This window comes from Promicromonospora sp. NPDC023987 (assembly GCF_040639055.1).
GTDB lineage: Bacteria > Actinomycetota > Actinomycetes > Actinomycetales > Cellulomonadaceae > Promicromonospora.
This window is the reverse complement of record NZ_JBEZZF010000005.1, coordinates 112,372-157,115: the sequence shown is the minus strand read 5'-3', so window position 1 is coordinate 157,115 and position 44,744 is coordinate 112,372. Positions and strand designations below refer to the sequence as shown.

43 protein-coding genes and 1 riboswitch (1 of these 44 running past the window's edge) are annotated in these 44,744 nt (G+C 72.7%); of the genes, 29 read left to right on the top strand and 14 right to left on the bottom strand.

Annotated elements, in window-relative coordinates; translation table 11 throughout:
• Positions 1–106 precede the first annotated feature (106 nt).
• Entirely contained in the window at positions 107–754 is a 648-nt protein-coding gene (thiE, locus tag AB0F40_RS04640; protein WP_357464687.1) for a thiamine phosphate synthase, read from the bottom strand.
• 90 nt (positions 755–844) lie between these two features.
• Positions 845–947: riboswitch (TPP riboswitch) on the top strand.
• On the opposite strand from thiE, the gene thiO reads away from it, so the two are divergent.
• The 4 genes from thiO (at position 937) to AB0F40_RS04620 (ending at position 4,587) form a co-directional block, all read left to right on the top strand.
• Entirely contained in the window at positions 937–2,181 is a 1,245-nt protein-coding gene (gene thiO, locus AB0F40_RS04635) for a glycine oxidase ThiO (RefSeq protein WP_357464685.1), read from the top strand. Its footprint overlaps the riboswitch before it by 11 nt.
• Complete coding sequence (gene thiS / locus AB0F40_RS04630; RefSeq protein WP_357464683.1) at positions 2,178–2,456, top strand: sulfur carrier protein ThiS; 279 nt, start codon at positions 2,178–2,180, stop codon at positions 2,454–2,456. The genes thiO and thiS overlap by 4 nt, the downstream gene beginning before the upstream one ends.
• Positions 2,457–2,458: 2 nt before the next feature.
• Entirely contained in the window at positions 2,459–3,382 is a 924-nt protein-coding gene (locus AB0F40_RS04625) for a thiazole synthase (protein ID WP_357464681.1), read from the top strand.
• Positions 3,379–4,587: a ThiF family adenylyltransferase gene (locus AB0F40_RS04620; RefSeq protein WP_357464679.1), complete on the top strand. Its 1,209-nt coding sequence runs from the start codon at positions 3,379–3,381 to the stop codon at positions 4,585–4,587. Before AB0F40_RS04625 ends, AB0F40_RS04620 begins: the two co-directional genes overlap by 4 nt.
• 27 nt (positions 4,588–4,614) lie before the next feature.
• Here AB0F40_RS04620 and AB0F40_RS04615 read toward each other — a convergent pair whose 3' ends face one another.
• Complete coding sequence (locus tag AB0F40_RS04615) at positions 4,615–5,370, bottom strand: hypothetical protein (protein WP_357464677.1); 756 nt, start codon at positions 5,368–5,370, stop codon at positions 4,615–4,617.
• A 388-nt stretch (positions 5,371–5,758) separates the two neighbouring features.
• On the opposite strand from AB0F40_RS04615, the gene AB0F40_RS04610 reads away from it, so the two are divergent.
• Both AB0F40_RS04610 and AB0F40_RS04605 read left to right on the top strand, forming a co-directional pair.
• Positions 5,759–6,166 carry a DUF6766 family protein gene (locus AB0F40_RS04610; protein WP_357464675.1) on the top strand — a complete coding sequence of 136 codons (408 nt, stop codon included), beginning with the start codon at positions 5,759–5,761 and terminating at the stop codon, positions 6,164–6,166.
• Positions 6,167–6,265: 99 nt separating this feature from the next.
• Positions 6,266–6,712 carry a DUF4383 domain-containing protein gene (locus AB0F40_RS04605; protein ID WP_357464673.1) on the top strand — a complete coding sequence of 149 codons (447 nt, stop codon included), beginning with the start codon at positions 6,266–6,268 and terminating at the stop codon, positions 6,710–6,712.
• Between the two features lie 102 nt (positions 6,713–6,814).
• Here the strand turns inward: AB0F40_RS04605 and AB0F40_RS04600 are convergent, their stop codons facing one another.
• The gene (locus AB0F40_RS04600; RefSeq protein WP_357464671.1) at positions 6,815–7,672 is read right to left on the bottom strand and encodes a UbiA family prenyltransferase; all 858 of its coding nucleotides are present in this window, start codon (positions 7,670–7,672) and stop codon (positions 6,815–6,817) included.
• Positions 7,673–7,739: 67 nt separating this feature from the next.
• Here AB0F40_RS04600 and AB0F40_RS04595 point away from each other — a divergent pair, with 67 nt between their 5' ends.
• The 11 genes from AB0F40_RS04595 to AB0F40_RS04545 all read left to right on the top strand — a co-directional run bounded on the left by AB0F40_RS04595 (position 7,740) and on the right by AB0F40_RS04545 (position 19,121).
• Positions 7,740–8,882, top strand: coding sequence for a 3-oxoacyl-[acyl-carrier-protein] synthase III C-terminal domain-containing protein (locus tag AB0F40_RS04595; protein WP_357464669.1), 1,143 nt, complete (start codon positions 7,740–7,742; stop codon positions 8,880–8,882).
• Between the two features lies 1 nt (position 8,883).
• Positions 8,884–9,411 carry an isoprenylcysteine carboxyl methyltransferase family protein gene (locus AB0F40_RS04590; RefSeq protein WP_357464667.1) on the top strand — a complete coding sequence of 176 codons (528 nt, stop codon included), beginning with the start codon at positions 8,884–8,886 and terminating at the stop codon, positions 9,409–9,411.
• A gap of 17 nt (positions 9,412–9,428) precedes the next feature.
• Positions 9,429–10,556: an FAD-dependent monooxygenase gene (locus AB0F40_RS04585; protein WP_357464695.1), complete on the top strand. Its 1,128-nt coding sequence runs from the start codon at positions 9,429–9,431 to the stop codon at positions 10,554–10,556.
• A 118-nt stretch (positions 10,557–10,674) separates the two neighbouring features.
• Positions 10,675–11,202, top strand: a complete 528-nt coding sequence (gene idi, locus AB0F40_RS04580) for an isopentenyl-diphosphate Delta-isomerase (RefSeq protein WP_357464665.1) — start codon at positions 10,675–10,677, stop codon at positions 11,200–11,202.
• Entirely contained in the window at positions 11,199–12,554 is a 1,356-nt protein-coding gene (locus AB0F40_RS04575) for a TIGR01777 family oxidoreductase (protein WP_357464663.1), read from the top strand. Before idi ends, AB0F40_RS04575 begins: the two co-directional genes overlap by 4 nt.
• A gap of 248 nt (positions 12,555–12,802) precedes the next feature.
• A complete protein-coding gene (locus tag AB0F40_RS04570; RefSeq protein WP_357464661.1) occupies positions 12,803–13,858 on the top strand; it encodes a LacI family DNA-binding transcriptional regulator in 1,056 nt (351 codons plus the stop codon).
• A gap of 129 nt (positions 13,859–13,987) precedes the next feature.
• A complete protein-coding gene (locus tag AB0F40_RS04565; protein WP_357464659.1) occupies positions 13,988–14,917 on the top strand; it encodes a sugar phosphate isomerase/epimerase family protein in 930 nt (309 codons plus the stop codon).
• Positions 14,918–14,978: 61 nt separating this feature from the next.
• A complete protein-coding gene (locus tag AB0F40_RS04560; protein ID WP_357464657.1) occupies positions 14,979–16,721 on the top strand; it encodes a dihydroxyacetone kinase family protein in 1,743 nt (580 codons plus the stop codon).
• Positions 16,721–17,224: a ribose-5-phosphate isomerase gene (locus tag AB0F40_RS04555; protein ID WP_357464655.1), complete on the top strand. Its 504-nt coding sequence runs from the start codon at positions 16,721–16,723 to the stop codon at positions 17,222–17,224. Before AB0F40_RS04560 ends, AB0F40_RS04555 begins: the two co-directional genes overlap by 1 nt.
• 43 nt (positions 17,225–17,267) lie before the next feature.
• Entirely contained in the window at positions 17,268–18,227 is a 960-nt protein-coding gene (locus tag AB0F40_RS04550; RefSeq protein ID WP_357464653.1) for a 3-hydroxyacyl-CoA dehydrogenase family protein, read from the top strand.
• A 114-nt stretch (positions 18,228–18,341) separates the two neighbouring features.
• Entirely contained in the window at positions 18,342–19,121 is a 780-nt protein-coding gene (locus AB0F40_RS04545; protein ID WP_357464651.1) for an SDR family oxidoreductase, read from the top strand.
• Between the two features lie 18 nt (positions 19,122–19,139).
• Here AB0F40_RS04545 and AB0F40_RS04540 read toward each other — a convergent pair whose 3' ends face one another.
• Both AB0F40_RS04540 and AB0F40_RS04535 read right to left on the bottom strand, forming a co-directional pair.
• The gene (locus AB0F40_RS04540; protein ID WP_357464649.1) at positions 19,140–20,789 is read right to left on the bottom strand and encodes a fucose isomerase; all 1,650 of its coding nucleotides are present in this window, start codon (positions 20,787–20,789) and stop codon (positions 19,140–19,142) included.
• A 113-nt stretch (positions 20,790–20,902) separates the two neighbouring features.
• Positions 20,903–21,880, bottom strand: a complete 978-nt coding sequence (locus AB0F40_RS04535; RefSeq protein ID WP_357464647.1) for a LacI family DNA-binding transcriptional regulator — start codon at positions 21,878–21,880, stop codon at positions 20,903–20,905.
• Positions 21,881–22,038: 158 nt separating this feature from the next.
• Here AB0F40_RS04535 and AB0F40_RS04530 point away from each other — a divergent pair, with 158 nt between their 5' ends.
• From AB0F40_RS04530 to AB0F40_RS04515, 4 genes are read left to right on the top strand one after another with little or no spacing between them, the layout of a single operon-like run.
• Positions 22,039–23,133, top strand: coding sequence for a glycoside hydrolase family 172 protein (locus AB0F40_RS04530; RefSeq protein WP_357464645.1), 1,095 nt, complete (start codon positions 22,039–22,041; stop codon positions 23,131–23,133).
• A gap of 20 nt (positions 23,134–23,153) precedes the next feature.
• Positions 23,154–24,506 (top strand): sugar ABC transporter substrate-binding protein, encoded by a 1,353-nt coding sequence (locus AB0F40_RS04525; protein ID WP_357464643.1) that lies wholly within the window; start codon positions 23,154–23,156, stop codon positions 24,504–24,506.
• Complete coding sequence (locus tag AB0F40_RS04520; RefSeq protein ID WP_357464641.1) at positions 24,503–25,459, top strand: sugar ABC transporter permease; 957 nt, start codon at positions 24,503–24,505, stop codon at positions 25,457–25,459. The genes AB0F40_RS04525 and AB0F40_RS04520 overlap by 4 nt, the downstream gene beginning before the upstream one ends.
• Complete coding sequence (locus AB0F40_RS04515; RefSeq protein WP_357464639.1) at positions 25,452–26,318, top strand: carbohydrate ABC transporter permease; 867 nt, start codon at positions 25,452–25,454, stop codon at positions 26,316–26,318. The genes AB0F40_RS04520 and AB0F40_RS04515 overlap by 8 nt, the downstream gene beginning before the upstream one ends.
• A gap of 29 nt (positions 26,319–26,347) precedes the next feature.
• On the opposite strand, the gene AB0F40_RS04510 is transcribed toward AB0F40_RS04515, so the two are convergent.
• A complete protein-coding gene (locus AB0F40_RS04510) occupies positions 26,348–26,770 on the bottom strand; it encodes a MarR family transcriptional regulator (protein ID WP_357464637.1) in 423 nt (140 codons plus the stop codon).
• Positions 26,771–26,931: 161 nt separating this feature from the next.
• On the opposite strand from AB0F40_RS04510, the gene eno reads away from it, so the two are divergent.
• Positions 26,932–28,239 (top strand): phosphopyruvate hydratase, encoded by a 1,308-nt coding sequence (gene eno / locus AB0F40_RS04505; RefSeq protein WP_357464635.1) that lies wholly within the window; start codon positions 26,932–26,934, stop codon positions 28,237–28,239.
• 84 nt (positions 28,240–28,323) lie between these two features.
• Here the strand turns inward: eno and AB0F40_RS04500 are convergent, their stop codons facing one another.
• From AB0F40_RS04500 to AB0F40_RS04485, 4 genes are all read right to left on the bottom strand, one after another.
• Positions 28,324–31,596, bottom strand: a complete 3,273-nt coding sequence (locus tag AB0F40_RS04500; RefSeq protein ID WP_357464633.1) for a family 78 glycoside hydrolase catalytic domain — start codon at positions 31,594–31,596, stop codon at positions 28,324–28,326.
• A 144-nt stretch (positions 31,597–31,740) separates the two neighbouring features.
• Positions 31,741–32,238: a hypothetical protein gene (locus tag AB0F40_RS04495; RefSeq protein ID WP_357464631.1), complete on the bottom strand. Its 498-nt coding sequence runs from the start codon at positions 32,236–32,238 to the stop codon at positions 31,741–31,743.
• A gap of 66 nt (positions 32,239–32,304) precedes the next feature.
• Entirely contained in the window at positions 32,305–32,907 is a 603-nt protein-coding gene (locus AB0F40_RS04490) for a response regulator transcription factor (protein ID WP_357464629.1), read from the bottom strand.
• Positions 32,904–34,154: a histidine kinase gene (locus AB0F40_RS04485; protein WP_357464627.1), complete on the bottom strand. Its 1,251-nt coding sequence runs from the start codon at positions 34,152–34,154 to the stop codon at positions 32,904–32,906. Before AB0F40_RS04485 ends, AB0F40_RS04490 begins: the two co-directional genes overlap by 4 nt.
• Positions 34,155–34,310: 156 nt before the next feature.
• Here AB0F40_RS04485 and AB0F40_RS04480 point away from each other — a divergent pair, with 156 nt between their 5' ends.
• Both AB0F40_RS04480 and AB0F40_RS04475 read left to right on the top strand, forming a co-directional pair.
• Positions 34,311–34,868 carry a small multidrug efflux protein gene (locus AB0F40_RS04480; RefSeq protein ID WP_357464625.1) on the top strand — a complete coding sequence of 186 codons (558 nt, stop codon included), beginning with the start codon at positions 34,311–34,313 and terminating at the stop codon, positions 34,866–34,868.
• Between the two features lie 111 nt (positions 34,869–34,979).
• Positions 34,980–35,597 (top strand): N-acetyltransferase, encoded by a 618-nt coding sequence (locus AB0F40_RS04475; protein ID WP_357464623.1) that lies wholly within the window; start codon positions 34,980–34,982, stop codon positions 35,595–35,597.
• Between the two features lie 83 nt (positions 35,598–35,680).
• Here the strand turns inward: AB0F40_RS04475 and AB0F40_RS04470 are convergent, their stop codons facing one another.
• A complete protein-coding gene (locus AB0F40_RS04470) occupies positions 35,681–37,507 on the bottom strand; it encodes a calcineurin-like phosphoesterase family protein (RefSeq protein ID WP_357464621.1) in 1,827 nt (608 codons plus the stop codon).
• A gap of 196 nt (positions 37,508–37,703) precedes the next feature.
• Between AB0F40_RS04470 and AB0F40_RS04465 the strand changes: the two genes are divergently transcribed.
• The gene (locus AB0F40_RS04465; protein ID WP_357464619.1) at positions 37,704–38,456 is read left to right on the top strand and encodes a hypothetical protein; all 753 of its coding nucleotides are present in this window, start codon (positions 37,704–37,706) and stop codon (positions 38,454–38,456) included.
• Positions 38,457–38,513: 57 nt separating this feature from the next.
• On the opposite strand, the gene AB0F40_RS04460 is transcribed toward AB0F40_RS04465, so the two are convergent.
• Positions 38,514–39,263 (bottom strand): MBL fold metallo-hydrolase, encoded by a 750-nt coding sequence (locus tag AB0F40_RS04460; RefSeq protein WP_357464617.1) that lies wholly within the window; start codon positions 39,261–39,263, stop codon positions 38,514–38,516.
• 126 nt (positions 39,264–39,389) lie between these two features.
• On the opposite strand from AB0F40_RS04460, the gene AB0F40_RS04455 reads away from it, so the two are divergent.
• The 3 genes from AB0F40_RS04455 to AB0F40_RS04445 are packed head-to-tail and all read left to right on the top strand — an operon-like array spanning position 39,390 to position 41,474.
• Entirely contained in the window at positions 39,390–39,512 is a 123-nt protein-coding gene (locus AB0F40_RS04455; RefSeq protein WP_357464615.1) for a hypothetical protein, read from the top strand.
• Positions 39,509–41,197, top strand: a complete 1,689-nt coding sequence (locus tag AB0F40_RS04450) for an FAD-dependent oxidoreductase (protein ID WP_357464613.1) — start codon at positions 39,509–39,511, stop codon at positions 41,195–41,197. Before AB0F40_RS04455 ends, AB0F40_RS04450 begins: the two co-directional genes overlap by 4 nt.
• On the top strand, positions 41,190–41,474 hold the full coding sequence (locus AB0F40_RS04445; RefSeq protein WP_357464611.1) for a metal-sensitive transcriptional regulator: 285 nt from the start codon (positions 41,190–41,192) through the stop codon (positions 41,472–41,474). The genes AB0F40_RS04450 and AB0F40_RS04445 overlap by 8 nt, the downstream gene beginning before the upstream one ends.
• 9 nt (positions 41,475–41,483) lie before the next feature.
• Here AB0F40_RS04445 and AB0F40_RS04440 read toward each other — a convergent pair whose 3' ends face one another.
• Entirely contained in the window at positions 41,484–42,059 is a 576-nt protein-coding gene (locus tag AB0F40_RS04440; protein ID WP_357464609.1) for a hypothetical protein, read from the bottom strand.
• Between the two features lie 218 nt (positions 42,060–42,277).
• Here AB0F40_RS04440 and lnt point away from each other — a divergent pair, with 218 nt between their 5' ends.
• Entirely contained in the window at positions 42,278–43,963 is a 1,686-nt protein-coding gene (gene lnt, locus AB0F40_RS04435) for an apolipoprotein N-acyltransferase (RefSeq protein WP_357464607.1), read from the top strand.
• A 105-nt stretch (positions 43,964–44,068) separates the two neighbouring features.
• Here lnt and AB0F40_RS04430 read toward each other — a convergent pair whose 3' ends face one another.
• Positions 44,069–44,744, bottom strand: the 3' portion of a protein-coding gene (locus AB0F40_RS04430; RefSeq protein WP_357464605.1) for a M56 family metallopeptidase. Its footprint extends 224 nt past the window's final position; 676 of the gene's 900 nt are visible here — the last part of the coding sequence; its start codon lies beyond the right edge, outside the window; it ends in the stop codon at positions 44,069–44,071.

Sequence of the window (44,744 nt, the reverse complement as noted above, 5' to 3'; positions counted from 1 at the left end):
GCGCGGGCGTGCGGGCGCCCTTGTCGGCGCCAGCGAGGTGGTTTTGGTGTTTTTTTGGTTTCTCTCGTTTTTTTTGATTGACCGATCTCATCCCAAGCGACCGATCTCATCGAGTCGAACCAGTGAGGCGGCGGCGTAGGGTGGCCGCCGTCGCGCGGGGGTCGGCCGCCTGGGTGATCGCGCGGACGACTACGACGCGGCGGGCGCCGGCGTCGAGCACCTGGTCGAGCCGGGCGGTGTCGATCCCGCCGATCGCGAACCAGGGAGTGGCCGGCTCGCGGGCTGCGACCTCCCGCAGCAGGTCCAGGCCGACGGCGGGGCGACCCGGCTTGGTCGGTGTGGCCCACAGCGGCCCGACGCAGAAGTAGTCGACGCGCGGGTCGGCCTCGGCGGCCAGTGCCTCGTCCAGACCGTGGGTGGAGCGGCCGAGGACGGGGCCGTCGCCGAGCAGGGCCCGCACCGCGTGCGGCGGGAGGTCGTCCTGCCCCATGTGCACCACCGGCGCACCGGTCAGCCCTGCGATGTCGGCCCGGTCGTTGACCGCCCAGAGCGCGCCGTGCTCGGCGGCCACGCGGGCGACGAGGGCGTGCAGCTCGACCTCGCGGGCCGCGTCCAGGGACTTGTCCCGGAGCTGGACGACGTCGACGCCGCCCTCCAGCGCCGAGTGCAGGAACGGTTCGAGGTCGTCCGTGTCCTGGCGAGCGTCCGTGCACAGGTACAGGTGGGCGTCGGCGAGGCGGGTTCGGGGGTCCACGACCGCGAGTGTAAGCAGAAGGCGGCGCAGACCCCGGCAACAGCCGGGCCGCACGTCCTTGTCGGGGCACCGCTCGGGCGGGGATATGGTTGTCGGGTGCACGGGAGCCCCGCACGGGGCTGAGAGGGCGTGAGCGCCGACCGTCGAACCTGATCTGGGTCATGCCAGCGAAGGGAGAACAGATGAGCAGTCGTGCGTGCGACGTCCTCGTCATCGGCGGGGGCATCATCGGTCTGACCGCTGCCTGGCGTGCGCTGGAGGCCGGCGCGAGCGTCGTCGTCCTGGACCCCGCGCCCGGCGACGGAGCCACCCACGCCGCCGCGGGCATGCTCGCGCCCGTCCTGGAGGCCGGCTTCGGCGAACCGGGCCAGGCGCGGCTGGGCACCGCGTCACTCGCTCTGTGGCCGGCGTTCGCCGAGGCGCTCGAGCACGCGGCGGGGCTGGCGCCGGGCGCCGTCGGGCTGGAGACGACCGGCACCCTCGCCGTGGCCTACGACAGCGACGACCTGGTCGCGATGCGCCGGATGCTCGCCCTGCACCGCGAGTGGGGTCTCGGCTCGGCCGAGATCACGCCGGACGAGGCACGGCACCGCGAGCCCGCCGTCGGACAGCGGTTGGCGGGCGCGGCATGGGTGCCGCGCGACCACCGGGTCGACCCGCGCGCCGTGCACGGCGCGCTGGCCGCCGTCGTCGCGGCGCGCGGGACCGTCGTGCGCCGCGCCGCGGTCTCGCTGACGTGGGCGGAGGGCACGGTGGTCGGCGCGGTCGACGAGGCGGGCGACGGGTACGCGGCCGGGACGGTGGTCCTGGCCGCGGGCCACGCGAGCGGGACGCTGTTCGCGGGCGCGCCCACCCGGCCGGTCCCCGGCACGACGCTCCGCCTGGACGCAGCAGCGGACCGGTCACCGGCAGTCGTGGTGCGGGGCGCCGTCCAGGGGCGCCCCGTGTACGCGGTGCCGCGCGCGCCGCGGTCCGACGGGCGGCGCGAGGTCGTCGTGGGTGCGACGTCGGACGAGCGCGAGGACGACCACCTGACGCGCGCCGGCGACGTCTTCGCCCTGCTGCGGGACGCCCGCGCGTTCCTGCCAGGGCTCGACGACGCCGTGCTCGTGGAGACCACCACCCGGTCCCGGCCCGGCAGCCCCGACAACGCGCCGTTGCTGGGCCGGGCGGCCGACGGCCTCTGCCTGGCCACCGGGCACCACCGCAACGGCATCCTGCTCACGGCGCTGACGGCGGCCGCCGTCGACCGGGCGCTGGGCGTGGCGCCGGTCGGCTCGCAGGCCGCAGAGGCCGTCGAGGCCGCCGACCAGTTCGCGGACCCGCGCAGGTTCGTCGACACGTACGCGTCCGCCGACACGTACATGTCCGCCGACACGTACACGTCCGCCGACACGTACAGCACGACCCGAGGAGGCACAGCATGACCACCGCCCCGTCCACGCCGCACCCCGAGACCTCAGAGCCGCGTCCTGGGCCGGCCGGCACCGCCGTCGTCAACGGCGAGCCGTACCCGCTCGACGCCCCGGTGGCCGTCGCCGACCTGGTCGCCCGGCTCCTGCCCGGCCTCGTGGTCGACGGCGCACCGCAGGGCGTCGCCGTAGCGCTGGACGACGCCGTCGTGCCGCGCGGTGCCTGGAGCACCACGACCGTCCGGCCCGGCGACCGCGTCGAGGTCGTCACCGCAGTACAGGGAGGCTGAGCATGCAGCACGCAGCACCGCGCCCGGACGCAGCACTGAGCCAGGACGCAGCACTGGGCCATGACGCACCGCTCACCATCGCGGGCACGCCGCTCAGCTCCCGCCTGGTCATGGGGACGGGCGGAGCGGCGAGCCTGCTCGCCCTGGAGGACGCGCTCGTGGCGTCGGGCACCGAGCTCACCACCGTCGCGATGCGCCGGGTGTCCCGGCCCCGCCCGTCGGACGACCCGGGCCGCGCCGGGGACCCGTCGGTCTGGGGGCTGCTCGCCCGCCTGGGCATCCGCGCGCTGCCGAACACCGCCGGCTGCTTCTCCGTGCGCGAGGCGGTGCTCACCGCGCAGCTCGCGCGGGAGGCGTGCGAGACCGACTGGGTCAAGCTGGAGGTCATCGCCGACGACGTCACGCTGCTGCCCGACGCGATCGGCCTGGTCGAGGCGGCCAAGGCCCTGGTCGACGACGGCTTCACCGTCCTGCCGTACACCAACGACGACCCGATCGTCGCCCGCCGGCTCCAGGACGTGGGCTGCGCGGCGGTCATGCCGCTGGGCTCGCCCATCGGCTCAGGGCTCGGGATAGCCAACCCGCGCAACATCGAGGCGATCGCCGCGGCGTCGGCGGTCCCCGTGATCCTGGACGCGGGCATCGGCACCGCCTCCGACGCCGCGCTGGCGATGGAGCTCGGGTGCGACGGCGTCCTGCTCGCCACCGCCGTGACGCGCGCCGCCGACCCGGTCCGCATGGCCAGGGCCATGCGGCTCGCCGTGGAGGCGGGGTACGACGCCGCGCACGCCGGCCGGCCACCGCGCCGGGAGCGGGCGCTCGCGTCGTCCCCGGCCGACGGGCTGGTGCGCGTCGGCGACAACCACGTCGGCGACAACCACGTCGGCAACAACCACGTCGGCAACAATCTGGACCTGTCCCTGTGACCGCGCTGCCGCCGCTGGTCGAGACCGGCCGGGAGCTCAGCCGCGCCGAGCTCGCCCGGTACGCCCGGCACCTCGTGCTGCCCGGCGTGGGCCCGGCGGGCCAGCGCCGGCTGGCGAACGCGCGCGTGCTCGTGGTGGGCGCCGGCGGCCTGGGCAGCCCGATCCTGCTCTACCTCGCCGCCGCGGGCGTCGGCACGCTGGGGATCGTGGACGACGACGTCGTCGAGGAGTCCAACCTCCAGCGCCAGGTGGTGCACGGTGTCTCGGACCTGGGGCTGCCCAAGACGGCGTCGGCGCGGGCGGCGGTCGCGGAGGTCAACCCGCACGTCGAGGTGGTCGAGCACCGTGCGCGGCTGACGACGGCGAACGCGCTCGACGTGCTGTCCGGCTACGACCTCGTGCTGGACGGCACGGACGCCTTCGCCACCCGCTACCTCGTGTCGGACGCCGCCGAGGTGCTGGGCATCCCGTGCGTCTGGGGTGCGATCTACCGGTTCACGGGGCAGGTCGCCACGTTCTGGGGTGCGCCACCCGCCGGCGTCGAGGGGGTGACCTACCGGGACGTGTTCCCGGTCCCGCCGCCGCCCGGCGCCTCCCCGGACTGTGCGGCGGGTGGCGTGCTCGGCGCGATGTGCGGCACCGTCGGCTCGGTCATGGCGACCGAGGCGATCAAGCTCGTCACCGGGGCGGGGGAGACCCTGCTCGGGCGCCTCGCCGTGTACGACGCGCTGGGTCTGAGCTGGCGACAGCTCACCGTGGGACCCGATCCCGCGAGGGAACCCGTCACGGCACTGCTGACGGGCACTGGAGCGGGTACCGGCGGCGTCGACCCGTACGTGGCGTTCTGCGGGCTGCCGCCTGCGGACGGCGCGACCGTCACTGCGGCGGAGCTGGCGGCCTTGCGCGCCGACGGGTCCGATCCGGTGGTGCTCGACGTGCGCGAGCCGTGGGAGGTCGAGCTCGCCGCCCTGCCCTGGGCACGGGTGATCTCCTCGGGCGCCTTCGTGGGTGACGGCGCGGCCGCGGCGGTGGACGACGTGGTCGGCTGGGCCGCGGGCCGTCCGGTGCACGTGCTGTGCAAGTCGGGGGTCCGGTCCGCACGCGTGGCCCGGCGCCTGCGCGACGAGGGGGTCGATGCCCGGTCGGTCGCGGGCGGGATCCTCGCCTGGGCGCACGAGGTGGACGAGACGATGCCTGTCTACTGACCCTGCCCGCCTATTGACCCTGCCCGCCTAGTGACCCTGCGCGGCTGCCCACACCTCCGGGTTGGCGACGTGGCTCGAGTGCCCGCCGGCGAGCACCGTGCGGAGCTCGGTGAGGTGCTCGGTGTCCGGGGCGAGTCTCAGGTCGTCGAGGATCGCGAGGGCCGGACCGGGCTCGAGGTCACCGAAGTAGTCGTGGTAGCTCCGCAGGAGCCCGCGAAAGACCGCCGGCCGGAGCGCCTCGACCGAGGAGGCTGCCGCGTAGGCCCGCGCCTTGACACCCCAGCGGACCGGGCCTGAGGCCGTCAGGACCCGGTCCGCCCGACGGAGGAACCCGTCGTCGGGCACCTCGCCCGCCTCCAGCAGCTCGACGTCCTGGCCGAGCAGGGCCACGAACGCCTCCTCGGACGTGTCGGTGCACTCGAACCAGGTGTACCAGAGCGACTGGGTGACCTGTTCGCTGACCTGCGGCGCCTCCAGCCGGGCCCGGTATCCGTCCCAGAGTTCCGCCGGAGGCTGCTCGCGGGAGCTGCCACAGTACGGGAAGTGCATCTCCTGGGTGGTCCAGTACTCGTCGAGCAGGTCGATCAGACCGAACGCGATGCGAAACCGCAGAGCGACCTCGAGATCGGCGTCGTCGAACACCCAGCTCGAGTAGTCGAGCGCGACGTCGTTGGCGCTCAGCTCCGAGCCGAGATCGTCGTCGACCCACGTCAGGTCTCCGGTCTGGCGAACCTTGGCCCGCGCAAGCCAGGATCGGGCGGTCTCGGCGTCAGCCGTGCTCATCTTGGTACCTCTCCGCCGCACCCTTGTGACCCGTGGCCGAGCCAGGGTTTCGCGTCGGTCGCCACAAGGAGTGGGATCTCGTCTTGCCGCATCCCCGGTGGGGGTCGCGAAGGGGGAGCGGCGGTTCGCGGTCCCGATGGTATCCGACGGGGGAGCCCGGCGTCGTGACGGGTGGTGCCGCCGCCGGTCGCGCGGTCCGGGCGTGGCCGGGACGTGGCCGGGGCGTGGCCGGGACGTGGCAGGAAGGAGTGGTTCGCCGTGCGAGCCGTCTCCGTCCGGCCTACCGTGACCAGGAGAGACGTCTTCGGACGTCCTCGGCGTGGGCCTCAAGGAGCGGGACTCTCGGGCGCCGAGCGGTGCGATGTCGGCCGCTCGAAGGGAGGTCGCCATGAGTGACAGCTCTGCTGACGAAGCCAAGTCCCGTCCGCGGTTCCACCGCGCGTACTCCTTCGGGATCGTGACGGCCGGCTTCTTCCTGCTGTCGTGGATCGGCCAGTTCGTGTTCCAGGCGATAGCTGTCCGGAACGAGGCGACCCAGCACGGGTCCCAGTTCTCCTGGGCCGATTTCTATCCTCAGTTCCTCTCCTCCACGTTCGAGAACTGGCAGTCGGAGTTCCTCCAGCTGGTGTGGCAGGCAGCGGGCCTGGCGCTGTTCTACTTCTGGGGATCTTCCCAGTCCCGCGAGGGCGAGGAGCGCGTCGAGGCCAAGATCGACGCCCTCCTGGAGGACCGGGGCATCGACCCGTCCGGGATGGACCGCGACGTGCGGGCCCGCGCGGACGGCACGGGCTCGTGACCAGGCTCATGACCAGGCCCATGATCAAGCTCATGACCAGGCTCGGGTCGACCGTGAGCTGTTCGTGCAGATGACAACAACACCGAATGGAGAAGCATCATGACGCAATCCACGTCCTCGACGGGCACCCGGGCACCATTCCAGCGGCTCGCCCTCGTGATCGGCGCTGTCTATCTCCTGGTAGGTATCGCGGGATTCTTCGTGACCGGGTTCGACGGCTTCGCCGAGCACGACCACGACCAGACGCTGCTCGGTTTCGCGGTCAACCCCCTGCACAACATCGTGCACCTCCTGATCGGGATCCTGGGCCTCACGATGTGGTCCACCCCCGGCCGGGCGCGGACCTTCGGCTGGCTGCTCGTCATCGGGTACGGCGCGGCGTTCGTCTACGGCCTGTTCGCAGTCAACAACCCCGACATCAACTTCCTGAACATCAACGCGGCGGACAACTGGCTGCACATCCTCAGCGTCGCGGCAGGTCTGGCCATCGCGCTCTGGCCGCGCAAGCACGCCGACACCACGCCCGGACCCCAGCGCCAGTACTGATCCGTCCAGTGCGCGTCCAGTGCGCGTCTACCCAGGGATCGGGCCCGGACTCAGCGTGAGTCCGGGCCCGATCCCTGGGTAGACCGCACACGGTGGTCCCGGTCACCGGAGAACCGCGATATCGGCCGCCGTCAGGCCCAGCAGGGCCACACAGACCACGGCGACTCCCAGGCTGAGGCCGAACGGGGCGCGGCTGCGCGGCCGGGCCACCGTGCTGATGCCCGCGGCAAGGGCCAGGCCGACGGCGATCGCGCCGCCGAGCCAGGCCGCGCGGCTCGGAGCACCGACCGGGCCCGTGACCACCACGGCGACAGCGGCCACGAGCAGGCCCGGCGCCAGCACGCCGGACACCCGGCGGCCGAGCCGGTGCGGCAGCCCGCGTACGCCCGTCGCGGCATCGTCCTCGAGGTCGGGCAGGGTGTTCGCGACATGGGCGCCGACACCCAGCAGCGCCACCGCTGCCACGGCCCAGCCGGCCGGGACGCGTGCCCCCGGGGCCGCGAGCACGACGGCGACCGCCAGCAGCGCGAACGAGAGCGCGTAGGGCAGCCACGACCAGACGGTCTGCTTCAGCCGGGCGTTGTACGCCCACGCGCCGGCCACCGCCACGAGGTGCGCGACCCCGGCCACGAACCCCAGGGCCAGCGACGCGGCGACGCACACGGCGAGCGCCACCACCGCGGCGTCGCGCAGGGTGCGGGCGGTGAGGAGCCCTGCCACCACCGGTTTGTCGGTGCGGCCGACGGCGACGTCGCGCGCGGCGTCGATCCAGTCGTTGGACCACCCGACGGAGAGCTGGCCGGAACCGACCGCCACGGTGATCAGCACGACGGTGCCCCAGCCGGAGCCCAGGGCCGCGCTCAGCGCGGCGGCCAGTCCCGTCACGACGGCTGCGGGAGCGGCATGGCTCGCGCGCACGAGCCCGCTGACCAGCCTGCGGGCTTCCGTGCGGGGCACCATGGGCGGCACATTAGTCGGGGTGTGGTCTCCCCGCGCGGGTGAACGGGTCCTGGGTCAGGATGCTTGAATGTCGCGAGTGGTGGCGGTCGAGCCGGTCCTGCCGGGAGACGGGTATGCCCAGGGGGCGATCACGGAGGCCGTGGGGCCGCTGGTGGCGCCGGACCCGGCGCGTGCCGCGCTGCTGCGCCGCCTGCACGCGAGTGCCGGCGTGCGCCGCAGGCACCTGGTGCTGCCGCTCGATCAGTACGCGGGCCTGCACTCGCTGGGGGCCACCAACGCCGTCTTCGTGCGCGAGGGCGCAGTGCTGGCCGAGCAGGCGTCCCGGCGGGCGCTGGCCGCGGCCGGGCTCGAGCCGGCCGACGTCGACCACGTGTTCGCCACCTCGGTGACGGGGGTGGCGGCGCCGTCGCTGGACGTGCTGCTCGCCGAGCGGCTCGGTCTGCGGAGCGGGGTGCGGCGCACGCCGTCGTTCGGCCTCGGCTGTGCGGGGGGCGCCGGAGGGCTGGCTCGCGTGCACGACCATCTGCGGGGCCGGCCGGGCGACGTGTCGCTCCTGGTGTCCGTCGAGCTGTGCTCCCTGACGCTCCAGCACGGCGACGACTCAACGGCCAACATGGTGGCCTCCGGCCTGTTCGGCGACGGTGCGGCGGCCGTCGTCGTCGTGGGTGCGGACCATCCGCTGGCACAGGACGGCGCCGCGGACGGGGCCGCGGTTGGCTCCGGATCCGCGGCGACGGCGGCCCCGGCGGCCGGCCGGCAGCGGCGCACGGCCCGGGTGGTCGACACCCGTTCGCGGCTGTATCCCGGCACTACCGCCGCGCTCGGCTGGGAGGTACGCGACACCGGGTTCGCGATAGTGCTCTCCGCCGGGCTGCCCGACCTGCTGCGCGCGCACCTGCTCGCCGACGTCAAGGACCTGCTCGCCGAGCACGACGTCACCCCGTCGGAGGTGCCCACCTGGGTGGTGCACGCGGGTGGGCCCCGGGTGATCGACGCGGTGCGGGACGCCCTCGGGCTGTCCGAGGACGCCGTCCGGGAGAGCCGGGCGAGCCTCGCCGACGCCGGCAACCTCTCGTCCGCGTCGGTGCTCGACGTCCTGGCCAGGACCCTCGCGCGCTCCGAGGCTCCACCGGGTTCGCTCGCGGTGCTCATGGCCTTCGGCCCGGGCGTGTCGTGCGAGCTCGTCCTGCTGCGGCTGGAGGGTCGCTGAGATGCTCGGGTTCTATGTCTTGCTCGTGGGCGCCACGGCGGTCGAGCGCCTCGCCGAGCTCGTCGTGTCGACGCGCAACGCCCGGTGGTCGTTCGCCCGCGGTGGTGTCGAGACGGGGCGGGGGCACTTCCCGGCGATGGTGGCTCTGCACAGCGGGCTCCTGGTGGCGTGCGTCGCCGAGGCGGTGCTCGCCGACCGGCCGTTCCTGCCCTGGCTCGGCTGGCCGATGCTCGTGCTCGTGCTGGCGAGCCAGGCGCTGCGGTGGTGGTGCGTGGTCACGCTGGGGCACCGGTGGAACACCCGCATCATCGTGGTGCCCGGCCTCCCGCTCGTGTCCGCTGGCCCGTACCGGTGGATGCGGCACCCCAACTACGTGGCCGTGGTGGTCGAGGGTGTCGCGCTCCCGCTGGTGCACACCTCCTGGGTCACCGCCCTCGGGTTCACGGCGCTCAACCTGGTGCTGCTCGCCCGGTTCCGCATCCCGGCGGAGGACCGGGCGCTCCAGCCGGCCGCCCCCGGGACGTGGTGAGCGGAATGGTGAGCGGAGTGACCGACGGCGGGGGCACCAGGGACGCGGACGTCGTGGTGGTCGGCGCCGGGCCGGTCGGGCTCGCGGCGGCGGTGCACGCACGGGCCGCCGGGCTCGAGGTGCTGATCGTGGACCGCAGGACGGGAACGCTCGACAAGGCCTGCGGCGAAGGGCTCCTGCCCGGTGCGCTGCGCGCCGTGCAGGCCCTCGGTGCCGACCCGCCGGGCCATCCGCTGACCGGCATCAGCTACCGGGCACCTGGCCGGCACGCCGACCACCGGTTCGCAGCGGGTCCCGGCCGCGGCGTCCGCCGCACCGCGCTGCACGAGGCCCTGGGGGAGCGGGCTGACGCCGTCGGCGCGCCGCTCGTGTACGGCAGGGTGACGGCCCTGCGCCAGGACGCGGCGGGCGTCGAGGTCGAGGTGGTGCCCGGATCGCGGGCCGGGGAGACCGGTGGGGCGAGGGCGCCGGTCACGCTGCGTGCTGGCTGGGTGCTCGGGTGCGACGGCCTGCACTCCGCCGTCCGGCGGCTCGCCGGGCTCGACGCGGGCACCGGCCGGAGCGGAGGCCGGCCGGTGCGGAACCGGTACGGGCTGCGCAGGCACTACGAGGTCGCGCCCTGGAGCGATCTCGTCGAGGTGCACTGGTCGCCGCACGCCGAGGCCTACGTGACGCCGGTCGCCGCGGGCGTCGTCGGTGTCGCGCTGCTCGGACCTCGGGCGAGGTCGGGCGCGGCGTCGGGCGCGGGCTTCGACGCGCTGCTGCGCACGCAGTTCCCCGAGCTCAGCGCACGGCTCGCGACCGCGACGAGCGCCGGGCGGCTGCTCGGAGCGGGTCCGCTGCGCCGTCGGTCGCGGCGGCGCACCGCTGGACGGGTGCGGCTCGTCGGCGACGCCTCCGGCTATGTCGACGCACTGACCGGTGAGGGCGTCCGCGTGGGCCTCGCCCAGGCGGACGCCGCGGTCCGCCACCTCGGCGACCCCGACGCGTACGAGCGCGCGTGGCGGACGGTGACCCGGGACTACCGGACGCTGACCACGGGGCTGCTCGCCTGGGCCGCGAGCCCTGCCCGCAGGGCCATCGTGCCGGCGGCGGCGCGGGCGCCGTGGCTCTACGGCGCCGTGGTCGAGCGGCTGGCCCGCTGATCTCCCAGCGTGAGCCGTGCCGCTGCGCCACCCTGGTCGAGAACCGGACGGGCAATCCGTGCCTGGCTGGATGCTTCCTATGCTTGGCCAGGCTCATTGAATCAACCGAGGAGGACAGGTGGCGACCGAGAGAGTTGTCCTGCTGGACGAGGACCGCACGCCGATCGGCTCGGAGCTCAAGCACCTCGTGCACTCCGAGAGCACACCGCTGCACCTGGCGTTCTCCTGCCACGTGCTGAACCCCGCAGGGCAGGTGCTGGTCACCCGGCGCGCGCTGGGCAAGCGCACCTGGCCAGGGGTCTGGACCAACTCCGTCTGCGGCCACCCGCAGCCGGGCGAGGCGATGGAGGACGCCGTCGTCCGCCGCGCCCAGGACGAGCTGGGCCTGCCCGTGCACGACATCCGCGTCGCGCTGCCCGAGTTCCGGTACCGCGCCACCGACGCCACGGGAGTCGTGGAGAACGAGGTGTGCCCAGTCTACCTGGCGGTGACCGCCGAGGAGCCGCGGCCGAACCCGGACGAGGTCATGGAGGCGCGGTGGACTGCCCCGGGCCCGCTCGGCGACGCGCTGCGCGCAGCACCCTGGGCGTTCTCTCCGTGGTTCGTGAGCCAGGCACGGGAGCTGGCGCTCTACGCGGCAGCATGACCGTGGTGAAGCCGCTGACCTGGTCGGGCGTGGTGGGGCTGCCACGGTCCGACGTCTTCGCCTGGCACGAACGGCCGGGCGCGGTCGCGCGGCTGACGCCGCCGTGGCTCCCCGTGCGGGTCGTCCGGGAGGCGATCTCGCTGGCGGACGGCGAGGCCGTGCTGGGCTTTCCGCTCGGTCTACGGTGGGTCGCCCGGCACTCCGGCTACGTCCCGCCGGCGCAGTTCGTCGACGAGCTGGTCTCCGCACCGCTGCGGTGGGGCCTCCGGTGGCGGCACACGCACGAGTTCCACGACGAGGGCTCGTGGACCCGCGTCACGGACCGGGTGGAGACCACCGTGCCCCCGGTCCTGCTCCGGGCCATGTTCGCGTACCGGCACCGGCAGCTCGGCATGGACCTGGCGGCCCAGGCGACCGCCCGGAACAGCGGCGACCGGCCGATGGTCGTCGCGATGACCGGGAGCCGGGGTCTGGTCGGCAGTGCCCTGGCGCCGTTCCTGACCACGGCGGGCCACCGCGTGGTGCGGCTGGTGCGCGGGCGTCCCGACGGGCCCGACGAGCGGCGCTGGGACCCGGAAGCCCCGGCGGACGACCTGCTGCGCGGCGTGGACGCGGTGGTACACCTCGCCGGCGCCTCGATCGCCGGCCGGTTCACGCAGGCGCACCGCGCCGCCGTCCGGGGCTCGCGGATCGGCCCGACCCGGGCGCTCGCCGAGCTGGCGGGACGCACGACCGACGGGCCGAGGGCGTTCGTGAATGCTTCCGCGATCGGGTACTACGGCCCGGACCGCGGCGACGAGGTGCTCGACGAGACCAGCACGCGCGGCGACGGCTTCCTCGCCGACCTCGTCGCCGACTGGGAGCAGGCGACCGAGGGCGCGGCCCTGGCCGGGCTCCGGGTGGTCAACGTCCGCACCGGGCTAGTGCAGTCGCCGCGGGGCGGCACGCTCCGTGTCTTCCGTCCGTTGTTCGCCGCGGGGCTGGGCGGCCGGCTCGGTGACGGCAGGGCGTGGCAGTCCTGGATCGGCATCGACGACCTGGTGGACGTCTACCACCGCGCGCTCTACGACGGTGCGCTGACCGGGCCGGTCAACGCCGTCGCCCCCGCGGCGGTCCGCAACGCCGAGTACACCGCGACCCTGGCCGGTGTGCTGCGCCGGCCGGCGATCCTGCCGGTGCCGAGCCTCGGACCGCGGCTCCTGCTCGGCGGTGCCGGGGCGAGCGAGCTCGCCGAGGCCAGTCAGCGGGTGTACCCGGCGGCCCTGCTCGCGGCGGGGCACCGGTTCCGGCACCCGGCGCTGGAGCCGGTCCTCCGGCACCTGCTGGGCCGGGACCGCAACCGCGTGGGCTGACGTACCGCCGGGGGCCGGGGGCCGGGGGCCGGGGGCCGGGGGCGTGCGGGCCGGTGCCGGGGGAGCAGAACCATCGAAATATTTCGGTGTTCCGCAGGAGCCGCGTCGTCGATCCAGCCGCATGTCTGCGCCGGTCTGCAGGAGACTCGGCCCGCGGACGGCCTCGTCGACCGGCGAGTCCATGCCGGGCTGGTGCTTGTGGTTTTCGGCGATCCGCGATAGAAACTGTCGAAACGAGGAGGCAGCCTTTGACGAAGGGGACCAGGACCGCGCGCCCCAATCTCTCCGCCGTGGCTGCCCATGCGGGCGTGTCCACGGCCACCGCGTCCAAGGTCGTCAACGGTCGGCCGGACGTCGCCGAGGGAACGCGCGAGCGGGTCGAGACCGCGATCACCGAGCTCGGCTACCGGGGGCCGTCACGCGTCAGCGCGGCGCGAGCCGTGGAGCTCATGGTCGACATCGTCGACACCACCTACGCGACGCAGATCCTGCGCGGAGTCGTGCTCTCGGCGGAGGAGCTGGGCATCGACGTGGTCGTCGGGCGGGTTCGGCGGACGTCCCCGCGCGGGGTGCTGGAATCGAGCGCGGCGTGGGCGCAGCGCCTCGCTGCCGCCGAGCGCATCGGGGCCATCGTGCTGACCTCGGGCCTGGGGCCGGATGTCCATGGGACCCTGGCGCGAGCGCGCGTCCCGATCGTGGTCATCGACCCGCTGGACTTCGCCCAGGCGGGCGTGGTGTCCGTCGGCTCGACGAACTGGCTCGGTGGACGGAGCGCCGCCGAGCATCTGGTCGGCCTCGGGCACCAGCACATCGGGGTGATCGCCGGCCCCGCCGAGTCGATCAGCGCGGTGGCCCGGCTGGATGGCTTCCTCAGCTGCTGCCGGCAGCGGGGCGTCGAGGTCGAGCCGGATCTCGTCCGCCCGATCCGCTTCGACCACGACCAGGCGGTGCAGGTCGCGCAGGAGTGGTTCCGCCGGCCGGACCCGCCGACGGCGATCTTCGCCGGGAGCGACGCGCAGGCCATGGGCGTGCTGGAGGCGGCTCGCCGAACCGGCCTCCTGGTGCCGGAGGACGTCAGCCTCGTGGCCTACGACGACACGCCCATCGCGTCCTGGGCCAACCCTCCGCTGACCGCCGTCCGGCAGCCCCTGGAGGAGATCGGCCGGCGGGCGCTGCTGACTGTCCAGCAGCTGCACGCGGGCGACCCTGTCGACTCCCATCACATCGAGATCGCCACCACGCTCGTCGTCCGGGACTCCACGGCGCCGCCCCGGACCGACCTGGTCAGAAGGACCCGGCCCTAGGCTGCCGGCAGGCGAGCGGCCAGGAGGAGGAAGCGACGGCGGAACCCCGCTCGGCGACAGAAAACGTTATACAGGACCATCGAACGCCCACCGAGATGCCATCCGGCATCACCGATCGACGGAGATCACATGCGCACAGCCGACAGCTGGCCGATCGCGGCCAACATGCTTTCCTTCGGGTCGACGACCGCGGACGGCACCCCCAACGTCGAGGCGCCGGCCGAGTCCTGGCGCTCCCAGCTGCAGCAGGTCGCCGACCTGGGCTTCACGGAGGTGGACCCCACCGACGCCTGGCTGTCCATCGGCGAGCTCAGCGATCCCCGCTTCGGCGAGCTGTGCACCGTCCTGAAGGAGGCGGGGCTGTCCGTCCCGTCGGTCTCGACCACCCGCAGGAGCGTGATCGACGCGCGGCACGGCGACGACTACCTGCGGTTCGGCCACACGATCATCGACCGCGCGCCGGAGCTCGGTGCCGAGGTCGTCAACTTCGGCTTCATGCAGGCGCTGACGCCCGCGCAGGAGCGGGCGCTGTGGTTCTGGCTGGCCGACGGGCACCACGACGACCTCTCCGACACCGCGACGTACGAGCAGGCGGTCCGTCGCATCCGCGAGCTCGCCGACCACGCGCGGGACGTCGGCGTCCAGGTCAGCCTCGAGATGTACGAGGACACCTACATCGGGACGCCCGACCTCGCGATCCGGTTCCTCCAGGACGTCGACCGGGAGAACGTCGGCCTCAACCCCGACCTGGGCAACCTGGTGCGCCTGCACCGGCCGATCGAGGACATCCCGACGATGTTCGAGAAGGTCCTGCCGCTGACGAACTTCTGGCACATCAAGAACTACACGCGGGACGAGGACCCGGCGACGGGCTCGTACGCCACGCACCCGACACCGCTGGTGCAGGGCGTCGTGAACTATCGCGCCGTGATCCGCCAGGCGCTGGAGCTCGGGTTCGAGGGCGTCTTCGTGTGCGAGCACTACGGGTCCGACAGCCTGGGTGTCGCCGCCATCAACCGCGACTACATCCGGGGCGTGCTCCGCGGCGCCGGTCGCTGAGTCGCTGAGTCGCTGAATCGCTGAATCGTCTTCGGTCCACACAAGCAAAGGTGCAGGTGAGATGACCTACGTTCACAACCGTCCGGAAGACTTCGTGGCAGAGGCACTGCGCGGTCTCGTCAAGGCCCACCCCGGAAGGCTCCGCTCCGTCCCCGGCGGCATCGCCCGCGTGGAAGGCACCCGGCCCGGCAAGGTCGCCGTCGTCGTCGGTGGTGGCTCCGGCCACTACCCGGCCTTCGCCGGGCTGGTCGGCGACGGCCTCGCCGACGCGGCGGTCTGCGGCGACATCTTCACGTCCCCGTCCACGCGCCAGGTCATCGACGTCTGCCGGGCGGCGGACGCGGGCGCCGGCGTGTTCGTCACCTTCGGCAACTACGCGGGCGACGTGCTCAACTTCGGTGCGGCGGCGAGCCGTCTCCGGGCGCAGGGGACCGACGTCACCATCCTCCTGGTGACCGACGACGTTGCGTCAGCCCCCGCCGAGCGGGCAGCCGAGCGGCGCGGCGTCGCGGGCGACCTGGTGGTGTTCAAGTTCGCCGGCGCGGCTGCCGAGGAAGGCGCCGACCTGGCCGAGGTCAACCGGCTCGCCGCCCGGGCGAACGAGCGCACCCAGTCGTTCGGCGTCGCGTTCGGCGGGTGCACCCTGCCGGGCCACGACCACCCGCTGTTCAGCCTCGAACCCGGCGAGGTCGGGTGGGGGCTCGGCATCCACGGTGAGCCCGGCATCGGCGAGGAGCCGTTGCCGACGGCCGCCGCGCTGGCCGCCGAGCTGGTCGACCGGGTGCTCGCCGAGCGCCCGGCCGACGCTGACGGCCGTGCCGCCGTGCTGCTCAACGGACTCGGCAACGTCAAGTACGAGGAGCTCTTCGTCCTCTGGGACAGCGTGCACGACCTCCTGCTCGAACGCGGGGTGCGGCTCGTGGCCCCGCTCGTCGGCGAGTACGTGACGAGCCTCGACATGGCCGGCTGCTCGCTGACCGTCACGTGGCTCGACGACGAGCTGGAACCGCTGTGGCTCGCGCCGGCCGACACGCCGGGCTTCCAGCACGGCGGCTGGCGCCCCGCGCCCCGGACCGTGCCCGCCGAGCTCGCGTCCGACGCCGAGACGGAGCTCGTGCCGGCCGCCACGGCGGAGGGCGCGGCAGCGGCCAGGATGGTGACCCGCCTCCTGCGCCGCGCCCAGGCCGCGCTGCACGACGCCGAGCAGATGCTCGGCGACCTCGACGCGGTAGCTGCCGACGGCGACCACGGCCGGGGCATGCGCCGCGGGATCGACGCCGCGGTCGACGCCGCCGACGCAGCGGTGGACGCCGGAGGCGACGCACCATCCGTGCTGCGCCGCGCGGCCGATGCCTGGGCCGACCGGGCCGGCGGGACGTCGGGGGCGTTGTGGGGCGTCGGCCTGCTGGCGCTCGCCGACGCGCTCCCGGCGGACGCGCCGGTCACCCTCGGCCAGCTCGTGGCCGGTGTCACCGCGGCACGTGACCAGATCCAGGAGGTCGGTGGCGCGCAGGTCGGCGACAAGACGCTGGTCGACGCGTTGCACCCGGCGGTCGAGGCGCTCGCCGGCTCCGCCGCCCAGGGCGCCACGCCCGCCGAGGCCTGGCAGGCCACCGTGCTCGCCGCCCGCGAGGGTGCGGCGTCCACCGAGCACATCGCGGCCCGCCGCGGGCGTGCACGCGTGCTCGGCGACAAGAGCCTGGGGGTCCCGGACCCCGGGGCGACCTCGCTCGTCCTGATCCTGGGCGAGGCGGGTGCCGAGCTCGGCGTCCCCGCGCCCGCCAACCGGAAGGTGGAATCGTGATGGCTGACGGTCTACGTCTCGTGATCGGCTCGGACGATGCCGGGTACGAGTACAAGGAAGCGCTGAAGCGCGACCTGGAGGCGGACGAACGGGTCGCCTCGGTCGTCGACGTCGGGGTATCGATCGACGAGCACACCGCCTACCCCCACGTCGGGGCGTCGGCGGCGCGGCTGGTCGCGGCGGGCGACGCCGACCGCGCCCTGCTCGTCTGCGGTACCGGTCTGGGGGTCGCGATCGCGGCGAACAAGGTGCCGGGCATCCGGGCCGTGACCGCGCACGACTCCTTCTCCGTCGAGCGCGCGGTGCTGTCCAACGACGCCCAGGTGCTCTGCTTCGGCCAGCGTGTCGTCGGCCTCGAGCTGGCCCGCAGGCTGGCCCGCGAGTGGCTGGGCTACCGGTTCGACCCGGGCTCGGCGTCCGCGCCGAAGGTCGCCGCGATCGGGGAGATCGAGACCGGCACCGCGGGCAGCGATCCGGCGCCGACGGCGGCGTCCTGCGGCTGATCCTTCCGCCCACCCAGCAAGCACACCTGTCAGAGAGGACATCATGGTCACGACCATCAGCTCCGTCGCCGTCGTGGGGACCGGATACATGGGCGGCGGCATCGCGCAGTCGTTCGCGCTCGCCGGCCTGCCGGTGACGATCGCCGACGCTTCCACGGAGGCGACGGAAGCCGCGTACGCGCGGCTGCTCGCAGAAGCGCGGCAGTTCGAGGACGACGGGCTCTACGACGCCGGCGCCACGGAGACCATCCGGGCCAACCTGAGGACCGCCGGGTCGATCGAGGAGGCGGTGGCGGGCGCCGACTTCATCGAGGAGGCGGTGTTCGAGTCGATCGAGGTCAAGCACGACGTCCTCGGCCGGATCTCGGCGGCGGCGCGCGCGGACGCGATCATCGGGAGCAACACCTCGACGATTCCGGCTCGCGTGCTGGTCACGGCGGTGACGAACCCCGAGCGGTTCCTCACCGTGCACTTCTCCAACCCGGCCCCGTTCATCCCGGGGGTCGAGCTCGTCCTGAGCGAGCGGACGGCGCCGGAGGTCGTGCCGGTGGTGCGGGAGCTGCTGGCCCGGGCCGACCGGCAGGGCGCGCTCGTCGCCGACGTACCGGGGTTCGTCCTCAACCGCCTCCAGTACGTGCTCCTGAAGGAGGCGATGTCGATAGCGGAGGAGGGCATCGCGTCGCCGGAGGACATCGACACCGTCGTGCGCACGACGTTCGGGTTCCGGCTGGGCTTCTTCGGCCCGTTCGCGATCGCGGACCAGGCCGGGCTGGACGTGTACGCCGGCGGGTTCCGCACGTTCGAGGAGAACTTCGGTGAGCGCCTCGCGACGCCGGACCTCATCAAGGACGCAGTGGCCGGCGACCGCAAGGGCGTGAAGAACGGTAGGGGGCTCACCCGGGACTACACGCCGGAGCAGGTCAAGGCGCTGGTGGACTACCGCAACAAGGCCTACAGCGAGATGGGGAGGCTCCTGCGGACCATGGGGCCGGCCCCGGAGTAGGCGTCCGACGCGTGCTCCGGTCGTCGTGCGCAGAGGCCCAAGACCATGGCGTGACCGGGTCTTGGGCCTCCGGAGACCAGGCGCCGTAGTCCTTGACGACCTACCGTGGACGGCATGACGAATGATTGCGGGAGTGGGCGTTTCGCGGAAAAAGTTGTCTTCATCACGGGTGCGAGCAGTGGGGTCGGGCGCGCGACCGCGGTGGCGTTCGCGGCCGAGGGGGCGGACGTGGTGGTCACCGGCGTCGACGAGGAGGGCAACGCGGAGACCGAGCAGCTCGCCGCGGCGCACGGGGGCCGGGTGCTCTCGCTCCTGTGCGACGTGACCAGCGGGGAGGACGTCGCCTCCGCGCTGGGGCAGACGATCGAGACGTTCGGGCGCCTCGACGTCGCGTTCAACAACGCCGGGATCGAGCAGCCGCCCGCGCCGCTGGCCGAGATCAACGACGCCGACTGGGACCGACTCCTGGACGTCGACCTCCGCGGCGTCTTCCTGTGCATGAAGCACGAGATCCCGTTCCTGCGGGCGAGCGGCGGGGGCGCGATCGTCAACACCTCGTCGGGGGCAGGGGTCGCCGGGCTCCGGGGTCAGGCTGCCTACGCGGCCGCGAAGCATGCGGTCATCGGGCTGACGAGGTCGGCGGCGCTCGACTACGCGGGGCAGGGGATCCGGGTCAACGCGGTCTGTCCGGGCATAGTCGAGACCCCGATGGCGGGCAGGTTCTCCGGCGGCACGATGGAGGAGCACGACCGGGTGGTCGCGCAGGAACCGGTCGCTCGGACGGCACGTCCAGAGGACGTCGCGTCGGCCGTGCTGTGGCTGTGCTCCGACCTGGGATCGGTCACGACCGGTCGCGCGATGGTCGTCGACGGCGGCCAGACCGTCAGCTCGTGACCTCGCCGGCGTCGCGGCTCAGCGGGTGAGCGAGGTGTCCCCGCACAGGTGCACGGGCATCCCCAGCGCCGCGAAGAACGCGGCCTTGGCCTCCAGGGCGCGGTCAGCGGTCCCGGCGTCGGGTGCGTAGGCGACGTTGAGGTGGTTCGCCTTGTGCCGGGCCATGAACTGGTCGCGCGAGACGCCGTGCAGCACCGCGTGCATGATCGGCCACTCGGGGTTGGTGGCCTCCTTGCGGCGCGCCGTCTCCTCGGGCGGGAGCGCGACCGCGGACGCGCGCCCGAGGTCGACCTGGAGGCGGCCGTCCGCGATGTACACGCGCGACCACACGATCTCGCCGGCCCTGGAGACGCCGTTGAGGGTCGAGCCGCCGGCAGGGAAGAACACGGGGTCCTGGCGCCAGCCCTCGGCGCCGGCGTAGCCGCCCTCGAGGTGTGAGGCGGGGACGGAGCCCGAGATCTCGAGGACCCACACGAACTGCCCGTCGAACTCCTCGCCCCAGCGCACGTCGTGCAGGGTGGTCGCCGGGTCGAGGCCCATGGCGGTCCAGAGCCGGTTGGTCACGAGAGCGTCCACGGCGACGCCCTCGTCGGCCTCGTTGAAGTGCGGGAACGCCTGTCCGTCCCACAGCACCCGCTCGCCGTCGCGAGACCGGACCGGCGGGCGCTGCACGTTGTTCAGCAGCCCCTCGGCGAGGTCGGACGCGGGGGAGAGGTCCTTGAGCCCCTGCTGGTACTGGATGCCGACGGCGTCCAGCCCGAAGTCGTCGGCGATGCGGAGCGCGGCGACGTACATCTTGTGCTGCCAGCGCAGCTGCGCCGGCGTGAGCTCCGTGGCCTCGTCGGTGCCGAGGCGGAACGTCATGCCGGCGTCGGTGAGCCACGCCTGTACCTCGTCCGCCTCGGCGTCGCCGACCCGCTGCATCTCGGCCCACAGCGCCGACTGCGACAGGCGCTCCTTGTAGATACCGATCCCGTTCAGCAGCTCGTCGTCGATGATGGCGTTGTACATGCCCATGCAGCCCTCGTCGAACACGCCGATGATCGCCTTCTCGGTGAGGAGCTGGGCGGCGAGCGCCTCGCCGAGCTCCGTCTCGGGCGTGCCGGGCAGCGGGGGCAGCGCGTGCACGTGGCTGTCGTCGTGGATGATGCGGCCCGTGGCGACCCACTGCGCGATCGCGTCGCGGAACCAATGGTCGGTGCCGTCGACGGTCCACACCGTCGAGTAGTCCTTGCCCATCTTCGTCAGGCCGGCGTTGAGCCCGAGCAGCCCCACGAGGCCCGGCCAGTCGCCGGCGAAGTTCGCGGCGGTGAGGATCGGGCCGCGGTGGGTGCGCAGGCCCGCGAGCACGTGGTGGCTGTACTGCCACACGGCCTCCGCGACGACGAGCGGTGCGTCCGGCGGGATGTCGCGGAAGACGTCGAGCCCCATGCGCTGGCTGCTGATGAACCCGTGCCCGGTCGCGGGGTCGACGTCGTTGGCGCGCTGGACCGTCCAGCCGTGGGCGGCGAACGCGTCGGTGAGGACGCGCTCGAGGCCGAGCTGGGTGGGCCAGCCGGCGACGTTCGCCGACTCGCGCAGGTCCCCGGACGCGACGAGGTAGGCGGTGCGCTCCGGCGCGTCGGCCGGCCGGGGGAGCGTGGGGACGGCGTAGGTGGGAGTGGTCACGAGGCTGCTCCTTCGGGGCGCGGGGCGTTGGTGTCGGTCACTGTGGCAGAAATCGATTACAGCCGCAAGGGGCGTGCGCCCGGGGCCGGGCTCGGCGGTGGCGGTCGGGGGTGTCAGGAGGGGGTGCTGCCCAGCATGACGGGGCGGGACGGCTGGATCACCCGCTGGGCCGGCCCCGCCTCGCCGCGGATGCGGGCGACGAGCATCCGCGCGGCCGTGAGCCCCATCTCGCGGGGGTGCAGTCGCAGCAGGAAGGTGTCGTCTATCCGGGAGGTGGCGAACGGCAGGTCGCCGATGATCCCGAGCTGGGCGTGCGGTCCCTCACCGGCGGCCAGCACGCGGAGCGCGCCGACGCCGACGAGATTGTTCGTGGCCAGCACCGCGTCCGGGGGGTGGGCCGCGGCCAGCAGCTGGGCCATCGCCGTCTCGCCGCCGTCGACGCGGTAGTTGGCGTGGACCAGGAGCTCGTCCGACGCGGGCAGGCCGGCCGTCCGGAGCGCCTCGCGCCAGCCGTCGGCACGAGCCGTGGCGGTCGGGGTCTCCCGGGGTCCGGTGATGCACGCGATGCGGCGGTGCCCCTGGTCCACGAGCGTACGGGCCGCGCGGCGACCGAGGTCGACGTTGTCGAACAGGACCTGGTCGACGTCGTCGGGGACCGCTCGGTCCACGACGACCACGGCGCGGTGCCGCTCGGCGAGCCGGGCGAGGAACGGGGACGGGCCGGCGGGGGCGACGACGACGCCCGCCATGTTCTCGTCGTCGGCGATCCGCAGGTAGTGCTCCTGCGTCTCGACGTCCTCGTCGGTGTTGCACAGCACCACCGACAGGCCTGCCGTGCGGGCCACGTCCTCGACGCCGCGAGCGAGCGACGTGAAGAACGGGTTCTCGATGTCGGGCAGGACGAGCGCGATGACCTCGGAGTGCCGGCGGCGCAGGGAGCGGGCCGTCCGGTTGGGCGTGTAGCCCAGCTCGTCGACGGCGCGGCGGACCGCCGACTCCAGGTCTGGGGTCACGGTCATGCCGTTGAGCACTCGCGACACGGTCGCCGTCGACACCCCGGCCAGCGCCGCGACGTCCTTGATCCTCGTCATCTCGCCCCTCCTGGTGACGCGGACACCCTACGCGAGGGCGATCTGGGTGGGGGTTGACACTCCAGTGGCCCGGACCTAGCCTCCCCTGTAATCGATTACACCACGACCCGTCCGCCGGTGCCGTGGCGTACCCCGAGTCCTGTCGAAGGAGACACGACATGTTCCGCACCGACGTCGCAGCGCTGCGCCCGGTCGCCACCCGATCGATCAGCCCCGAGAACTTCAGCGGTACGAAGGGCGGCGCCGGCCGCGCCGTCGAGGGGACCGGGGCGGGCCCCGCCCGCGACCTGGGCCAGGGGTGGAAGGTCTCGCCGAGCGTCGAGGTCCCCGCCGGCGAGACGTTCGACCTGGCGCGGATCGAGGGGCCGGGGCGCATCACCCACGTCTGGCTCACCACGCACACCGACCACTGGCGCTCGCTCCTGCTGCGCGCCTACTGGGACGGCGCGGCCGAGCCGGCCGTCGAGGTGCCGGCCGGCGACTTCTTCGGTCAGGGCTGGGGCGAGTTCGCCCAGCTGAGCTCGGCGATGGTCGCCGTCAACCCGCACGGCGGGTTCAACAGCTACTGGCCGATGCCTTTCCGCGAGGGGGCGCGGCTGACGGTCGAGAACCTCGGTCCCGAGACCGCCGTCGTCTACTACCAGGTGACCTACGAGACCGGCGCCGGGGCGGCCGGCGACGACGCGGGCTACCTGCACGCCCAGTGGCGGCGCAGCAACCCGCTGCCCGACCGAACGACGCATCCCATCCTCACGGGGATCGAGGGGCAGGGGCACTACGTCGGCACCTACCTGGCGTGGGGCGTCAACAGCTCCGGCTGGTGGGGCGAGGGCGAGGTCAAGTTCTACCTGGACGGCGACGCGGGGCCCGACGGCGACGTCGGCGCGGGCGGCGGGTTCCCGACGATCTGCGGCACCGGCACCGAGGACTACTTCGGTGGCGCCTGGAACTTCGACGTGCCCGGGTCGGGGTACACCGCGTTCACGACGCCCTACCTCGGCCTGCACCAGATCCTGCGGCCCGACGGGCTGTACCGGTCGCAGCAGCGGTTCGGCATGTACCGCTGGCACGTGGCGGACCCCATCCACTTCGCGTCGGGCCTGACCGTCGACGTGCAGGCCCTGGGCTGGCGCTCGGGGCACCGCTACCTGCCCCTGCACGACGACCTCGCCTCGACCGCCTACTTCTACCTCGACCGCCCGACCGCGCGACGTCCGGAGACCCCCGGCGCCGACGCGCTCGAGGTGCTCTGACCCGTCCGCGGAGGCCCACCATGAGCAGACGACAGATCAGCCGCCGGGATGTGCTCCGGCTCGGTGCCGCGGCCGCGGGCGGTCTCGGCGTGGCCTGGGCGACGGCGGGCTGTGCGCCCGGCTCCGGCGCGGGCGCCGGACCGCTGCAGTTCTGGCAGCAGTACGCCCCGGCGCCGCAGCAGGACCCGAACCTCGTCGCCCAGAGCCAGTGGTTCCTCGACGCGACCCGGCGCTGGGCGGACGCGGGGGAGCGGCCCGTGGACATGGTGTACATCCCCGCCTACACGGACCCCACCAACACGCGCCTGACGACCGCGTTCGCCTCGGGTGACGGGCCGGACGTATTCCTCATCTCGCCCGGGGACTTCCTGCGGTACTACAACGGCGGCGTCCTGACCGACCTGACGCCGTACATGACGCAGGAGGCGATCGACGACTTCTACCCGGACGCGCTCGCCACCCGCATCGTCGGCGGCAAGATCTACGGGCTGCCGATGGAGCAGGAGCCACTCGCCATCTTCTACGACGTCCCCGCGTTCGAGGAGGCAGGCCTGTCCGAGGGCGACCTCCCCACGACGTGGGACGAGATGCTGGAGCTGGGCCGACGCCTCAAGGGCGGCCAGCGAGCCGGCCTCGTGCTCGACACGACGCCGAGCTACTACCAGAACTTCACCTTCTACCCGTGGGTGTGGCAGGGCGGTGGCGACGTCGTCGACCCGCGCACCCAGCGTCCGGCGATCGACTCCGACGCCGGGGTGCAGGCGCTCGGGCTGTACCGCGACGCCGTCCTGTCCGGGGCGTCGCCCCGCACGCTGCCCGCCGGCGGCGACCTCGTCGGAGCCTTCAGCAACGGGTACGCCGCGATGTGGCAGACCGGCGTCTGGCAGGTCGAGGCCATGCGGCAGAACGCGCCGGACCACCCGTACGGGATCTTCCGGCTCCCGGCACCCGCCGGAGGAGAGTCCATCACCGCCCTCGGCGGCTGGGCCTGGGTGGTGAACAGCCGCGGACGCGATCCCGAGGCCGCCGCCCGGTTCGCCGTCGAGGTCATGGGGTCCATGTCGAAGGAGTCGATCGGCGCCGCCGTCGAGTGGAACGGCGTGGCAAAGGGCAACGTGCCCGCCCGCCGGTCCGTCACCGAGGCCATCGGAAACTCCGGCGCCTTCGAGAGCCCGGTGCTGCAGCAGTTCCGCGACGAGATCCTGCCGACCGGGCGCGGCGAGCCACGCTATCCGCCGGTGATCTACAAGGCCGTCTCCAACGCCATCCAGAACTCGATGCTCGGCGGGGCCGACCCCGCACGGCAGGCGGCCACTGCGCAGGCCGCCATCGAGAGCTACCTGGAGACCTACGAGGGAGGGACGTTCCTATGAGCGCAGTCACCGTCTCACGCACGGCCGGCCGTGCCCGGGTCGGGTCCGGCGGTGCAGCCGGCACCGGCAAGGCGACCCAGGGGCGACGGCAGCGCCGCGCGGCGTTCTGGTTCCTCCTGCCCGACTCGCTCGGGCTGCTCGTCTTCGTCGTCGTGCCCATGGTCCTCGCGGTCGTGCTCGGCTTCTTCCGCATGGACGGGTTCGGCTCGTTCGAGTTCATCGGCCTCGGCAACTACGTCCGCATGGTGGGCGACCCGCAGTTCTGGAGCAGCGTGCGGATCACGCTCCTGTACCTCGTTGGCGTGGTCCCCGCGATCTTCGTCGTCGGCCTGGCCCTCGCGCTGCTCGTGCAGCAGCGCATCCCGTTCGTCGGGGCCATCCGCAGCGCGTTGTTCGTGCCCTACGTCATCAGCCTCGTGGTCGTGGCGATGGTGTGGGAGTTCATGCTCTCGGAGCGCACCGGTGTGGTCAGCCGCCTGCTCGGCGCCGTCGGCATGAACGACCTCGCGTTCCTCGGTGAGCCGAACCTCGCGCTCGGCACCGTCGTAGTCATCACCGTGTGGTTCCAGATGGGCTACTACATGGTGATCTTCCTGGCCGGCCTCCAGGACATCCCCGGCGAGTACTACGAGGCCGCGCGGATCGACGGCGCCAACGCCTGGCAGCGGTTCCGGACCATCACCCTGCCCCTGCTGCGCCCGACCAGCTTCTTCGTCGTCGTCACCGCCACGGTCAGCGTCATCACCGGCGGGCTCGACCTCGTGTTCGTCCTCACCGGCGGCGGACCGGCGGGCTCGACGACGCTGCTCATCTTCTACGTCTACGAGCAGGCCTTCCTGTTCGGCGAGCTCGGCTACGCCGCCGCGATCGGCTCCGTGCTGGTCGTCGTCCTGCTCGCCTGGTCGGCGCTCATGTTCGCCGTGACCCGAGGAGGACGGTTCGACAATGACTGACACCCTGCCCAGAACCCGGCCGCAGGCACGACGCCGCCGCCAGGACAGCCGGTGGAGCCGCCCGCGCGTCGCACTGATGATCCTCGGGATCGTCCTCGGGCTGCTGACGATCTTCCCGCTGGTGTGGATGGTCACCGGCTCGTTCAAGACGGCGGCCGAGGTCAACAGCGCGTCGCTGCTGCCTGCCGACCCCACCCTGGACAACTACCGGTACGTCTTCACGCAGGTCCCGTTCCTGCGCTACATGCTCAACAGCTTCATCGTGTCCGCCACGGTCACCGTGCTCGCGCTGTGGTTCCACTCGATGGCCGCGTACGCACTGGCACGGCTCAAGTTCAAGGGCCGCGACACGATCTTCCTGCTCATCTTCTCGACGCTCCTGGTGAGCCTGCCCGTCATCCTCATCCCGACCTTCGTGGTGGTGCGCAGCCTCGGGCTCGTCGACAGCTACGCCGGCCTCATCGTCCCCGCCATCTTCAACGCGTTCGGGATCTTCCTGCTGCGCCAGTTCTACGTGTCGCTGCCGGCCGAGCTGGAGGAGGCGGCCCTCGTCGACGGCGCGAGCTACTGGCGGATCTACCGCAGTGTGATCCTGCCCCTGTCGAGACCGATCCTCTCGGCGCTCGCGGTGTTCTTCTTCCTGGCCAACTGGAACTCGTTCGTGTGGCCGCTGACGATCACCTCGGACCCGGACCTCCGCGTGGTCCAGCTCGGCATCGCGACGTTCCAGCAGCAGTACGCGGGAGACTGGAACTACGTGCTGGCCGCGGCGACGGTCGCCGCCCTGCCCACGCTGCTGATGTTCTTCTTCTTCCAGCGCCAGATCGTGGAGTCGATCAAGAACGCCGGCTTCAAGTGAGGTGCTGACCGGCCCGGAGCCGTGGATGGCTAGCGCGCGGCGAGGCGTTCCAGCAGGGCCGTGCTCCGGGCCAGCAGTGCCCGCTCCTCGTCCGTGAGCTCGGCCTCGATGGCCTGCGCGAGCCAGCCGGCCCTGCGGCCGCGCTCCGCCTCGAGCGCGGCACGGCCCGCCTCCGACAGGTCGACCAGGGACTTGCGGCCGTCCGTCGGGTGCGCGCGGCGGGTGATCAGGCCCTGGTCCATGAGCAGTCCCACCACCCGGGCCATCGACTGGGGGCGCACGCGCTGATCGGCGGCGAGATCGCTGGTGGTCATGGCGCCGTCACGGTCGAGCACACCCAGCACGGCGACCTGACCCAGCGGGATGCGGTCCTCGTGCTTGACGCGCCGGCTCAGCTTGCCCATCGCGGTGCGCAGGTCGGCGGCGATGGCGGCGGCTTGCGAGGAGGGCATAGGGCACTTTACCCGTTGGCCAGCCAGTCTGTTCAGGCGATCTGTGCAGGCGATCTGCACAGTCAGGCTGCACAGGCTTGCTGTAGGGTTTGCCGTCGTCGGGCTCAGCGCCAGCGTCGTCGCAGCCAGGGCCAGGCACACGACAACGCGAAGGAACTCCCATGTCCGCGAACGCAGTCGGAACCGCCCGCACCACCATCGAGACCGTCATGGCCCGGAGGATCATCGACAGCAGGGGCAACCCAACGGTCGAGGTCGACGTCGTCCTGGCGGACGGCTCGCTCGGCAGGGCCGCCGTCCCCTCCGGCGCCTCCACCGGTGCCCGGGAAGCCGTCGAGCTGCGCGACGGAGACCCCGCACGGTGGCACGGCAAGGGTGTCGACCGGGCGGTGGCCCACGTCAACGGGGAGATCGCGGCGTCCGTGCGCGGTCAGGACGCGACGGACCAGGCCGGCCTCGACGCCACGCTCATCGCCCTCGACGGCACCGCCACGAAGGCCCGGCTCGGCGCCAACGCGGTCCTCGGTGTCTCGCTCGCCGCCGCGAAGGCCGCCGCCGCGGCCCACCACGAGCCCCTCTACCGCTACCTCGGCGGCGCCGAGGCGCACCTGCTGCCGCTGCCGATGATGAACATCGTCAACGGCGGTGCCCACGCGGACAACCCGCTGGACTTCCAGGAGTTCATGATCGCGCCGGTGGGCGCGGCCACGTTCGCCGAAGCGGTCCGCATGGGCAGCGAGGTCTTCCACACCCTGCGCCGTGACCTGCTGGCCGCCGGGCACTCCACGGGCGTCGGCGACGAGGGCGGCTTCGCCCCGGCGCTGCGCACCGCCGAGGAGGCGCTCGACTTCGTGCTGGCCGCCATCGAGCGCACCGGCTACCGGCCCGGCACCGACATCGGCCTGGTCATGGACCCAGCGACGTCGGAGTTCTTCCGCGACGGCGTGTACGACTACGCGGGCGAGGGCGTGCGCCGCACACCCTCCGAGCACGCCGACTACCTGGTGGGGCTGATCGACGCCTACCCGGTCATCTCCATCGAGGACCCGATGGCGGAGGACGACCTGGACGGCTGGCGGGACCTGACCGCCCGCGTCGGCGACCGCTGCCAGCTCACCGGCGACGACGTGTTCTGCACCAACGAGGCGCTGCTGCGCGAGGGCATCCGGACGGGGGCCGGCAACTCGGTCCTGGTCAAGGTCAACCAGATCGGGACGCTCACCGAGGCGCTGGCCGCTGTGACCACCGCCCACGAGGCGGGTTGGACGGTCGTCATGTCGCACCGGTCGGGCGAGACGGAGGACACCACCATCGCGGACCTGGCGGTGGCGACCGGCTGCGGTCAGATCAAGACCGGGTCGCTCTCCCGCTCCGACCGCACGGCGAAGTACAACCAGCTGATCCGCATCGAGGAGGAGCTGGGGGACGCCGCGCGCTTCGCGGGTCGCTCGGCACTGCGCCAGGGCTGAGCGGCGAGCGGCAGACCCCCGACCCCTACAGCGTGCACGTCTTCGTCGGCGTGTCGCGTGCACGATGTAGGGGTCGGCCGGTCGCTATGCCACGAAGGTGTACCTACCCGACCCGATCCGGACCACGACCGCCCCGTCCTCGGCCGACACACCCGTGACGCCCTCCGCGTCCGACAGCGGACGGCCCCGCTCCGTGACGGCGTCGGGATCACCGGTGGGCACCCGAACCGTCGCCGTCGCCCCGACGGGGACGGTGACGGTGAGTCGCAGCCTGCCGCTGGTGCGTCGCCACTCGCTCGCGACCCGGCCGAACGGCGTCCGGATGGCCGCCTTCGCCCGGTCCAGGTGCTCGGTGACGGCCGGGGCGATGGTGACGTCCCGGTAGCCGGTGTCGGGCGACGCCTGGATGCCCGCTACGTGCTGGTAGAACCAGTCGTCCACCGTGCCGAGGAAGTAGTGCCCGTAGGAGCGTGCCTCCAGCGACCAGTGCTCCCACATCGAGGTGGCGCCGTTCTCGATCATGTAGCCCCAGCTCGGGTAGCTGGTCTGCACGGCGAGCTCGTAGGCCACGTCGGCGTACCCGTGCTGGGTCAGCACCGGCAGCAGCCACTTGGTGCCGAGCACTCCCGTGTTGAGGGTCGTGCCCTTGGCCCGCACGTCGGCCACGATGCTCCCCACCACCCGCCGCGTCGTCGCGGTGTCCGGCACGAGCCCGAAGGCCACGGCGAGCACGTTGTGCGTCTGCCGGTACCCCCGGTCCCCGTCCCCGCGGTAGTGCCCGGCACCCCGGTCGAGGAAGGTCTCGTTGAAGGCGGCCTTGACCGTCGCGGCGTTCCGGGCGAAGTGCTCGACGTCGGCCGCCTTGCCGAGGAACCCGGCGCTGCGCCGCATGGAGGTGGTCATTGCGTACAGGAAGGCGGTGGCGGAGACCCGGAGGTCCTCGGGCGCGTTGCCGCCCGCGGGGCTCGCCTCGGGGCTGACCCAGTCACCGAGCCGCGCGTCGGGGACGATGCCGCCCTGGGACCGGTCGAACTCCAGGTCGACGTACGTCTTCATCCCGTCGTAGCACTCGGCCAGCACCCGCTTGTCCCCGCCGTACTGGAAGAGCCACCAGGGGATCATCACGTACGCCGCGTGCCACGGCGGGCACACGCCCCACTCGCCCCAGTCGCCCGAGCTGGGCGCGATCACCAGCGGCCGGCCCTGGGCGTCCCTGGTCTCGTGCACGTCACGCAGCCACTTGGCGAACAGCTCGTGCACGTCGAGGTTCGTCAGGAACATCTCGGCGCCGACGGCGGCGTCGCCGGTCCAGCCGTTCTTCTCGAACATCGGCGTGTCGGTGGGGATGCCGTGGATGTTGTTCTTCAGCGTGTCGATCACGGCCCGGTGGGTCCGGTTCATGATCTCGCTGGAGCTGTCGAACGTCCCGGTCTCCTCGGCGGCCGTGTGCACCACCTGCGCGGTGAACGCCGACAGCGGCGGCGGGCCGTCCTGCGGCCAGCCGGTGACCTCGAGGTACTGGAAGCCCTTGTAGGAGAAGCGCGGTTCCCACGTCTCCGGCTCCGGTGACCCGCCCGACGAGACCCCGGCCAGCGTGAAGCGGTCGGTCTGGAACCCGGCCTGGAACCCGCCGTTGTTGCTCATGTTCACGCGACCGTCGGCGGTGAGCTTCTCGCCGTGAGCGGCCCGGATCGTCGCTCCGGCGGGACCGGTCGCGGTGTACCGCACCCAGCCCGCGAGCACCCGGGGGAACTTCACCACGTAGACGCCGGGCTCCGGCTCGGCGACCTCGACGGCGGGCAGCGACTCCATCAGCTTGATCGGCTGCTGGCGCTGGTTGACCAGGACGCCCTGCGGGCCGGTCGCCACGGAGGCGGCCGCCCACTCGCCGTCGTCGAACCCGGCCGTGTCCCAGCCGGGCAGGGTACGGCGCGCGTCGTAGGCCTCGCCGCCGTAGAGGTCGTCGAACACCGTCGGCCCGTCGTGGACCCGCCAGGTCGCGTCCGTGACGACCTGCTCGACGCCGCCCCCGGCGTACTCCAGGTGCAGCACCGCGCGCACCACGGGCTCGTCGTGCCACGGCGGCGACTGCCACCGCCACACGTTCCCGCCGGTCATCCCGTAGAAGCCACGGCCCAGCTCGATGCCCAGCGCGTTGCGGCCGCGGCGCAGCCTCCGTGTCAGGTCGACCGCGGTGTACTGGACGGTGTCGTCGTAGTCGGCGAACCCTGGCGAGAGCACGTGGTCGTCGGCAGGCTTGCCGTTCAGCGACACGTCCGCGTACCCGCCCGCGGCCAGGTAGAGCGTGGCGCGTTCGAGGCGCGGCCCGACCGTCAGCTCCTTCCGGAGCAGCGGCGCGGGCAGCGGCTGCAGCGTCGGCCGCCGTACCCCGGTGCCCCACGGCCCTGAGCCGTAGGGCGCGAGCTCGACGGCCTGGTCCCAGCCGGAGTCGTCGAGGTCCGGCCGCGCGAAGTCCTCGGGGAACTGGGTAGCGGCCGTCCAGTCGCTCCCGGTCGCGTGGGTCGACGTGGTCCCGTCGGAGTAGGTCACGCGCACGACGGCGAGCACCGCTCCCGCGCTGACGGCGTCGTTCGTGCCCCGCACGGCGACGACCGTGGAGCTCCCTGACACGTCCGCCTCGTAGAAGCGCGAGCCCTGCCAGCCGTTCTCGACCGGCTCGGTCCTGCCGACCTCGGCGCCGTCCACCCAGAGCGTGAAGGAGTCGTCGGCGGTGATCAGGACCTCGGCCTGCACCGCAGATGTGCCGTCCGGTGCGGTCAGCGTGCGCCGGAAGGCCCGGTCCTGGTCGGGCAGCGCGCCCTCCGCCAGCCAGATCCAGGAGGCGCCGTCGAACGTCAGGTCGGTGACCTCGTCCGAGCGGCGCTCGTTGCCGATCCACTCCGCGCCGGCCCAGTCGCCGTCCGCGTACAGCCCGGTGCGGAAGTCCGACGTCGTCGTGCTGGTCCCGTGCGTGGTCGCCACGTCCACCCGCCAGGTGTAGTCCGTGGCGGCGCGGAGCTGGGGGCCCTCGTACTCGACGTTGGCCGACTCGCGGGACGGCACGACGCCGCTGTCCCACACCTCGCGAGGGCGCGGCCCGCGGGTGCTGACGCGCACCCGGTAGGACTTCTGCTCGACGCCGCGCCGGTTCGACTCGACGGTCCACGAGAACCGGGGGCGGTCGACGTCGATCCCGAGCGGGCTGGTCTTCTTCTCGACGAGCGGGTCGTCCAGCCGCACGGTGCCGAGACCCCCGTGTCGGGGTTCCTCCGCCGCGGCGGCGGCACCGGCTGGCAGTGCGGCGGCGGTGGACGCGACGCCGGCGGTCTTCAGGAACAGTCTGCGGTCCAGGGTCATGGCGCCTCCAGGCGTAGCGATCGTCGTCGATCGTCCGGGTTGAGAGGGTTGCTCCATTGCATCGTTTCAACCAAGCCGTCGCCAGTGTAGGGGTGACCGCACGCTCAGGGCCAGGGCCAGGGCCAGGTGGCTCGGCCGCGGACGTCACGTGTCGTACGAGCCGTTCCAGGGTTCGTGGAATCCGAGCTGGTCCGGATAGAGCTCTGCCCAGTCGTCTTCGGTTTCGTTCTCGTCGTGCTGCTCGACGACGAGCCCGAAGAGCACGCCGTCGAAGACGACCTCGAACGGCCGGATCGCGATGTTGGTGTACCTGCGCTCGGGCAGGGCGTCGAGAAGACGTGTCAACCGAGCGTCCGTCCTCGTCAACGGAGCGTTCTCCGGATCAGAGTCCCACAGCCGGATCTGTTCACGCCACGTTCCCGCGCGCCAGATGTCCGAGTCGAGATGGTGGCCGTCGTGGTCGAACGTGTGCAGCACGGCGAACAGGAGGTGGTGGTCCTCGGGCGAACCCCACGTGTGGTCGTAGCCCTGCCGGTACGCGTACGTGCCACCGGCGAGGAACTGGCCGCCGCCGAACCGGCCGATGGTGTCCGTGCGGTAGCCCGGTACGTGAGCGATCGGGATGACTGCGGGCACTGTCATGGCCGACACCATAGTCGCGAGAGCGGGTCGGTCCTGGCCGTCCGCAGCGACGTGCACGCGGCCCCGTCAGATCCAGCCGCGTTCCTCCGCGACCAGCACCGCCTGCTGGCGGGTGCCGACCGACAGCTTCCCCAGGACGGCCGAGACGTGGTTGCGCACCGTGCCCGGCGCGAGCGACAGGGTGCGCGCGATCTGGCGTGTCGTCTCGCCGTGCCGGCCGGCGCGCAGCACGTCCAGCTCGCGGTCGGTCAGCGGTGAGCGTTCGTCGCTCAGCGCGTCGGCGGCGAGCTCGGGATCGATGTACCGCCCGCCCGCGGCCACGCGGCGGATGACGGACGCGACCTCGTCGGCGCCACGGGACTTGGGCAGGAATCCGGCGGCCCCGGAAGCCAGTGCGCGCCGCAGGACGCCCGGTCGGGCATGGCGGGTGACGATCACGCACCTCGTGGGCAGGGTGCGGTTCAGCCGCTCGGCGACCTGCACGCCATCCAGGTACGGCATCTCGAGGTCCAGCAGGCAGACGTCCGGCCTGACGCGCTCGGCCTCGGCGACGGCCTCCGCGCCGTCGGCGCACTCCGCCACGATCTCGATGTCCGCCTCCAGCCGCAGGAGCGCGGCCAGAGCGGACCGGATCATCCCCTCGTCATCGGCGAGCAGCACCCGGATCATCCGAGGTCCACCTCTCCGGCAGGGACGGTCTCTCCGGCAGGGACCGTCTCTCCGGCAGGGACCGTGACGACCACGGTGAAGGTGTCGCGCTCGCGCCGCACCCCGAGATCCCCGCCCGCCTCCGCCGCACGTCGGGCAACGCCCTCCAGGCCCGAACCGCCGGTGCTCTCCGGGACGTCGGCGGCGAGGTCGTTGGAGATCTCGTAGCGCCACGACCCGTCCGAGAGCGCGAGGGAGAGGCATGCCCACCTGCCGCCACCGTGGCGCAGCACGTTCGTCGTCGTCTCGCGGATGACAGGCCCGAGGGCCGCAGCCGGCGCCAGCGACGCATCCGGGTCCACCGCGGCCTCTGCCCGCATGCCCCCGGCACGCAGCAGGTCCACCGCGTTGGCGAGCTCGTCGCGCAGCGGGACGGAGCGGAAGCGCGTGGCCAGGTCGCGTGTTCCCTGTCGGGCGTCGTCCACGCTGGCGCGTGCGGCGCGCAGCTGTTCCATGCCCGCCCCGGGGTCTCCTGGCATGAGCCGCTCGGCGAGCTCCAGCTGGAGGGCGATGACCTGGAGGTGGTGACCCTGCAGGTCGTGCACGTCGGTCGCGAGCCGCAGCCGCTCCTGGGTCGCCGCGAGCTTCGCCTCCGAGGCGCGGGCCCGGTCGAGCGTGACGAGCACGTCCCACCACCACAGCGAGGAGACGCTCATGACCGGAAGGGCGACGGCGAAGAAGATCAGCTGGTACCAGCTCGGGCCGCTGTCCATCCCGAGGGTCGAGTTGATGTCGACCACGGCCAGCCCGACGAGCAGGGCGGTCGCGGCCAGCACCACCCGGAACCGCACGCCCGGCGGCCAGTTCAGCAGCATGACCACCTGGGTCAGGGGCAGGACGGCCAGCAACCAGGTCCCGGTGGCGACGCCGGCCGTGAGCCCGTACGCCGCGCCGATCACCAGGGGCACCAGGTGGCGCCGCCAGACCAGCAACGGCGCGGCCTCCGTCCGGTGCCGGTAGTCGGCCAGGGGAACCAGGGTCGCGGCCCACCACAGCAGCCCGACGATCCCGACGACGGCGACCGCGACGTCGCTGGAGCCACCTTCGCCGAGGGCGCTCATCGCGAAGAGAACTACCATCGCCTCGAAGAGCCCGACGGCCACGGCCACATACCACCAGGTCGCACTGATGCCCCGGGTGAGCCGCAGCGTGCTGTGGGCCTGTGCCGCCGCGGACGCGGCGGCGGCGCGTTCGGCCTGGCTGCTCATCCGCCCAGGCTACGGGCATGACACATGTCATGGATGCGGTGTGCGGGGTACCCGGGAAGCGGTGACACGCGGGCACTTCTGCGCAGCCTGCCCGACCTGTGGACTGGGGTCATCGCCGGGGGCTCACCCCGGCACCCTCTCCCACAGGAGCACACCATGAGTCTCACCGACACCCTCCAGGACCTCGTCGGGCAGGTGCCCGAGCTCGTGCAGCCGCTGATCGTCGCGGCCGCGGGGGCGATCCCGTTCATCGAGGGCGAGGGCGGCGCGGCGATCGGCATCCTCGGCGGCATCAACCCGGTCGTCGCCGCCGTCGCCGCGATGGCCGGCAACTTCCTCGTCGTGGCAGCCCTGGTGCTGCTCAGCTCCGGTGCGCGCAACGCCGTCGTGACCCGGCACCGTGAAAAGGTCCTGGCCCGGGACGGCGTCCCGGTCGGCGGCGGGTCCACGCTGGAGCTGCCGCCGGGCGCGAGGACGGACGACTCCCGCGGCTCCGCGCGCCGGGCGAAGTTCCAGCGCGCCTACGAGCGCTACGGGGTACCGGGGGTGAGCCTGCTCGGCCCGCTGCTGCTGCCCACGCACTTCACCGCCACGATGCTCGCCGCCTCCGGCGTGGGCAAGGCCCGCATCCTGATCTGGCAGGCGCTCGCGATCATCGGCTGGACGACGGTCACCGCGGTCGTCATCAGCGGCGTCATCAACGCCGTCGGCTGATCCGGGTCGCCGGCCGGGCCAGCGCCCTGAACGGCTCGGCAAGGCTCCCGCGGCGGGCCCGCCAGCCCATAGGGTCGAGTCGTACCGACGCGTGACGAGCGGAGTGAACGGATGGCCGAGACGATGTTCGTGGTCGAACGGGGCGATGTGCTCGGCGAGGCATACCGGCGCCGGATCACCGAGGTCTACGTGCGCAGCTTCGCGGAGGACTTCGTCGCGTTCTCGCGCGACACGGACAAGCTGGCCGACGCGTTCGAGCACATGCTGCTGCTGGATCGCTTCTACGTCGTGCTCGTCGACGGGAAGCCCGCAGGCCTTGCCTCGTTCACCGAGGGCGACCAGATGCTGTTCGCGCCGCGTCGCCGGGAGATCCGTCGCCACCTCGGGCTCGCGCGCGGGCTGCTCGGCTACGGGGTGATCCGGAGCTGGTTCATGGGTGCCTCCGACGGTGCACGGCCCGGGCTCGCCGAGATCGGGTTCGTCGCCACCGAGCCCGCCTACCAGGGCCGCGGCGTCGCGACCGCGCTGCTGCGTCATCTTCTGGCGCACCCGGGGTATCGCGAGTACGTGCTCGAGGACATCAAGGACAACAACGCGCCGGCCCTCGGTCTCTACACGAAGCTCGGCTTCACGGTGTACAAGCGTCGGAGGGTGCGATTCGCGCGACGCGCCGGATTCACCGAGCTCGTGTCGATGAGGCTCGTCCAGGACGCCGAACCAACCGGCTGACCTCTTGGACGGGGCCGGCGGCACCACGACAGGGTTTCCCCATCGGGTACCGCCGGCCCGGGCCGACGTCGCTCGGCCTCGGGTCAGCCGGTGACCTCGAACGTCAGCATGTCCGTGAACGCACGCCCGTGCACGTCGGTGGCCGTGACCTCCGCCGTGTGCGTGCCGACGGCGAGGTCTGCCGGCAGCTCGAGGCGCCACAGGTGCATGGAGCGCTCGGCGACGCTGCCGCCGTGCACCAGCTGCTGCTGCACCGCGACCGGGTCGGACCACTCGGCGCCGACCTTCTGGCCCTCGCCCTGCATCGGCTGCGTGCGGACCGCCTCGACGGCCTTGCCGCCGTCGAGTGCCGCCGTGACGGTCGAGCCAGTGCTCCCCATCCAGAAGTTGGTGGTCAGCCAGGTGGTGTCCGCCAGGTCGGCCTGCGAGACGACGAGCGGGTCCGTGTACTCCGGCGCCGAGCCGACGTCGGAACGGTGGGCGGCGAACCACTCGCGGTAACGGGGCGTGTTCACGCCCAGAGCCATCTGGTGCGAGTCGTCCTCACCGCGGACGGTGAACCGCTCCTTGACCCGGGTCCCGGTGATGTCGAGCGTCAGGACGCCGGGCTGGCCGCCGTCGCGCTGCAGCGCGGCCGGGTAGCCGGCGGGCAGCACCGTGCCGGAGTACCAGTCGCCGGAGATCGCGCCCGCCGTGATGTGGGTGAACGGCAGCTCGTCGACGCCGAGGACGTCGGACCAGCCCTGCAGGCTGTCGCCGGCGCGCAGGTTCTCGATGCTGTGCGTGTGACCGCCCAGGGCGATCGCCTCGCGGCCCTCCAGCAGCTCGTAGATCTCCTTGACCTGCGCGACCTGGTGCCTGCTGCTGCCCTCGTCGGCGTAGTCGAGGAGCGGGATGTGCGCCGCGACGACGATCAGCCGGTCCTGCGGCACGCGCGCGAGATCGTTGCGCAGCCACTCGAGCTGACGCTCGTCGAGCGAGCCAGTGTAGGTGGTGCCCGCCTTGTACTCGACGGTGTTCAGCGCGACGACGTGCGCCTTGCCCACGTCGTAGGAGTAGTACTCCGGGCCGAGCGCGGCCCGGAAGGTGTCGAACGTGTGCTCGCTGCTCGCGGCGTCGAAGTCGAGGTCGTGGTTGCCGGGCAGGAACCGCGCCGGGCCGTTGAGCATGCTCACGAGCTCACGCGTCTGCGGGTACAGCGACAGGTCGTCGCCCACGACGTCGCCGATGAAGAGCGCGCCGCAGCCGGTGTAGTCGGTCCGGGCGGCGAGGTCCGCGAACGCTCCGTTGCGGGCGTACTCCACCTCGTCGAGGTCGTACGTCTGGATGTCGCCGCCGATGAGGCAGTGCTGCGCGGCCGACGCGGTCAGGCTGCTCTTCGCGAGCGGGAAGTTGACCTCGTCCGGGAGCGGGCCGGTCGGCTCGAGGCCGCCGTAGCGCAGCTCCGGGGAGCCCTCGGGCAGGTGGTGGTAGAAGAACTGGGCGACGTTGTCGTCGTCGACCGGCACCTGGTACCCGCGCGGCTGGGTGACGGAGACCGTCATGTTGTCGAACACCGGGAGCTCGTAGCGGCCCCGGCGGTCCGTCGTCGTGACGTCGCGGCCGTTCGTGACGGTGACGCCCCGCAGGCCCCGCTCGTGGCGGTCCTGCTCGGAGTCCTGGTCGCGGTCGACGAAGACGACACCGTCGAGCGTCTGCTGGTCCCCGTCGGGTCCACGGACCACGTCGACGGCACCACGGTAGGCCGACTCGGCCCATGACCCGGTGTCGTGGCCCGTGCTGTGCCCGGCGCCGGGGGCCGCTGAGGCGGACGGCAGCAGCGCGCCGGCGAGGACGAGGGCGAGCCCACCTCCGGTCAGGCCGAGCGTCCGGAGCGAGCGAGTGGTCGATCGGTTGGCAGTCGAGGTCACAGAGTTCTCCTGTCGTGATCGCGAACCGACCCTCCGGCCGGTCCGCCATCACGCTGCCGCCCCGTCATGAACCAGGGCTGTCCTCCGCCCCACGGCAGGGCGAACCTCGTTCGACACTCAGTGACCGCGTGCGACTCGGCGGTGGCGGTGTGAGCCTGGATGCTCGGTGGTGCGACGGGGGGTCATAGTGCGAACGATGGCGTATCGGGGTCCGTACGAGCTGCTTCTCGGGTCGCACGACATACCGACCGGACCTTTCGGCCGCCCGGGTGCCGGACCCGCACGACGGGCGCCTGGCTCCGCTCGGGCCGCAGGGGCCGTGCTCGGCGCGGCCACGGCTGTGGCGCGGCGGTGGCGTCGGCGCCCCCTGCACCCGGCCGGCTCGGTGTACACGGGGACGCTGCACCTCGACGCCGCCGCGGCGCCGGGAGCCGAGGCGCTGGGGGCACCCATCACGCACTCCGTGTCCGTACGCGTCTCGCGCGCGGCCGGCCTGCCCGCTCCGCTCCCGGACGTCTTCGGGCTGGCGCTGCACTGGACAGCAGGCGGCCGGTCCCAGGACGTCCTGCTCGCGGCGACCGGCCTTGGCCCGGTCACCCGTTTCCTGCTGGCACCCCGTACCCGGCCGCTCGGGGGAGGCTTCGGCACCCTCATGCCGTTCCGGGACCTCGACGGTCGACCTGTGCTGCTCGCTGCCGCGGTCGCGGACCGTCGGTGGCGCCGCGGAGCCACGACCGCATCGCTCGCCGGTGCGGAGCTGGTGCTGCTCTCCGGCCGCCCGGGAGGGCCGTGGTACCGGCTCGGCCTGCTGCGCTGCGGCGTGCCCACCGGGGTCGAGACACCACGCCTCGACCCGGTCCAGCACCCTCCGGGTGCGCTCAGCACCTACCCCTGGGCCGCGGCACTCCGGGCTCCCGCCTATCGCGCGGCCCGCACGGGCCGGCGCTGACCCGACGGCGCCAGTGCGGTCGCCGGGCCGGGTACCACGGCACGGACGTCGCAGCGCTCAGTGGGCGCCCACCGCGCGGGCTCGTTCGACGGCGGCCCCCACGCCACCGGTCCACGGCTCGCCATGTCCTGGCAGCAGCGTCGTGCCGCCCGAGTCGTACGGGACCAGGCGGTCGAGCGAGACGAGCGCCTGGGAGCTGTCGGCCGTGGCGGCACCGGCGATGATCTGCGGGCCGCGTCTGCCGGTGTACGGATCGAGCGTGACGAGCGCGTCCCCGGTGAGCAGGACGTCGCGCTCGGGCAGGTGCAGGGCGCAGTGCCCGAAGGTGTGACCCGGCGTGAAGATCACATGGGGGGAGCCGGGAACGGGGAGCGTCTCACCGGGCTCGACGTGACGCAGCCCCTGGACCCCGCGCACCCGCAACGCTCCGGCGGAGACCATCGCAGCGAGGATGCGCAGCGACGCCGGGTACCGCACCGGGTACATCGCCCGCACGTTCTCGTGGGCGTAGCGGTACGGGTGGGCGGCGATCGTGGAGTCCTGCTCGTGCAGCCAGATCGGCACGCCCAGGCGCGACTGGAGCGCGGCGGCCGAGCCGGTGTGGTCGAAGTGGGCGTGGGTCAGCACGACCGCTGCGACGTCCGAAGGGCGCCGCCCGAGGTCACGGAGCGCCTGGCCCAGCAGGTCCCAGGTGGCGGGCAGCCCGGTGTCGACCACGAGCACCTGACCGTCGTCGTCCGTGACGAGGTAGACGTTGACGTAGGCGTGCTCGATCCGGTGCACCCGGTCGGCGACCTCGCTCAGCATCGTGCGACCTCCTGCGCCGTCCGCTCTGGTCTGGCCCTCTTGCGACCGTAGCCCCGAAGCGCCGCGCTCGACACTCCGCGCGGGACATCACAGACGCTTATACCCCCGGGGGTATACGGTCGGGTCATGGCTACACAAGAGATCACGAAGGACAATCTGGAACAGACGGTCGCCGGTGACGGGATCGTGCTGCTGGACTTCTGGGCAGAAGTGGCCGAGCAGGTCCGCGCCCAGGACGGTCAGCAGTGAGGATCGTCGTCGTCGGCGGTGTCGCCGGGGGGATGAGCGCTGCGGCCCGCGCGCGCCGGCTGGACGAGCGGGCAGAGATCATCCTGCTGGAACGGGGGGACCACGTCTCGTTCGCGGGTTGCGGACTGCCCTACTACGTGGGCGGAGAGATCTCCGAGCAGGAATCGCTCCTGGTCCAGACGCCGGAGAAGCTCAGGGCCGCGCTGAATCTCGATGTTCGTACGGGCCACGACGTGGTCGGCCTGGACGCCGCCGCGAAGGAGCTCACGGTGCGGACGGAGGCGGGGGAGAGCCACCTTGCCTACGACGCGCTGGTCCTGTCCCCGGGGGCACAGGCGTTGCGCCCTTCGATCCCGGGCCTGGACTCGCCGCGAGTGCACCTGCTGCGCACGGTGCCGGACGCCGTCGCTCTGCGGGAGCGGACGAGCGCCGGCGCGCGCCGGGCGGTCGTGCTCGGCGCGGGTTTCATCGGTATCGAGGCCGCTGAGGCTCTGGCCCAGCAGGGCCTGGAGACCACTGTGGTCGAGCTGGCCCCGCACGTCCTTCCGGCCTTGGACAGCGAGCAGGCGTGGCCGGTGGACGAGGAGCTGCGCCGGCTCGGCATCACCGTGCAGGCCGGTACCGCCGCCATGGAGATCGTTCCCGGCACCGGCAGCGACACGGTGCTGCTGTCCGACGGGGTCCGGCTGCAGGCAGACGTCGTCGTCCTGGCCGTGGGTGTGCGACCGGACACGGAGGTGTTCGAACGCGCCGGGGTCGCGTGCGAGCGGGGCGGGATCGTCGTCGACGAGCACGGCCGTACCTCGCTGCCCGACGTGTGGGCGGTCGGGGACGCGACGGTCAGCACCGATCCGGTGACCGGCATCCGTCGTCCGGTAGCCCTCGCAGGGCCGGCGAACCGTGCCGGTCGGTTGGTCGCCGACCACATCCTGCGCCCGCGGACCGCGCGTCCGATCCCGCGCCCGTCGGGTACGGCGGTCGTCCGGGTGGGCGGGCTGACGGCGGCGATGACCGGGGCGAACCGCGCAGCTCTGGACGCGTCCGGCGTCGGGTACCGGACGCTGCACCTGCACCCGAACCAGCACGCCGGGTACTTCCCCGGCGCCGCGCAGATCCATCTGAGCGTGCACATCGGTGCCGACGACGGGCTGCTGCTCGGTGCGCAGGCTGTCGGTGCGGACGGCGTCGACAAGCGCATCGACGTGCTCGCGACCGCGATCCGCACAGGGATGACCGTGGCGGACCTGATCGATCTCGACCTGGCGTACTCCCCGCCGTACGGGCAGGCGAAGGACGCCATCAACCTGACCGGGATGCTCGGTGCCAACGTCCTCGACGGGACCCTGGCGCTCTGGGACGCCCGCGATCTCGAAGCCGTCCGGTCGAGTGCGCTCGTCCTGGACGTGCGGACCGACGCGGAGGTTGCCACGGGCATGCTCCCGGAGGCGCTCCACGTCCCGCACACCGAGCTGCGCGGACGCCTCGACGAGGTCCGGGCGGCTGCGGCCGGCCGCCCGGTGCGAGTGATGTGCGCCTCAGGTGTCCGTTCGGCGATCGCCCACCGGGTGCTGACCCAGGAGGGCTTCGACTCCGCATCGCTCTCGGGCGGGATGCTCACTCTCCGGGCGGTCCTTGCGGAACGAGCCGCCGACGTCCTGGCGATGAACGAGCCGCAGCATGTCTGACCGGAGCAGCATCGACGCGGAAGCTCAGCGTCGCATCCTCAACCGGCTCCGCCGCGCCCGTGGGCAGCTGGACGCCGTCATCGCGTCCGTCGAGTCGGAAGCGCCGTGCCGGGACGTGGTGACCCAGCTCGCCGCCGTCACCCACGCCCTGAGGCGTGCCGGATTCCTGATCGTCGCCACCGCCATGGAGGACTGCGTCGCGGAGCCCGACGTCACCAAGAATCGCGCGGGCATGACCGCCGAGGAGCTCGAGAAGGTCTTCCTCACCCTGGCCTGACGGGCCGGCTCACCGTGCCGGGACGGGCCGCAGGCCGATGAACTTCATCCGGTCCTCGCCGTAGTGGCAGGTCTGGAGCGCGAGGTCGCCGTCGAGCCCGACGAGGTCGTCGGTGGTGGACCAGACCTTCGAGGTGTGGCGGACGTCGACGACCTCGTAGACCTGGTCGCTGCCTTCGACGCGGAGCCGTTGTCCGGTCTCCCACGGCAGGACGGAGTCGCCACCGCAGGTGTTGTGGGCGGCCCACACCGCCGGCACGTCGTCGTGCTCGTAGGACGTCATCTCGGTGAACGTGCCGTCGCACCGGTCGAGCTCTGGTATGCCGCCGGAGACACCCAGCCGCACCGTCGGGATCTCACCGGTGACGCGTTCGCGGGTGGTGTCGATCACCGCGTCGGTGGTGGTCTTCACGGTTCCGTAGGCCCGCTCGACCGTCTGGGGGGCGAGGACGTTGCCCAGGGTGAGGGCACCGCCCGCGGCGACCAGCAGCCCGCCGAGGAAGCCGACGACGGCCTCTCCCCGACTGTGCCGGGTGCTGCGCGCGTGCCGTCTGTGCGGCATCGGAGCCGAAGGGATGAGCGCCATGGCCTCATCATGCCCTCGCATCTACTATGGCGCATAGTCGACTTGTGCCATGGTCGAGCTGCTCGAGGGCGGCGTTTTCCACTGGCGCCGTGAAGACGGCAAGATCAGGGGTGCACAACGTACTCACCGACCAGCAACGGAGCCGCAATGCTCGGAGACGGCCGACGCGCCCTCCTCGCGACGATCGGACACCACCCGGACCCGGACGGAGCGAGCCGTTGAGGCGGACCCCCGGCCCCGCGACCCGGCCCGCCGAGGCCGCCGTCGGGCTCCTGCGACGACGGCCCGACCCGACGGCCCGCGGCGCGGAGGACAGCGAACGCCCGCTCGTGCCGTTGCCTGCGGCGCTCGTCGCGGCAGCGGTCGGCGGGGTCGCGCTCGACGCGTCGTTCCCCGCGCTCGGCTGGTGGCCGCTCGCGTTCGTGGCCGTCGTGCTGGCGCTGGTCTCTCTCATCGGGCGGGCCGTGTGGGGCGGAGTGCTCGTCGGTGCGGTCTTCGGTGCGGCGTTCTACTTCCCCCACCTGTCCTGGGCGGCACAGTTCCTCGGCGACAACCCCCTCGGCTGGGTGCCGTGGGTGGCGCTGGCGTCCGCCGAGACCCTCGTCCTCGCGGCCCTCTCGCCCCTCGTCGTGCTCGCCTACCGGTGGCTGCCGCGGTGGCGTGACACCCGCACCACGCGCCTCGTGGTGCTCCCGGTGCTGGTGGCCGGGGCATGGATGGCGCGGGAGCTCGTCCTGGGCTCCTGGCCCTACGGCGGCTTTCCCTGGGGGCGGCTGGGGATGAGCCAGTCGGAGAGTCCGGTCGCGCCCGTCGCGTCCTGGCTGGGCGTCTCCGGGCTCGGGTTCCTGATGGTCGTCGTGTGCGCCGGGGCCGTCGAGGTCGTCCGGTGGGCCGCTCTCGAGCGGGCGTCGCGGGGCGCGGACGACAGTGCTCGTCCGCGACCGGGCGGCGGTCTGTCGCGGGCGATCCCCGTGGGCCTGCTCGCCGTGGTCATGGTGCTCGTGCCCCAGTTCCCGACCGACGATGCCGGTACGATCCGGGTCGGCGCCGTGCAGGGCAACGGGCCCGCCGCCTACGCGGACGAGCGCGCGGCGCACGAGGTGCTGGACTCCCAGCTGGCGGCCTCGGCGCCCCTGGAGAGCGAGCCGGTGGACGTGGTGCTGTGGCCGGAAGGCGGCGTCGACAGCGACCCTGCCGCCGAACCACGCACCGCACGGATCCTGAGCGCGGCCGCGGCCTCCTACGGGGCTCCGATCCTCGTCAACGCCGCGTCCGGTGTCGAAGACCTCTTCTACAACACCTCGTTCCTCTGGACGGAGGACGGCGCGGAGGCGACGCATGCGAAGCGGCACCCCGTCCCCTTCGGTGAGTACGTGCCGGACCGCGAGGTGTACGGGGCGATCGTGCCCGGTCTCGTGGGCCTCCTCCAGCGCGAGTACACCCCCGGTGACGACTCGCCGGTCTTCGACCTGGGCCAGGCGAAGGTGGGGCTGGCGATCTGCTTCGACGTGGCCTTCGACGACGTCATCGAGGAGGGGATGCGCGACGGCGCGCAGGTGTTCATGTTCCAGACGAACAACGCCGACTTCCGTGGCACCGACGAGAACCTGCAGCAGGTCGCCATCGCACGCATGCGTGCGATCGAGACCGGGCGCAGCGTCGTCAACGTGTCCACGACTGGCACCAGCCAGATCTTCGCGCCCGACGGGAGCACGGTCCAGGAGCTCGCGAGCGACGAGGCGGGGCTCATGATCGAGGAGGTCGAGCTCCGCGACGGCCTCACCGCAGGGGTCGCCCTCGGCCCCTGGATCCAGGGGATCCTCCTGTGGGGGACCGTCCTGAGCCTGGCCGTCCTGGCCGTCGTGACGGTCCGCGTCCGACGGTCGTCGTCAGGCTCCAGGTGACGGCTGCCGTGCGTCGTGCCGGTCATGCGCACCCGGTGAGCGCGGTGATGAGGTAGGGCAGATGCACGGCGGCGGCCAGGAGTGTGAGGACGGCCACGTAGGACGTCACGGCAAGGGCGGGAAGCACCCCCGCTGTGCCGGGGCAGGGCTGTACGAGGTGGCGGATGCGGTCGGGTCCGAGCATGTGGAGGGCGCCTTCCGTGACCACGTCCGTCGGGGTGGCGTGGCTGTGCTCTCTCCGAGGGCCAGCAGGGCGCCGGCCAGGGCGGGGGTCCCCGCACGTCTGCGTGCTGCATCGTCCGCGGCGATCTCGAGGTAGTGCCCGAGCGCGGCCTCCGAGGCCGCGATGAGCGGAACCCACCGGAGGTACCGCGAGATGCTGGCCATCGCCGTGGTGATGAGGTGGTGGTGCTGACGCAGGTGCGCGTGCTCGTGCGCGAGCACCGCGGCCAGCTCGTCCGGAGCCAGGGCGTCCAGGGCCCCCGTGGAGAGGGAGATGCCGCCATGGCGGCGGGGGAGGGTCATGGCGAAGGGGCGCGGGTCGTCGACGACGAGCACCGGGTGGCCGAGGATCGTCCGAGGCCGGGCCTGGTCGCGCAGGAGCTGCCCGGTGCGCGCGGTGGCGCGGCGTCGCCGCAGCGCCTCGACGGTGATCGTGACGCCGAGGGCCACGGTCCCGAGTGCGGGCAGGGCCAGCAGGAGGACGACGGGCACGGCGCTGTCGAGCGGCGTCGTCGGGAACGGGTTGGCCGCGTCGAGGCACCGCTGACAGGTCTCCGCG

What these genes read in the sequence shown, in the direction of transcription:
- eno (WP_357464635.1), top strand. Translation starts at nt 26,932, where the DNA reads ATGTCCGCGAACGCAGTCGGAACCGCCCGCACCACCATCGAGACCGTC.
- AB0F40_RS04475 (WP_357464623.1), top strand. Translation starts at nt 34,980, where the DNA reads ATGGCCGAGACGATGTTCGTGGTCGAACGGGGCGATGTGCTCGGCGAG.
- AB0F40_RS04515 (WP_357464639.1), top strand. Translation starts at nt 25,452, where the DNA reads ATGACTGACACCCTGCCCAGAACCCGGCCGCAGGCACGACGCCGCCGC.
- AB0F40_RS04555 (WP_357464655.1), top strand. Translation starts at nt 16,721, where the DNA reads ATGGCTGACGGTCTACGTCTCGTGATCGGCTCGGACGATGCCGGGTAC.
- AB0F40_RS04605 (WP_357464673.1), top strand. Translation starts at nt 6,266, where the DNA reads ATGACGCAATCCACGTCCTCGACGGGCACCCGGGCACCATTCCAGCGG.
- AB0F40_RS04455 (WP_357464615.1), top strand. Translation starts at nt 39,390, where the DNA reads ATGGCTACACAAGAGATCACGAAGGACAATCTGGAACAGACGGTCGCC.
- AB0F40_RS04525 (WP_357464643.1), top strand. Translation starts at nt 23,154, where the DNA reads ATGAGCAGACGACAGATCAGCCGCCGGGATGTGCTCCGGCTCGGTGCC.
- thiS (WP_357464683.1), top strand. Translation starts at nt 2,178, where the DNA reads ATGACCACCGCCCCGTCCACGCCGCACCCCGAGACCTCAGAGCCGCGT.
- AB0F40_RS04520 (WP_357464641.1), top strand. Translation starts at nt 24,503, where the DNA reads ATGAGCGCAGTCACCGTCTCACGCACGGCCGGCCGTGCCCGGGTCGGG.
- AB0F40_RS04445 (WP_357464611.1), top strand. Translation starts at nt 41,190, where the DNA reads ATGTCTGACCGGAGCAGCATCGACGCGGAAGCTCAGCGTCGCATCCTC.
- AB0F40_RS04545 (WP_357464651.1), top strand. Translation starts at nt 18,342, where the DNA reads ATGACGAATGATTGCGGGAGTGGGCGTTTCGCGGAAAAAGTTGTCTTC.
- AB0F40_RS04610 (WP_357464675.1), top strand. Translation starts at nt 5,759, where the DNA reads ATGAGTGACAGCTCTGCTGACGAAGCCAAGTCCCGTCCGCGGTTCCAC.
- AB0F40_RS04490 (WP_357464629.1), bottom strand. Translation starts at nt 32,907, where the DNA reads ATGATCCGGGTGCTGCTCGCCGATGACGAGGGGATGATCCGGTCCGCT.
- AB0F40_RS04440 (WP_357464609.1), bottom strand. Translation starts at nt 42,059, where the DNA reads ATGGCGCTCATCCCTTCGGCTCCGATGCCGCACAGACGGCACGCGCGC.
- AB0F40_RS04550 (WP_357464653.1), top strand. Translation starts at nt 17,268, where the DNA reads ATGGTCACGACCATCAGCTCCGTCGCCGTCGTGGGGACCGGATACATG.
- AB0F40_RS04530 (WP_357464645.1), top strand. Translation starts at nt 22,039, where the DNA reads ATGTTCCGCACCGACGTCGCAGCGCTGCGCCCGGTCGCCACCCGATCG.
- AB0F40_RS04465 (WP_357464619.1), top strand. Translation starts at nt 37,704, where the DNA reads ATGGCGTATCGGGGTCCGTACGAGCTGCTTCTCGGGTCGCACGACATA.
- AB0F40_RS04615 (WP_357464677.1), bottom strand. Translation starts at nt 5,370, where the DNA reads ATGAGCACGGCTGACGCCGAGACCGCCCGATCCTGGCTTGCGCGGGCC.
- AB0F40_RS04575 (WP_357464663.1), top strand. Translation starts at nt 11,199, where the DNA reads ATGACCGTGGTGAAGCCGCTGACCTGGTCGGGCGTGGTGGGGCTGCCA.
- AB0F40_RS04560 (WP_357464657.1), top strand. Translation starts at nt 14,979, where the DNA reads ATGACCTACGTTCACAACCGTCCGGAAGACTTCGTGGCAGAGGCACTG.
- AB0F40_RS04460 (WP_357464617.1), bottom strand. Translation starts at nt 39,263, where the DNA reads ATGCTGAGCGAGGTCGCCGACCGGGTGCACCGGATCGAGCACGCCTAC.
- AB0F40_RS04485 (WP_357464627.1), bottom strand. Translation starts at nt 34,154, where the DNA reads ATGAGCAGCCAGGCCGAACGCGCCGCCGCCGCGTCCGCGGCGGCACAG.
- AB0F40_RS04500 (WP_357464633.1), bottom strand. Translation starts at nt 31,596, where the DNA reads ATGACCCTGGACCGCAGACTGTTCCTGAAGACCGCCGGCGTCGCGTCC.
- AB0F40_RS04595 (WP_357464669.1), top strand. Translation starts at nt 7,740, where the DNA reads ATGTCGCGAGTGGTGGCGGTCGAGCCGGTCCTGCCGGGAGACGGGTAT.
- AB0F40_RS04600 (WP_357464671.1), bottom strand. Translation starts at nt 7,672, where the DNA reads ATGGTGCCCCGCACGGAAGCCCGCAGGCTGGTCAGCGGGCTCGTGCGC.
- thiO (WP_357464685.1), top strand. Translation starts at nt 937, where the DNA reads ATGAGCAGTCGTGCGTGCGACGTCCTCGTCATCGGCGGGGGCATCATC.
- AB0F40_RS04590 (WP_357464667.1), top strand. Translation starts at nt 8,884, where the DNA reads ATGCTCGGGTTCTATGTCTTGCTCGTGGGCGCCACGGCGGTCGAGCGC.
- AB0F40_RS04480 (WP_357464625.1), top strand. Translation starts at nt 34,311, where the DNA reads ATGAGTCTCACCGACACCCTCCAGGACCTCGTCGGGCAGGTGCCCGAG.
- AB0F40_RS04535 (WP_357464647.1), bottom strand. Translation starts at nt 21,880, where the DNA reads ATGACGAGGATCAAGGACGTCGCGGCGCTGGCCGGGGTGTCGACGGCG.
- AB0F40_RS04625 (WP_357464681.1), top strand. Translation starts at nt 2,459, where the DNA reads ATGCAGCACGCAGCACCGCGCCCGGACGCAGCACTGAGCCAGGACGCA.
- AB0F40_RS04565 (WP_357464659.1), top strand. Translation starts at nt 13,988, where the DNA reads ATGCGCACAGCCGACAGCTGGCCGATCGCGGCCAACATGCTTTCCTTC.
- AB0F40_RS04495 (WP_357464631.1), bottom strand. Translation starts at nt 32,238, where the DNA reads ATGACAGTGCCCGCAGTCATCCCGATCGCTCACGTACCGGGCTACCGC.
- AB0F40_RS04510 (WP_357464637.1), bottom strand. Translation starts at nt 26,770, where the DNA reads ATGCCCTCCTCGCAAGCCGCCGCCATCGCCGCCGACCTGCGCACCGCG.